Source organism: Paenibacillus sp. MCAF9 (assembly GCF_052114265.1).
Classification (GTDB): domain Bacteria; phylum Bacillota; class Bacilli; order Paenibacillales; family Paenibacillaceae; genus Pristimantibacillus.
Map to the genome: position 1 here is coordinate 1 of NZ_JBFREL010000011.1, position 57,671 is coordinate 57,671.

Below are 57,671 nucleotides of genomic sequence, written 5' to 3' on the forward strand. Positions count from 1 at the left end.
ATATTGAATGTACATAGAAACCTTCCTTTCGAAGATGGTTGGGTGGTACCTCCATTTTACCAAAGGTTGGTTTCTTTGTTTTTTACAGATTTCAAAACTTTGAAGAGGGTGCCTCTAAAGCCTATGGCTTTTGGGACACCCTCTTTCTTTGTGTATTTCATGCATTTATTTTTATACCTAACATAATACTCACTCAGTATATGTTAGATTAGCTACGTAACAAATGCGTTTAATCCAACCATATAATGAATAGCTTAATTCGACAATTAAGAGCTTCGCACGTTATCTTAATGTAGAAAATGAATAAAAATTGTAGGCAAAACGTCTACTGGTTGATTAGAGACTGTGTAATTTCATGCTTCATTTGAATTGGAAATAAGCGCATATGACAGCGATTTCTTTTTTTAGGAATGCTGTAACGATAGTACTGTAAGCGTTTAATGAAAATTAAAAAAGTACCTTGTAAGCGGTTTGTAAATGTGATATAACAGTGTGTATAGATATTGAAATAAAAAAACAGAATATTATTTCTTTATGAAATATTATTTCAAAATCTATTGACGGATTGAGAACAGTGTATTAATATAAAAAAATAATTCATGTTAATTAACCTCACTTATCTAGTAATTTATATGTGAAATATTGTTAACAAGACGGAGGATGACTATGAATGACTACCTTGCGGGTTTAACAACAGAGGCTGTGAATCCAGACACATTAATGATTGATGAATGTACGACGGAGCAAATGGTCCAGTTAATGAATCAACAAGATGCTCTGGTCTCAGTAGCTATAGCTGAGGAAATTCCGCAGATTGCAAAGGCGGTAGATGTTCTACATCATAGGTTGTCTAATGGTGGAAGAATGTTTTATATAGGAGCTGGCACATCAGGAAGATTAGGTGTTTTGGATGCTTCAGAATGTCCTCCTACCTTTGGTACAGATCCTTCCTTGGTACAGGGCTATATCGCTGGTGGCGATATTGCTTTGCGTAGTGCGGTTGAAGGCTGTGAAGACGATGTTGATGAAGGGACCGCAATAATCGAAAGCATCGGTGTAACAAACAAAGATGTGCTAATTGGGATTTCGGCAAGCGGAAGTGCAAACTATGTTATTGCAGCTTTAACGAAAGCAAAGGAGCTTGGAGCAGCCACTATCGGTGTTTGTAACAACAAAGGCTCAAAGTTTGAACCCATTGTAGATGTTTGTATTTCACCTGTTGTAGGGCCGGAGGTCATTAGCGGCTCGACTCGATTAAAGGCGGGAACTGCTCAAAAGCTGGTGCTTAATATGCTGACAACATGCACAATGGTCAAGTTAGGAAAAACGTATAACAACTTAATGGTTGATCTAAAGGCAAGTAATTTTAAGCTGGTAGATCGCTCAGTCCGTATTATTATGAATACGACGGGTGTAGACACATCAACCGCCGCAGAAACACTTGAAAGAGCATCTATGAATTGTAAGCTGGCAATAATGATGATTAAAACGGGGTTGGATGCAAAGGAAGCAGAACAAGCACTTAACGCAAATGGAGGACGGTTGAAACAAGCGATCTCATCATTGGCTTAGGTGGAAAAGAAATGGAGTAACGGGATTGATGCTTTTAAAAATTGAGGAGGCTGTTATCGATGAAAAAAAGATCATTTGTATTAACTCTATTTTTGTCAGTAATCATGATGTTATCACTATTAACCGCTTGTGCAGGAAACGGGAAAAACGCTCCAGACGCTACAAATTCCGGAAACAAAGGCAGCAGCAACAGTGGTTCTGAGCTAAAAAAAGATACGATTACTGCATTATTACCTCCAGTATCGGCTAACTACCAAGCGCGTTTTACTGACATGGAAAAAGAATTTAATGAATTGTATCCACACCTAACTTTGAAAATCGAGCCAGCGAGCTGGGAAGATATGACACAAAAGCTTGATACCCAAGTAAATGCGGGTTCTCCTCCAGATATCGCTTGGGTTGGTTCTACAGGAATCTCCAAATATGCAGCACTAAACGTTCTAATTGACCTTAATGCTGCGCTTTCAGATGAAGTTAAAGCGGATTATGATGAAGTTGCAATGAAATACTTCCAATTGGGCGATTCTCAATATGGTTTGCCAGCTTACTTGGCCATTCATTCTATCGGTGGCAACAAACAGTTCTTAGAGAAAGCGGGTATCGACTGGAAAAATGTTCAACAAAACGGTTGGACATATGACCAATTCCGCGATGCAATTAGTAAAGGCGTTGTTAAAAACGCTAAAGGCGAAACCACTCAGTATGGTTTCGTTTTCGCAACATCTGGTGTTACATCTAAGGATTATCTTAGTATTATGGCTAAATCTGCCGGTTTGCCAGACTACTTTGATCAAAACCTTAAGTTCTCCTACACAAGCAAAAACTTCTTAGGTTTGCTTGAAGCTATCCGTCAAATGATCGATGATGGCTCAATGCCTAAAGAGCTAAGCTCTATCGATGCAGGCAAGCGCTGGAATATGTTCTTAACTGGTCAAACCATGATCACTGGTAAAGGCCTAGCGAGCTTTGAAAACTCTGCTCGTCTAAACAATGAAAAAATTAAAGCGAATGATGGTTCTGCAGTAGCGGATTCAATCGAAGCTGAATACATTGCGCTTCCTACACCTACATTTAACGGCGCTGATTACATTCCTACAGCTGTTGTTGATGGTTACATTGCGCTTCGCGGCAAAAAGGATCCTTCTGAAGAGCATGTTAAAAATATTGGTTTAGCCATTAATTTCCTATCTTCGGGAACCATTGCAGCTAACTACAGTAATGAGCTGTTCTTATCACCAATTACAAAATCTGCACGCAATGCTGCAGTGCTTGAACAATATCCTCGCAATGAAGAGAACGTTAAAGCAGACCAAATCATGATGTCCAAAGCGGTTCCGGCGCGTACAGATATCCCAACTGATCTAGCCGCAGAAGCACTTAAAATTGAAACGGAAGTCATCGTTCCTAAGCTGCAAGCATTACTTGCAAATGAGATCAGTCCACAAAAAATGTATGATGCAGTTAAAGCAGCAGCAATTAAAGCCTTCGGTGAAGATGGTATTGTAGTTGACTAGTCTGTCATAACCTAGCATGTGAAAGCTGTACGTAGCTACAACGTACAGCTTTCCTTCTAAATTAGACTAGAGCTTTTACTTTTTTAAGAAGAGAGGTGCGACCCAATGAATCAAACGTTGACTAAAAGAAAAAAATTGAAACTCGAAAGTGACTTAGGTTGGGGATACGCGTTTATCGCAGTAGCACTTATTGCGTTTTCTTTATTTACCGCATATCCAGTAATCAATGCTTTTATGATCAGCTTACAAGAATATCGTCCATTAGGGTCCACATATGTCGGCCTGGAAAACTTCGTTAACTCATTTTCAGATGAACTTTTCTGGAAAGCATTGAAAAACACATTAGTATATACGTTATTAACGGTTCCATTTAATATTTTTCTATCCTTCTTAATTGCAATTTTGATTATACCTTTCAAGAAAAGAACACAAACAATCTTTAAAGCAGTATATTACTTGCCAGCTGTAGCATCAGGTGTAGCGCTTGCTGTTGTATGGCTGTGGATCTTCGATCCGTTAAAATCAGGTATTGCCAATCAGGTTGTGTCGTTTTTTGGGATTACTAATCAAAACTGGCTTGGTTCCAGTGCAACTGCCATGTTTTCACTTGTATTAATGTCATGGCTATCAAGTCATGGTACAGCGATTATTATTTATTTAGCTGCATTGCTCGGTATTGATAACAGCTATTATGAAGCAGCTGATATTGATGGCGCGACTTTCTTGCAAAAGCTTTGGTTTATCGTCGTTCCTTTTCTTAAGCCAACCACGCTATTCCTACTTGTTACAGGTGTCATTGGTTCCTTCCAAGTATTCCAAAACGCTTATCTTATGACAGGCGGTGGACCAGACCATGCAACAACAATGGTAGGTTTGTTGATTTTTAACAATGCGTTCACATATTTTGAGTTTGGTGAGGCAGCAGCGCAATCATTACTTCTAGCAGCGATTATCGCAATTATTTCATACCTTCAATTTAAGTTTTTGGGCAAAGAAATAGAATACTAGGATAGGGGCAGGATACTATGGGTTTGTTCAACAATAACATCAGAAGCAAAGGGTATCTGTTCGTCCGTAATGGTCTAATTATTACGTTCCTTATCCTATTTGCCGCAGCTACCATTTTCCCGATTTACTTTATGATTATTTCCTCGTTCGGTGATCCGGTAGAAGCTGGCGCAATGAGCTATTCGATCATCCCGTCGAAGATTTCATTTGAATCATATAAATTCTTCTTTAACTTCAGCCCGCATTCATGGGATTGGCTAATGAACTCTTTTATTGTGGCAGCTTGTATCACGGTATCTAACGTGTTTTTTGCTACACTTGCAGGATATTCTTTTGCGAAAATGAGATTTAAAGGAAGAAACATTTTGTTCGCTATTTTGCTAGGATCGATGATGATTCCTGGTCAAGTCACACAGGTTCCACTATATATATTAATCGTAAATATTTTTGAATTACAAAATACGTATACAGCTTTGATTATGCCAAGCATCGTAACGGTGTATAACATTTTCTTGGTTAAGCAGTTCATGTCTTCCATTCCAGTTGAAATTATTGAAGCTGCAAAAATCGAAGGTTGTTCTCAACCTAAAATCTTCTGGCATATTATTATGCCTCTATCAAAAACAGTTATGGCAGTACTGGCAATCCTAACGTTCATGGCAGCATGGAATGATTTCTTCTGGCCATTCCTAGTAACGAATACGATGGATATGCAAACGATTCAGGTCGGCTTGAAAAACTTCCGCTTTGCGAATACAACTTACTTTGCTCCAATGATGGCAGGTGCAACAATTTCAGCAGTTCCAATGTTTATTTTGTTCTTCAGTTTACAAAAATACTTCCTTGAAGGAGTAACAGTTGGAGCGGTGAAGGGCTGATGGACAAACAATCAAAAGTTGAAGCAACATACTTAGTTGGCTTGATGTCTGGTACATCAGTAGATGGTATTGATGCAGCGGTAATTAAGCTTTCTCCAATGCCGGATAAAGAGCAAGGAGTAGAGATTGAGCTGCTGGCTTTTGAGAACACAGCTTTTCCGAAGCAAGTTAGAAATGCAATATTTAAGCTTTTTGATCGGGCTAACGCTACGATTGATAAAGTTGGCGCAATGAATATGTGGCTTGGTGAATTATACGCCCAAGCCACATTGTCCGTTATAGGGAAATGCGGGCTAGAGCCATCACAAATATTTGCCGTTGGATCACATGGTCAAACGATCTATCATGCTCCGGAAGAAAATGTTATGGACGGCTATAACCTGCATTGTACAGTTCAAATTGGCGATGGTGCAGTAATTGCGAATCGCACAGCAATTCCTTGCGTATCAGACTTTCGAGTCGCTGACATGTCAATGGGCGGACAAGGAGCGCCGTTAGTACCATTTACTGAATATTTATTGTTTAACAATCCAGAGAAAACACTTCTTCTGCAAAACATTGGAGGAATAGGGAATGTGACTGTTCTTCCTGCAAATGCCTCGCCGGAACAGGTATTTGCATTTGATACTGGCCCTGGAAATATGATTATCGATGGGCTTGTATCGCAATTATTTGCGCCAATGACGATGGATGTTGGCGGTGGAATTGCTGCGAGCGGTCATGTGATTGATGAGCTTTTGAAATGGATGCAGCAAGATGAATATTATAGGATGCCTTTACCGAAATCGACAGGCAGAGAACGATTTGGTCAACCATACGTTGCACAAATTATTGAATCGATGGAGGCTAATAACTGGAAAGCTGAAGATGTTATTGCAACAGCTACACACTTAACAGCATGGAGCATCGTCGATAGCTATGAACGGTATATTGCGCCACAGCATCAAGCCCAGCAATTGTTAATTGGTGGCGGTGGCAGCTATAACCTGACGTTAGTGCGTGATTTGCAGCAATTATTTGCACCATATAAGGTGCAGGTGCTGACGCAGGAGGATATCGGTGGCAATAGTGATGCTAAGGAAGCCATTGCATTTGCTGTGCTGGCGTATTATACGATGAAGCGCTTGCCAAACAATATTCCACTAGTAACTGGAGCTTCTCAGCCAGTAGTCATGGGCAAAATTTCTTGGCCTTATCTTGGACGTTCACAGGAGGTTTGAAGATGCAAATCAGACCCTTTTCAATTGAAGATCTTTCTGAAGTTGTGGAGCTTTGGAATCGAGAGGCTACAAAATATGATTACAAATCATTTACAGAGCGAGAGTTTCAAAATAAATTCATTGATCATCATTATTTCGATGCAGAGTGTATATGGGTAGGCTGCAATGAAAAAGGTATTGTTGGTTTTGCAGCCGGTTGCAGCGGTGACGACCTCCCGCTTGGAGATGTAGCCGGCTATATTACGAGTGTTATTATTGATGCCGAAGACGCTGCTCTAGAGTATTACGATGCTTTTCTTTTAGGTATAGAAAAAAGATTCCAAGTGCTTGGAAAAAGACAGGCGGAAGTATTGTTTTTCAACCCTATTAAGCTGATATGGAATATTCCAAGTGCGCGGCAGCATGAGCACAACAATGCCCCAGGCATCAGTAAGGACCAGCCATTATACGACGCTTTAATCGCTAGAGGGTACGTGGATCGGGCGACGCAATGCGGCATGTACTTAAGACTCGGAAACTTTAGTGTTCCTGAAGATATGACAAGCAAAGAAGTTAAAGCAAATAGTAAAAGCTATTATGTTACTCCTTATGCCCCTGCTTTGCATAATGGTCTTGATGCAACGCTTGCTGCCTTGCAAAATCCGCAGTGGGAAAAAGATGTTGTATCGTATGTGAAGGATGGCGCACCTCTTATAGCAGCTGTGCATGGCAACGAGGTTGTTGGCTTTGCAGGTCCTATTATTTCAGAACCGAATGGTCGAGCATTTTTTTGCGGTATCGGTGTTCACCCAGAGCATGAGGGTCATGGTCTCGGCAGTGTATTATTTTTCCGAATGGTAGAGGCTTTTCAACATGTGGGCTGTCAATATATTTCATTATTCACTGGAAGCAATAATCCGGCTCTTCGAATCTATCAAAAAGCAGGATTTAGTATTGAAAAACAATTTTCTATACTGCGGAGGGAACTATAAAGATGAGTGAAAAATTAACAGTATTGGCCATTGGAGCACATGTTGGCGATGTGGAACTAGCATCCGGTGGTGTACTAGCTAGTCATAGTGTAAAGGGAGACCGCATTGTGACACTAGCATTAACTGCAGGTGAAAGAGGTGTGCCAGCAGGAGGGGATATGAAGGAGTACCGTCAGCAAAAAGTGAAAGAGGCGGAAGTATTTGCTGATATGCTTGGCGGTGAAGCTATTGTATTTGATTATTGTGACGGAGAGCTGCCTGACAATCAACAAGTTCGTATGGAGGTTTGTGATGTTATTCGCCGTGTAAAGCCAAATATTATTATTACACATTGGAAAAACAGTATGCATAAGGATCATGCGCTAACGCATCATATCGTAAATGATGCTCGTTTCTTCGCAAGCCTGTCATCCTTTGAACGAGATCTTCCTGCTCACTTTGCAGCAAGACTATATTATTCCGAAAACTGGGAAGATGCTGTTGATTATGTCCCTTACCTATACGTGGATTTCGATCAGGCGGCATATGATCTATGGATTGATGCTTTAAGCAAACATTGGTTTGTGACGAATAGCAAATCATTCAAATATATGGATTACTATAAAGCATTAGCAGTTGTTCGCGGCTGTGAAGCAAGAAAAACATATGCAGAAGCCTTTATGGTGCCTGCTGAAACGATGAAGGTTAGACAATCTAGTCTTTGGTAACAGTTCAGTAAGGAGGCAACTTTATATGGTGTTAAATGGGATTGATTCGATTATGAATTATCGTCAATGGTTTGAAGGCAAGCGCGTAGGATTAATTACAGCACCGACAGGGCTTACAAAAAAATTTGAATCAACAATTTCCATTTTGCATGAAAATTTTAATCTTACTGCGATGTTTTCACCTGAGCATGGTGTTCGCGGAGATTTGGATGCAGGGGCATTAGTAGAGACGTATATGGATCCTTTGACGAATGTTCCGGTCTATAGTTTATACCGTAAAGACTCCAAGCGTTTAACAAAGGAAATGCTGGATGAAGTAGATATCGTTGTGTACGATATTCAAGATGTTGGTGTACGGTATTACACATATATATATACGATGCTGTATGCACTTGAAGATTGTGCTAAGGCAGGCGTAGAATTTGTTGTTCTTGATCGTGTTAATCCGCTTAATGGGGTAAACGTGGAAGGGAATATATTAAAGCCTAGCTTCAAATCATTTGTTGGAAATTACGAGCTCGCTGTTCGATATGGCCTAACAGCAGGTGAAGTGGCAATGATGGCAAATGATCAAATGAATTGGAAAGCTTCGCTTCATGTCGTTCGTTTGGAAGGCTGGGAACGGAGCATGTCCTTCCCAAATACAAAATTAACTTGGGTTCATCCTTCACTTGGGATACCTCGATATGAAACAGCGTTATTATATACAGGTACATGCTTATTTGAAGGTACAAACTGCTCCGAAGGACGCGGTACAACGTTCCCATTTGAAATGATTGGCGCTCCCTTCATTCAAGCGGAGCAATTGGCAGATGAGATGAACGCCAAACGAATGCCAGGTGTACATTTCCGACCTGTTCATTTCAAGCCGGCCTCATCTAAGCATGTTGGCGAACGATGTGGCGGAGTACAAATATATATTACAGACATCCAAGTGATGAAGCCGTTGGATGTTGGCGTAACCTTATTATTTGCGATAAGAGATTTGTATGAGCAATTTTCGTTCCTGCCTCCTGTGAAGGAGGGCTCACGCCCATTTATCGATTTGCTGGGCGGGGACAGCATGTATCGTACGGAAAATATTCGAGCAAAGCAGCTGCTTGAACAGTTCGCAGAGGAAAGCAAGCAATTTGCAGAAATGAAGCAGCAATATCATTTATATCGTTAGTGGATGGTGAGCAATTGATGAAAACAATAAAACAAATGAGCTTGCGTGAAAAGATCGGGCAAATGTTCGTCACAGGCTTCCCGTCAACTGAGATATCTCCTGAGCTGAAGGAAGTAATCGAGCAGTATAAAGTCGGCAATATTATTTTATTTTCACATAATATCGAAGATAAATATCAATTAGGCGGGCTTGTAGCTGAGTTGCAGCAATGGTTCACGACACATACAGGTTTCCCAGGCTTTATTACGATTGACCAAGAAGGCGGTCGTGTGACTCGAATGCCCAAGGACGCGACAAATGTTGCTGGGGCAATGGCAATTGCTTCGTCAGGCCGACCTGAAAATGCATATGCAGCAGGCAGAATGACTGCCAGAGAATTGAAAGCATTAGGTATTAATTTCAATCTTGCGCCAGTGATGGACATTAACAATAATGCCTTGAACCCCGTTATCAACGTTCGTTCTTATGGAGATTCAGCCGAGAAGGTATCACAATATGGGATTGAGATGATGAAGGGATTGCAGGGTGGAGGCGTAATGTCCTCGCTTAAGCATTTTCCAGGTCATGGTGATACAAATGTCGATTCGCATATTGGCTTGCCTACGATTGAAAAAACGGTAGAGGAATTAGAGCAGCTTGAACTGCTGCCGTTTAAGGCTGCAATTGAGCAAGGTGCTCAAGCTATTATGAGCGCACATATTTTATTTCCGCAAATCGATAAGTCCGGACTGCCGGGAACGATGTCTTATACGATTATTACAGAGCTATTAAAAGAAAAATTAGGTTTTAAAGGTTTAGTTGTATCGGATTGTTTGGAAATGGATGCGATTAAACGTTATTATGGTACTGCAAAAGGAGCGTTAGGGGCCGTTAAAGCAGGTATTGATTTGGTATTTATTAGTCATACGCCTAAAACGGTTAAAGCAGCGATTCATTTAATAGAAGAAGCTGTAGCAATCGGTGATTTGGATGAAGCGGTTATTGATGCAGCTGTTACAAAAATTTTAGCTTATAAAGCCCAATATGCAGTTATTGAGGAGCTGGATTACGAAATAGTTGGCTGCGATGTACATCGCCGTGCGAATGATCTGATACGAACGGAAACGATCTGCCGCATTAACGGTGAGATTGATCCCATTCGAACAGGTGATGAGCAAGTATTATTTATGGGCTCCTATTCCTATCGCACCGATCTTGCATCCAGCAGTGTCAATCAAGATCTGAGCTTCCCGCAATATATGGGTGAGCATTTTCATGCAGCGTATGAGATTATCAGCATTGATCCGAGCGAGGAGCAAATCAATGCTGCGCTGCAAAAGGCTGAAGGCTGCAAGCATGTTGTAATCGGCTTGTTCAATGCGCGTGAAAACAAAGGCCAACTTGCGCTTGTACAGAAGCTGTTGGCAGCAGATTGCAAAGTAACGGCCATTACATTAGGCCGACCATATGATTTAACATTAATCGATGGTGAGTTTTGCGGAATTGCAGCATTTGAGTATTCATTAAATGCATTTAAATCACTTATTCCAATCCTAAATGGTGAGCTTACACCAACTGCCAACATTACGATTCAGCTTTAGGGGGATATGAGTATGGCATATATCGTTGGAATTGATGGAGGCGGCACCAAGACAGCTGTCACAATTATCCATGACCAGGAAGATGCTTTATTAACCTTTACTGTAGGGCCAATTAATTATAACGGCGGGGATTCTGATGCGATTGCCGCCGCCTTTGAGGAAATTTTTAATCGAACGAGGCTCTACTGCAGCAATTTAGAGGAAGTTACTCATATCTGTATAGGAGCAGCAGGCGTAAGCAATCCGTCAGTCGTTCATTTTTTGGAGAAGCATGTGAGAGATAATGGTTACATAGGGCCGTTAACGATTACAGGTGATCAAGAAACCGCATTATACGGAGCACAAAATGCGATGCAAGGCATTATTCTCATTGCCGGTACAGGGTCGATTTGCTTCGGTGTGAATGAAAAGGGAGAGCAGCATCGAACAGGAGGCTTTGGCCATCTCATTGATGACGAGGGAAGCGGCTATTGCATTGGACGTAATCTCTTGTCCATCTTAGTTCAAGCAGAGGACGGAAGAATGAAGGATACGATCATTCCAGCGCTAGTATACGAGCAGCTTGGGCTAAGCACTGTGAAAGAAATTATTGGCTTTGTTTATCATAAAAATACAACAAAAAAAGATATTGCGAAGCTCGCACCGATTATGACGACAGCATGCGAAAGAGGGGATGCGCAGGCGCTTGAGCTAGCGGAGCAATGTGCAGCCAGTCTATTTGAGCTTGTGGTGCCTGTTATTGAGCGACTAGAGTTATATGAAAGTTCGATTGCCGTTGCAGGAAGTGTGCTGCAAAAATCTCGTTTTGTAAAAGATGCGTTGGAACGAAAGCTTGCACGAGCCTACCCGCAAACAAAGCTGATCCTGCCGATTAGGGATGCAGCCTATGGTGCTGTTTTGTTAGGAAGATCAAAAATGAAAAACGATTAGTAGTTAGCGTTATGCGAAAATAGGGTGTGTCATAAGTCCGAGCAGTTCTGGACTTGCGACACACCCTTTTTTATAAGCTATTAAGCAACATCAATTGAAGGAAAATGAATTAAAATTTGTCGGTCAAATAAAACACGGCCTGCTGTTTCGGAAATAGGGCTTGCAAAATGGCTGCCTGTTCAGCACTATCCTTTGCTCTGCCTGCCGCATTATAGCCGAACATCAAATATGTTATGAGATTGCGTTCATCCGCTTCTACCTCGACATAGGACTCAGCATGACTAACATTGGAAACGGAAAGCCGCTTCTGCTTGTAATCAAGGTATATATGATCCTCTCCGCATTGAAGCGCTATGTACAGTTCTTGATCTGCCATCAAGCTATTAACGTTAAGACGATGTTCCAATTCAGGCTGAAGCTTTTCGAATGTAGAATGTAGATTGATCATTTTCCACATCGCCTGATTAATTGGAATGGATTGCGCTTGATGTTGTTGATAAAAGGAATATAGCTTATGATCCTCTGGCAGCATCGCTAATATTTGCTTTGCACTTGGGCGCAGCTGACATAAGGCATGAAATAAATGTTCAACACCGTCCACTGCCTCGTTCAAATACATGAATTCATTAATAAATACTTGTTCAGTATCCTTCTTTTCAATCATGCCATAAGCTACAATTTTTTTATTTCTGCGGAGCAGCAGACAGTCTGCTTTTTTCCATTCCGGCCAGTTTATTAAATCATTCCAGTATGCTTCATTACGAACTACGGTATAGGTGCGATTCTGATTGAACTGTTCGTATATGAAACGGATATCATCAAGATAACGAGGCTCAAACGGAACGATGTCATAGCTGCTTTGCTGCTCAAAGCTTGCTTGCTTTTCAATAGCGTAAGCAGTCTCGGGAATAAGTTCCCAGCCAACCTTTTCATAAAACGCATGCTTACTAGCCAGAAGTAAACTTATATCATAATTGGTTTCTTTCATGTAGTCTGTTTGTGCATGAAGAATTTTGTGCGTAAGGCCCATTCCGCGATAATTTGGAGCTGTACCGACGCTGCCCATTGCACCAGTTTTCAAGATCGCTTGACCGACTCTAATAGAAAGAGGGAAAATTTGCACATTAGCAGCAATCTCACCGTCGACCATTGCGAACCATGTTGTCTCTGGATCATAAGTGCTATCGAGGTCCAGTCTTTCTTGGAAAAAAACTCGGCCTACTGAAAAGCATTCATCTAAAATATCGTAAATCTTTTCAAGCTGTTCTCTCGTTGGCTGGTTCGTTACGATGATGTTTTTGTCAGGTGCCGTCGTCATCTTTCATTTCCTCCTGCTTCGCAATGTTAGGATAAATTTAAATAGACTGAAAAAATGGACTAATGATATTAGAAATTATTATCTTAATAAAAATATTAATATCTATAATAAATTTCGTCAATAAAGGAGCGTGAACACCGTATGACAACGCTTCATGCGGTAATCTGGCTGAGAAGTCTCTGTGGCCACATCGTATAAAAATGAGAGACCTTTCAAGAGTTCATTGAACTTTTGGGAGGTCTCTCATTATTTTTATAAAATTGGCTTTCAAAGCAAGTCTTTTTTATCATATCCAGGTGGTTACGCTTCAATTAATACTTGCTCTAAAAAAGGTTTTACTAAACGACGTACTTCATCGGTTGACGTCGTATCCATCAATTGAGTTCTTAGTTCGCTTGCGCCTCTAAATCCACGAACATAGATTTTGAAAAAGCGAAGAAGTGGTTTAAATGGACGTGGTTCGTTTTCTTTTGAATATTTATCGTGAAGATCTAGCTGTAAAAGCAGTAAGTTGAGAAAATCCTTCGCGTAATGTTCTTTAGGTTCTTTTTCAAAAGCAAACGGATTGGTAAAGATGCCGCGGCCAATCATGACACCATCAACGCCGTATTGTTCCACTAATTTGAGTCCCGTTGCACGGTCAGGAATATCTCCATTAATGGTTAACAACGTATTTGGTGCAATTTCATCGCGTAATTTTTTTATTTCAGGAATGAGCTCCCAGTGCGCCTCTACTTTACTCATCTCTTTTTTTGTACGAAGGTGAATGGAAAGATTCGCAATATCTTGTTTCAATATATGCCCTAACCAATCGCGCCACTCGTCAATTTCAAAGTACCCCAATCTTGTTTTAACACTAACCGGCAATCCACCTGCTTTTGCTGCTTGAATAATTTCGGCTGCAAGTTCAGGATGTTGTATTAGTCCAGAACCCTTTCCATTGGATGCGACGTTTTGGACGGGGCATCCCATGTTTAAATCGATACCACGAAAACCTAGTTTTTTCATATCAATACTCATCTGTTCAAAAAATGCAGGTTTATTGCCCCAAATATGAGCGACGATTGGTTGCTCATCTTCTGTGAACGTTAACCGGCCACGAGTACTGGCTCTTCCTGCAGGGCTGCAATAACTATCTGTACTTGTGAATTCTGTGAAAAATACGTCGGGTTTTGCAGCTGTACTAACGACGTGACGAAATACAACATCTGTGACATCTTCCATTGGCGCTAATATAAAAAACGGCTTTGGTAAATCAAGCCAAAAGTTGTGTTCGTTACTCATAATATCTCCTCTTGTTGCAATATATAAAAATCGATAAAAGCCGTAGTAAAGTCTTTTACCCAACATACATAATATCATTTTTTTTCGTTTGATGCACAGAATCGATTGTATGAGCGACAGACATATATTTGGTAACGGTCACCTATCACACATCAAAATTCTGAAATAATAAATGAGATGTAACAGATTCGCTCAATTACATTGCTTTAATGATTGCTTACACGTAGGACACGGGCAGCAGTTCATTATCTCTTGTTTTTATGCTCAAGACAATGATAAGATATTATGGGAACGTATGTTTGTTTTTGTTGGTGTTCTAACAGATCGGGGGAACAGGCGTGGTTGAAATTGTTGAAAAAGAGCAATTTTCGGTGATTGGAAAATTAGGAAAACTCGCCATCCATCATCAGGTGCAAGCAGCTTCCGTCTGTTTCGATAAGGAGCTGATGCGTACATGATTCAATTGACGAACCGCCAGGCACGGCAGTTTCTGTTATTGAAGCACGGGCTGTTGGGCGAATATCAATTTGCTGGAAAGCAGGGAGTATTGGATTTTGTGCGGCAGGTCGGTTGTATTCAATACGATCCCATCGATGTTTGCGGAAAAAACGCCGAACTGGTGTTGCAGTCGCGTATCAGAGGATTTACCAAGAGCATGCTCGACGAGTTGCTGTATAAAGATAGATTCCTTGTAGATTATCCCGACAAAAATTTGGCTATTATCCCTGTCGAGAACTGGCCGTACTTTGAGCGGTACAGGCAGGCTGCAAGGCAGCATGCTAAGCGCTATCCCGAAATGGAAGCGTTGGTAGAACAAGTTCTGGCTCACATCCAAAATCACGGTGTGCTAAGTTCGAATGATCTAAAATTGGAAGGAAATTTCACTTGGCAATCGGTCATCCACTGGAGCAGCGGAAACAATTCATCCCGGTCGGTTCTAGAGCAGATGTACTCGACAGGCGATTTGATTATCCATCACAAAAAAGGAACGCGTAAATATTACGATATCGCCGGTAAGTACATACAGCCAAATCTGCTGAATGCGCCGGAGCCGTTGAAGGGCGAGCTTGAGCATCATAAGTGGCGGGTACTGCGTCGAATCGGAGCTGTTGGCCTTTTATGGAATCGCGCATCCGATGCCTGGCTGAACATATGGGGATTGAAAGCGGAGCAGCGTAACGAGGTTTTTCGCCAGCTGTTGCACGAAGCTCGCATTGTTGCGGTTGCCGTGGAACAAATGAAGGATACACTGTACTGCTGTGCGGAGGATTTACCGCTTATTGCAGCCGTCCTGCAAAATCCGACGCCGAAATTGCGCTGCGAGCTGATTGCCCCACTAGATAATTTCATATGGGACAGAAAACTGATCAAAGAATTATTTGGGTTCGATTACACTTGGGAGATTTATACGCCTGCAATCAAACGGAAATTCGGCTATTATGTGCTGCCTCTATTATACGGAGAAAGCTTCATCGGACGAGCCGAGGTAATCGCGGAGCGAAAAGCCGGGACGCTTGTTGTTAAAAATATATGGTACGAGGACGGCATAAAGCCAACAAAGCAATTGCGAACAGCCTTAAATAATTGTTTCCAAAATTTCGCATTATTCAACGGATGCAAGACAATTTCGACAGAGTCTTTGAACTGATATTTTCAGTTGCCTGGTACCATTTGCCGACGAGTTTCCGCGTAATACGAAGTTGAGAAGATTGTGGTGTCAGAGGATAGCACAATTAAGTTATTTTATCGTTTTGCAGGTACGTCAGAAATTCTCGAACGGCTCGCTTGATGGTCATTCATGTAAAGTTATGCCGACCGCTTGGCGGTTTTATATCTGGGAAATTGTGCAACGCTCAGCAGTCCTTACATGTTGAGTATGTGGCTTGGTTGGAACTGGAAATGTAGATCTACAATATAGTCTATTGAAGAGAGGGAGGTTAGACTCCCCTCGCCCCTATGTGAGAAGCACGCCAATCAAGGGACATCCTAGATTCATATGTTCCCTCATGCGGGCATGTAGAAGTTGTTTGTATGCCTTCACACACGCGCCTTGCATGGAACGAAAATTTAGAAAAATTTGCTTTCCTCAGAGTTCTCAGACACGCCCTAGTAGAAAGATAGAAAACTTAGGATATGACCTATAATACACAGAGAACTCACCTTATATCATGAACTCAGTTTGTGACGATGTGACTATTACAAATAAAGTAAAAATGGAGCTGTCCCAAAAGTAGATTTATCTACGATTGGAGCAGCTCCTATTTTTTGATGTTGCTTAGACAGAAAGATGTCCTCCCCATATCAAACCTATAGCTTACGAACCCAGCAGGTCTTATTTGTACCATTTATAATGAATTAAGATTGTAACGAACCCCAGAATCGTTAATTCGAGCAAAGTAGCTCATGACACCCTGTAAATCATGATATAACGTTAATCAGATTCGTTAAAATGAAAACAAATCAGTTTTCAACATAATAAGCACTATACAGTTCGTCAGATAAATGATCATGGAAGGTTATGCGCACTAATGATTTTTGAAAGTATAGTTAAACGTAATTTTTCAAAATCAATATTTTGAAAATTGGACATTACGATACTTACTGAATAGTCCCTGCCAAAAATTTGGTCTGTAATTTCCCAAAATGAACGGCTTCCTCGCTCGCTAGCCCAGATTCCAAGTTTATTGACTCCACTTTCGGAAAAGCACTCTACTCTGTATATATCGTTCATTAGGATAACTTTGCGACCGAATAACCATTTGTATTCGAGAGATTCATTGGTGATTTTTAAATAAGGTTTGTTAAATAAAGCCATAGCTAGCCATATGTATCCGAAAAAAATGGCGAACGCTAGAAACAAAATGTTTACTATGGTTTTTTCTTGACCATCTCCGGGTATCATGATGAAGCTAATAAACAAGACAATTATAAAGCTATATAGAATGTGGAGCGACCACTTCAGTTTAGACTCTTGGTGCAGAGGTAAGGAATATAGGCCGTTTTTCTTAAATAATGAATCCTCCACATTACTTTCCTCCCGCTTCCGTTATTAAGATTAGTCTAATCATTTTTGTAATTGACTTCAATAACATAATGAATGTTGCAATTGTATCCTGTTTGCCAAAGCTTGGCAGCCTCTATAATAAGAACACAACGTTTGAAAGCGCATACATTAAATTTCGATGCTTCAACATTCAGGTGAAGGAGGAGAATGTATGAAACGAATGTTTTACAGTTTGACGCTTGTTGCGGCATTGTTAATGACTATTTTTGGAGTGAATGGTTCTGTGCCGCAGGTCAGCGCAGCACCTGCATTTGCGAAAGGTGCGGACATTAGCTGGGTAGCCGGCATGGAGGCGCAAGGGTATACGTGGAAGGATAAAAACGGCGTAACTAGGGACATTATTCAAATTTTGAAGCAGGATTACCAAATCAACTCCGTACGTATTCGAGTATTCGTCAATCCTTCTTCGAACTATGGCAACGGGTATATGAATAAGGATCGTGCTGCAACCCTGGCGAAGCGGGCGAAGGATGCCGGGATGAGCGTCATGCTTACATTGCACTACAGCGATTCGTGGGCGGATCCCGGAAAACAGAATAAGCCAGCTGCTTGGGCAAGCTATTCGTTCCAGCAGCTGATGGATGCTGTTTGGAATCATACGCGTGAGGTGATGACTGCTATGCAAAGCAAGGGAGTCACACCTGATTGGGTGCAAATCGGCAACGAAACAAACGATGGCATGCTCTGGAATGACGGCAAAGCATCCTTAAACATGCAAAACTACGCTTGGCTTATTAATACAGGCAACAATGCGGTCAAGTCTATTAGTACAGCTACAAAAACGATTGTCCACTTATCCAACGGCTATGACAACAGTTTATTTGTTTGGAATATCGGCGGACTGATCGCGAACGGAGCGACCTTTGATATTATCGGGATGTCTCTGTATCCTACCAGTGCAGACTGGTCGTCTAAGGTTACGCAAACGGTCAGCAACTCGAACAATATGATATCGCGTTATGGCAAGCCGGTTATGATTACCGAAATTGGTATGGATTATAATCAGCCTGCTGCTGCCAAAAGCTTCGTCGCTGATATAAAGACAAAAATACGCAATATTGCAGGCGGAAAAGGGCTTGGCGTGTTTTATTGGGAGCCGGAAGCGACCCCTGGTTATAACGGAGGTTATAATAAGGGCGCTTGGCAGGCGGACGGCAAACCGACGATTGCGCTTGACGGTTTCTTGAATTAATGAGTACGACCTATCCTAGTTCATTAGAGCTGGCGATAGGTCTTTTTTCTATAGCTATAATCTTCGAGAAATAACTTTATGTTTTCGTTATTTCGCAATGTTTCGTATTCATGCTACAATAATGGAGAAATTTAGTTGCAAGCTAGCTAAGCTGGCTTGAGGGGAGAGATGAAAATGGAGAAATTAACTATTATTGAAGGTGCGGCAGTCGGGGTCACAGGAATCCTCCTTTCAAGCGAACAATAATTTCGTTTCCCAGATGAGGATTCAACTGTGACTGGTTTTGGCGTTAGCCATATGAATAACCAATTACAGGGGGAATCCGCAGTGAATCAACAAACAACGAATACGGTATTACAAACATTAGGTTGGAATGAGTATTTTTCTAATCATTTTGCCGCTTATGCCAAACAAGGGTATAGTGCTGGGCGAATTATATTGGAGCATAAAAACATGTACCGTCTATTGAGTGAGCATGGCGAGCTCATGGGCGAGGTAACGGGTAAGCTGCGTTTTGAAGCAACAGGCCGAGAGGATTTTCCAGCAGTCGGTGACTGGGTAGTTATAAAACCGAGGCTGGAGGAACAGAAAGCTTCGATTCATGCGCTGCTGCCACGCAAGAGCAAATTTTCCCGTAAAGTGGCTGGAGACACGGTAGAAGAACAGATTGTAGCCGCTAATGTTGATACTGTTTTTTTAGTGAATGCCTTAAATAATGACTTTAATATACGCAGGATGGAACGTTATTTGATCCTCGCATGGGAAAGCGGCGCTGCGCCGGTCATCGTGCTGAGCAAAGCAGATTTATGCGACGATTTGGATGCGCGCATCGCAGAGGTAGAGTCCATTGCGATTGCTGTCCCTATTCACGTAGTCAGTGCTTCGCAGGGAGAAGGGTTAGATCAGCTCGAACCTTATTTGGGTGTAGGCAACACGATTGCGTTGATAGGTTCTTCGGGTGTAGGCAAGTCTACACTGATTAACAAATTGAGCGGTGTAGATCTGCAACGAGTCAATGATGTGCGTGGTGGGGATGATCGCGGTCGTCATACGACGACGCATCGCGAGCTTGTTCAATTATCGAGTGGAGCACTGATGATTGATACACCTGGTATGAGGGAGCTTCAGCTATGGGAGGCCGATGAGGGGTTCCGTGGTGCATTTGATGACGTAGATTCAATTGCAAATACTTGCAGGTTTAATGACTGCAAGCATGAGCAAGAGCCCGGCTGTTCTGTCCGAAAGGCAATAGCTGATGGATCTTTGGAGCAAGCTCGTTTTGAAAGCTATCTCAAACTCCAACGTGAGCTGGCGTATCTAGCACGCAAGGAAGATGCGCGATTGGCAGCCTCTGAAAAAGCAAAATGGAAAAAGATTAGCACAGATATGAAACAAAGAAAAGTAAAAAGATAAGTCATGCGACAGAGCCTTTGAAAAATTAGGGCTCTTTTTTTTATGACTTCAGCATAGATGCTAACTTGAGGGATTAAGCTGTAAAGTTGTGAAATATTCAACGGAATTCATGAAGCAAAGAAGTTGAATGTTCATTTCGTTAGTGTCATAATTTAGGTTATTGACAATGAGGACAAATGTTCGGTATATTTTGTAAGTAATGCGGACAATTGTCCGAAAAGAGAAGAGAAAATTGGAGGAGGAGTATTCTTGAACGGCCCTACTATGGAGGTTAACTCCAACCTGGATTTGAGCAAAATCAAGAAAGGACCGATCGTTGCCGCACTCATTATTGGCGCATTTGTATCGATTCTGAATGAAACCTTGCTGAACATTGCTTTCCCAGAGCTCATGAGATATTTCAGCATCACGGAAACGACTGTACAATGGCTGGCTACAGCCTATATGCTTGTAGTCGGTATTCTTGTCCCTATAACAGCACTTTTGCAACAATGGTTTAGCACACGTCAAATGTTTCTTGGGGCAATGATTTTATTCCTTGCGGGTACGGTAATATGTGCGACAGCACCAATATTTGAGTTTCTGCTTGTCGGACGTGTTGTTCAAGCTTTGGGAACAGGATTAATGATACCTGTATTGATGAATACGATTCTTATCATTTTCCCTCCAGAGAAGAGGGGCGGCGCAATGGGATTGATCGGTTTGGTCATGATGTCCGCTCCGGCTATTGGGCCTACTTTATCTGGTCTTATCGTTGACTCGCTTAACTGGAGATGGCTCTTCTATCTGGTCATTCCTTTGGCGGTCGTTTCTATCGTCTATGCAGCGATTTATTTGAAAAATGTAAGCGAATTGACGAAACCAAAGGTCGACATTATTTCTATCCTGCTCTCCTCCATCGGTTTTGGGGGCATCGTCTATGGCTTTAGCAGCGCAGGAGAAGGCTCGTGGTCAGATCCTAAAGTTGTCTGGTGCCTGATTGTAGGCGGAATCAGCTTGATTTCATTTGTATGGCGTCAACTTGCGGTGAAGGAACCGATGCTCGATATGCGTGTTTTCCGTTACCCCATGTTTTCGCTCGTTACAGTGCTAATGCTTGTACTTATGATGGCTATGTTCTCTACAATGATCATGCTTCCGCTATTTTTGCAAAATGTTATGATGCTTACTGCACTTAGCGCTGGTCTTGTTATGATGCCCGGCAGTATCTTGAATGGTATTATGGCACCGGTCTCCGGTATTTTGTTTGACAAATTTGGACCAAGGGTGCTCGTTATACCTGGTCTTATCTTGATGAGTGTATCCATCTGGCTGTTTTCTGGAATTGATGCAGCATGGACGAGCGGATATGTTGTATTCCTGCATATCTTGATGATGATTGGTATCTCACTAGTGATGATGCCTGCGCAGACGACAGGGCTTAATCAGCTGCCGCGCAGATTGTACGCGCATGGTACGGCGGTTATGAGCACGCTGCAGCAAGTGGCAGGTGCGGTTGGTGTGGCATTGTTCGTCAGCATAATGTCGTCAGGCATGAGAGATTATATGTCTACATCCCCGGATCCGACCAACCCTGCTGAAGGAATACCTGCAATGGTAGCTGGTCTTCACAGTGCGTTTATCGTCGGCGGAATTCTCTCAGTCCTCGCAATTCTCATTGGTCTCTTCATTCGCAAAACGAAGGCGCCTCAAGAGGATGAGCTGAAGCAGTCTGCTTAATCAGATTTGTTCGAGTCACTTGGATTAAATACATCTTACTAAAAATTAGAGGCAGCCAATAAGTTCAATGAACTTATTGGCTGCCTTTTTTAATCTTTTAATCACTCTACTACCTCAATCTTCGCTTTGCGATTAACTGGCTGAGTGCACCTGCGTTTACAAGGACGGTTCCACCAACAATTGTAATGATACCAAGCAGTGTAATCCATGAGATTGTCTCATCATAAAAGAGTACGCCGACTCCTACAGCAATCGGAGGAGAGATATAGAGCCATGTAGATGGGAAAACGGGATTCGTCTTTGCGACGAGCCAGTAGAACAAGGTGTGCCCAACCATGGAACCAATCACAATCAGATAAATTAATGAGCCTGCCGTCTGAAATGATGCAAAGGATTCAAGTTGCACCTCTTCGGTGAACAAAGATAAAATGAACATCATCGCTCCGCCAACCATCATTTGTGCCGCGTTCATGGCTATCGGTGAAACATCGGACATGCGGTTGATTACTTTTTTGGAATATAGCGCTCCTATTGCATAGCAGCATTCTCCTATCAGTATGGCCCCGCAGCCGACAAGCCACAAGGGTGAGACATCCACCGAAAGATTGGGCAAAACTAACAGCAGTACGCCGATGCAGCCAATAATGCAGCCGTATAGCGAGTGTTTGGGAGATTTTTGCCGAAGAATAGCCGTTTGCAGCAACAAAATCATGATGGGTCCCGTAGCCGATAACACAGCCGCGAGTCCAGAAGATACATATTGCTCTGCCCAGTACAGAGTAGAAAAGGTTCCAAACGTCAGCGTAGCCCCAGTAAACAGCATCTCTTTACGCAGCAGCAGGGAGAAGCTAGTCTTGTGTTTCCAAACCATCCAAAGAAACAGAATAGCGCCAGCCAGAAAAAAGCGAAGCCCTGCCGAGAAGAATGGGGGAGCACCGGCGTCTACTCCGATTTTAATAGCCAGAAAGGTTGTGCCAAATATAAGACATACGAGCGCATAAGCCAAAAAAATCATGTTCATTTCCCCTTTAGATGTCGGTTCGAAATTGTATTTTGTTAATCATATAGGGAGTAAGGCAGAACAGATTGTATGGAACAGAACAGAAGGATAAATATATCGTGTACAATAATGGAAATAGGTAGCCGCGAAGAGGTGTTATGAACAGATGAAAAAAGTGACGGGAGCGAAGCAAGCCCAACCGTTATTCCGGCAGGTGTATGATTATATCTTGAACCGTGTAGAGCGTGGGGAATGGATCGCCCATCAAAAATTACCGTCGATACGCTTGCTTGCTGAAGAAATCGATGTGCACCGGCTGACGGTATTTAAAGCCTATAGATTGCTAGCTGAGGACGGTAAAGTGTATGTAAAAGACAAATCGGGCTATTACGTATCGGAGAACGATACTCTTTCTGAAGGGTTGGAAGAGAGCGCCGTCGTTACCTCTTATGCAGTGAATAACTCGTTATCTGATATTCATCGAATTCCAGCTAAGTATCAGTTCTCTCAAGCACTGATTGATCCTAATTTGCTGCCGAATTTGTTCTTATCGGACTATGTGAAAAAAGTGTTTGATCTCTATCCTAAGGTTATGGGGACTTATGCCAATGTGCAGGGGGATGAAGAGCTTCGCGAGTCGCTGAGCAAGCATTTCAGAGAGCATCATCGATTGCAGCTGTCACCTAAGGAATTGTTAATCACATCAGGTGCGCAGCAGGCCATAAATTTGATTGCTCAGATAATGCTTGGGCCGATGGATGCGGTGTTGATTGAGCGACCGACCTACGGCGTAGCGATGGATATTTTTCGCAGGCAAGGCGCGCGGCTTATTCCTATTGCGATCACACCGGAAGGTTATGACTTGGCAGAAGTAGAAGTCTTGATGCGCAAGCATAAGCCGCGTATGTTCTATATGAATCCAACCCACCAAAATCCGACCGGTTATACTGTTCCAGCTTGGCAGCGCAAATTGCTGGTGGAATTGGCAGAGCGTTACCGCTGCCTTATCGTGGAGGATGATCCGTTCCGAGATATGTATTTTGTTGAGCCGCCCCCGCTTCCCTTATTCGCTTATGACACGGAGGGCTGGGTCATCTATATTAGCAGCTTCAGCAAATATATTGCGCCCGGTCTGCGGATTTGTGCTGCAGCCTGCCGCTATCCATTCATGGAGCAGTTAATCAAAGCCAAGGCGCTTGCGGATAACGGGACTCCGCAGCTTAATCAGAAAATATTTTTGCATTATTTCGCCTCACCGAGGCTGCAGCAGCATGTGGAAAAGCTTCGGATTGCGCTGCAGGTTCATAAAGAGATTATGGAAGAGGAGCTTGCCATAGCAGGCTGGGAATGGACGGCACCACAGGGCGGGCTTAATTTATGGGTTGAACTTCCAAGCGATATATCAGGAGAAGCTCTTCTTAAAAAAAGCAGAGAGCAATCCATTTCCTTCGTTCCCGGAGAAATATTTGATCCGCTCGGCGAGCTGAAATCGTGGATCCGGCTTAGTTATTCTTTTGCGAGTGAGGCATTATTGCGGGAAGGAATGCAGCGCTTAACGGCTTTATCGCAGACTTTATGATTGAAAGAAATATTTAGTTGCTTGAACATATTTTTTGTAACATTGGCGTAACACCCCTGATGTAGTCTGATTCAGGAGGTGCGAGACATGAAAAAAATAATAGCCATCATCATGCTGGCTGCAATCACAGCAAGTGTTCTTGCGGGGTGCAAGGACGAAAATAATACGCGAGGAGGAGAAGTAAATGCACAAATAGAAGATGTGGATTTTAGCTTTAACGTAGATCCAGAAACCTTCGCGCTTGAGGTCGTGTCGGGTGGAATGACTGAAAAAGCATCGGAACCAATGGACAAAATGAAAGTTTCAAATGTAAAAAACAGCGGAGACCAGATTAGCTGGACCTATCCAGAGAAACAAATGGACGTTGAAATTGAAAAAAAAGCGAAATATGTGGATGTAACGATCAAATCCAGCAAGGCGGAGGAAAATAGCTTTGCATGGCCAATCGTAACGGGTGATGGGTATATGCTTCCATTAAACCAAGGAAAGTATATTCCAAGCGATGATCAGACGTGGAAAGAGTATTTGAGCGAACAAGAAATGAAGGTCATTGAGTCTTTTTCGATGCCATTTTTTGCAGCTGATAAAAGCGAATACTCGTTGATGTACATTATTAAAAACGCATATAACAATGAAATTGTTTTTAATACCGATAACGCTATCCAGTTTACTTTTCATCATGATTTTCCAGTGATTAATAAACAAAAGGAATATGGATTTAGAATTTATGTAACGAAAAAAAATCCAACAGCTGTCGCAAAGACATATAAAGATTATTTGATTGAACAGGGTGAATTCAAAAGCTTGGCGGATAAGGCTAAAGAAAATAGCAATATCGAAAAGCTTTACGGAGCGCCGCATGCTTATTTTTGGGACAGAACGGTTATTTCAGAAGAAAATATACAATGGGCAAAGCTGAGGAGCAATCTTCCCGAAAAACTGAGATTATGGATTCAGGAGCTATTAAAAACTAAAGTGGAAGATGGAGCAGAGCTTTCATCCGCTTTTGACGATTTAAATCGTTTAGACTATGTAGACAAATACACGATAAACAGAATCGTAAAAAGTTTAAGTGCGGTCATGCAGCTAAAAGAATTTTATGATTCCAAAATATTTACTGACTTAGATGAAGAAACTCAGCGATTATTAAGCAGCGGTATAGAAAATTTGAACGCTGTTGAATTGATTGATCTGAATAAACGATTGTTAAAAAGCGTGCTTGGTGCTGCAGTTGATCCCATTGAGAAGTGGGCAGATGCCAATACGATTGATGTCATAAAGGATATGAAGCAGTCTGGGCTCGACAATATGTGGATTGGTTTGGATGATTGGCAGGAAGGGTTTATTAAACCTGCGTTTGTCAAAGAGGCAGAAAGTCTTGGTTATTTAATTGGCACCTATGACTCGTATCATTCAATCCATGAACCAGGAAAAGAGAAATGGACGACGGCTAAGTTTAAGGATACTTCCCTTTACGAGCATGCAACGGTAACCGATAAGGACGGGAAAAAAATTGTAGGGTTCCAAGGAGAAGGCAGAAAGCTCAACCCAACGCTTGCCTTGCCTAGTGTAGAAGAAAGAGTAACATCGATTTTCAATACAGGTTTAGCTTTTAACTCATGGTTTCTTGATACGGATGGTACTGGAGAAATCTTCGATGACTATTCGCCTGAGCATGTCACTACGGAAGAAGAAGATATACAGGCTAGAATAAAGCGAATGGCGTATTTGCAAAAAGAATGGAAGCTGGTCGTTGGAACAGAGGGCGGCAACGATTTTGCTAACCAAACGGTTGCTTTTGCGCATGGAATAGAGACGCCATCATTCTCATGGATGGATAAGGATATGAGCACAAATAAAGAAAGCGAATATTATGTAGGAAGATATTATTCGAGCAACGGCGGAGTTCCCGAACTATTTGCTAAGCAAATACCGTTAAAGGACAAGTACAAGAAGCTGTTTTTGGATACTAGCTACACGATCCCATTGTACAAGTTAGTTTACAACAATTCAGTGATCACGACTTATTGGTGGGGCTGGGGAACTTTAAAAATAGAAAATGAAATTTCGAATCGAATGCTGTATGAAATTCTTTATAATGTGCCTCCGTTATATCATCTAGATAAACACGAGTGGGAAAAATATAAAGAAACCATAGTGAATCATTCTAAGGTATGGTCAAGCTTTAGTAAAAAAGCGATAAAGGAAGAAATGACGGATTATAAAGTTCTAACAGAGGACAAACTCGTTCAGATGACGGAATATGGTAAAGCGTTGAAAGTAGTGGCTAACTTCTCGGAAGCTTCTTTTAACTTTCAAGGCGAGGTCATACCAGCGAAATCAGCGCTAATCCTTGATGGAAATGATAAAACGATCTACACACCGAAAGAGCCCACAATGAAATAAAAAAGTAAGGGGCTCTAATTTTTAGCTTTATTTATAGAGATTTCAACGATTTTTGTTTTCTTTTCAGTTGAAGTATACCAGTGTTTCACTGCTTCATAATCTGATGATGCTAAATCAGCCGACTCGATCATAAACCGATCTTTCTCAATCCATTGATAGTCGAGTATAGGCCAGATTGGAGTAGACATGTATTCGTTCGTTAACGCTGTAGATTCAAAAGGTATTTTTTCCATAGTTAATAAATCAACAGCAATCAGCGTATGACGAACAATTTCTCCGCCTTCACTATAACCGTATCGTAACAGCAGCTCTGTTTTATCTGGAGATAGTTGATAGTCTTGAAAAATGCCGTCACCCAAAGCGAGACTTGTAATTGTGGAGTTGCTTTCCTTCACTAAAATGGTTGAACATTGCTTATTTCCACAACTGTATTTTAACAATATGAAATGTTCTTGAGTGGAGAGAGTGAGCGCTTCGGATTGGGTCCGTTCGATTTCGGTCTTGCTATCCTCTTGCGATTGTAAATATTGCTTATACGGAGGAATATCGTTAATCTTTAGCTTTAAGTTTTTTCCATTTTCGTCCTTGACTATGAGTGTATCAGATGAATTCTCGGATGGTTTCTGTTCAATGGAAATGGACTTTTTTAATGGATCAGCTTGAAGGCTTTTTATGATAAATAACACAGCTGTTGCAATTATCAAAAGAATAAGAAGAGGTAGCAGTACTTTTTTTCTCATCTCGTTTTGTCTCCATTTTAATTAATAATGAACTACAATTCTAAACGTAGATTATTGTTTGTTTGTTGCAGGCTATTGTGATGTATACCATTCTCAATTACGCATAATCATGGTCAAACAAGTAAAAAGCCGTTAGCACAAAGCTAACGGCTCTTATTTGTTCTCAGACGCTTCTTTCTTTCAATTAATATGGTCAAGCTGACAAGCGTAACAAATATAGTCGCTCCCATATCGGAGAGAATCGCAATCCATAAGGTGAGCCAGCCGGGAATGGTAAGCAATAATGCGATTATTTTCAGTCCGAGCGAGACGCAAATGTTAAAGCGAATGACGCGATTGACCTTTTTGGCAATGGAAACGGCTTCTGGCAGCTTGCCCAAGTGATCCTGCATGAGGACGATATCGGCTGTTTCGATCGCACTGTCTGTTCCTTTGCCCATGGCAATGCCGAGCTGCGCAGAGGCTAGAGCAGGAGCGTCATTAATGCCGTCACCAATCATCGCGACATGGTGGCTTGCTGAAAGCTCTTTAATCTTCTTCACTTTATCTTCCGGCAGAAGATTGCCATAAAACTCGGATACTCCGACGGCGGAAGCGACTTTCTCCGCTGTCTTCTGATGATCCCCGGTAAGCATAATGGTACGCTTAATTCCCAGCTTGTGTAAGGATGCGATTACAGATCGGCTTTCCTCGCGAATTTCGTCTGAAATGCCAAACATACCGAGTACTTGCTGATCGTCTGCCACCAATACAAGAGTAAGGCCGTCATTTTTTAATTGTTCAATGCGATTTTGGACAGAATCCGGAATCGTAATATGCTCGATGCTTTTTTCATTTCCAAGCCAGTATGCAAGGCCATTAACCTTCGCTTTAATTCCCCGGCCTGATATCGTTTGAATTTCATCCGGTTCTGGTATTGTCATATTTCTGCTTGCTATTTCCTTCATAATCGCTTTCGCAAGCGGGTGGGAGGATGATTTCTCGATTGCTCCAGCTGCTTGGAAAAAACGTTCTTCATCATACGCTTCCAATTTGGCAACATGCGGTTCGCCTTTTGTTAACGTGCCTGTTTTGTCAAAAGCAAGCGTGTCGATCTTGCCAAGCTGCTCTAGAAATACGCCGCCTTTGACGAGTACGCCGTTCCGTGCATTTCTTGTAATGCCCGATACAATAGCAATTGGCGAAGAAAGAATTAAGGCGCAAGGGCAGCCTACAATTAATACGGATAAACCTTGATAAAGCCATGTAATCCAGTCTCCCTGAAAGAGGAGCGGAGGAATAAGGGCAACAAGCGCAGCAACAATCATAATGAGCGGCGTATAATATTTAGCGAATTTATTAATGAAAAGCTCCGTTGGCGTTTTGGTCTCCTGTGCTTCTTGAACGAGATGAAGAATTTTTGCCAAGGAGGAATCCTTGTATGCTTTATCTATTCGAACGAGAAGCAGCCCTTCATTGTTAATGCTTCCGCCGTAAACGGGTTCTCCAGCGTCCTTCTCAACCGGCAGTGATTCACCTGTGATTGCCGCTTCATTCACTGAGCTTTTTCCTTCAGAGACGATGCCGTCCGAAGGGATTTTTTCGCCTGGCTTAATTTTTACAAGATCGCCGATTTGAAGAGATGCAATCGGAACGATAATCTCTTGGCTATTTTCTACTTTTAAAGCTTCCTTAGGCGCAACTTGAAATAAAGCTTCCATGGAGCGGCGCGCCTTTTCCATGCCATAACCTTCAAGCAGCTCATTCAGTCCAAACAAGATGGCAACGAGAGTAGCTTCCTTCCATTCACCAATGGATACAGCTCCGATTAACGCAATCGTCATTAAGGTATCGATATTAAACTTCATTTTAATTAAATTTTTAAGTCCGCGGAAAAATGTGGTGTAGCCGCTAATAATCGTTGCGGTCAAATATAATAGAATGACAGCTTGTTTGTCGAGCACACCATCAAGGAATAATGCGGCAACATAGATGATGCCCGATACGATGAGCAATTTGAGCATATTTGAATGGCCTTCGGAATGACTGTGATCGTGATCATGATCATGTCCAGCATGACTATGAGAACTATGATCGTGTCCCTTATTCGCTTCCGAGCTTGCTTCGATATAGGCATTGTCTGATTTTAAAATTTTCTTAACTGCAGCCATGGAAATTTGCGGATCAACCGTTAATTTTCCTGAGTTGTAGCTGAGCTTTGCATCCGAGCCATGCTCCAATTGTTTAATCTCTTCCTCCATTCGGAGGGTACAGCCACCACAAGAGAGTCCCTTTATTCGATACTCATTCATAAGACATCCTTCTTCCAGTTGAATATATGAATACTTGTTCATATAATATGCAATTCCAACATTTATGTCAAACGTATTTTCTCCATTCCGCTATAAATTCATGTAAACACCATTCGGTTTGTTAGAAACTGTACACATCTGAACGCCATAAATTCAAGTAGACAAGGAATGGTAATTCCAATAGTATGAAACCAACGTTGTTATCATAAAGGCAAGCTGCTAGCCAGTATTTCAATCGGAGGAATGAATATGCATATATTGATCGTGGACGATGAAATGATCATTCGTAATGGCTTAAAAAATATGATGCTGTCGTACAGCAAGCCATTTACAAGCATCCGTACAGCTGAGAATGGGGAGCAGGCTTTAGCTTTCATTGCTGAGTATCCCCCCAATATCATCATTACGGATATTCGGATGCCAAGGATGGATGGACTGCAACTTTGCAAGCGCATTCATGAGATCTATCCCTTTATTAGAGTTGTTGTTATTTCCGGTTTTGCGGAGTTTGAATATGCGAAACAATGTATGGCGTACGGTGTGAAGGAGTATATGCTCAAGCCCGTTGTGAAAAAGGACATTCATGAAATGCTGGATAAATTATTGCCTGCTATGGAAAAAGGTGTCGTTGCGCCAACGCACTCGAAGAAATGGCTCGATGAGATGACGGAGCATATTTGGCAGCTGCGGTTGCCCGATTTGGATAAATGTTTGGATGATTGGCTTAGCTATTGCGGAGAAAGAACAGATCATCCACAGCAGTTAAATGAGCTATTGGAGGATTCCTTTCAAGCGGTATTGGATCGATTGCAGGACAAAGGTCATCAATACACGGGGATTGCTGCCGCTGCTATAGAGAAAAATGCTTTAACTGATGGAAAGCAAAGCTTTCGCGACAAAATCCACTCTGTAACGGATGAGCTTGCTTTGCGCAGAGGCGGCTTTAAGGATTTAATGACAGAGGTCAGAGCTTATATCGAGAAGAACATTGCGAAGGAAGTAACGCTAGAAGAGGTTGCCAATCTGGTTGGCCTGACGCCTAACTATTTTAGTTTGTACTTTAAAAAAACGACAGGGGTCACCTTCGTGAACTACCGAATGACCAAACGAATAGAAGCAGCGGAGCAGCTGCTCGCGCAGCCTCATTACCGAATTGTCGATGTCGCGCATGAGATCGGCTACGAGGACTATTCTCATTTTGCAAAAACCTTCCGGAAAGTGAAGGGCATCACACCAACCGAATTTCGCAGCAAGCTGGGGATTAAATAAATGATGAAGCGGCGAAAGGGACTATTTTTCCGGTTGTATATGTATTTCATCATCGTCATCCTTGTACCTTTATTTGTTCTAGGTGTGTACACCTACTATGGAGCGACAGAGAGGCTTCGCGATCAGGCGGAGGCGAACATGGCACAGGTCGTCAACATTACGTCGCACCATTTGGAACAATATATTCGGAGTTATGAGAACTCAACGTTGTCGCTGCTTACTAATTTGGATATTAAAGAATATTTGGATGTAGCGCCGGAGCTCAATTATGAAAATTATTTTTACTCATCGAGAATCAAGACGTATGCGTTTGAACCGATATTGATACGTCACCCTGAGGTGCTCGCTTTGTACGTCGTTGGAAAGGACGGACGCTCTGTCGGCGTGAATAATAATGCATCCCTCGACTTTACAAGCCCCTCTGCCAAAAAATATGTGGAAAATCTATTCTCAGACATTCCAGATAATGGCCAAATCGTCATTTTGAACGATAGCATCAGCTCCGTGCAGAAAGGCCAATCTATCACGCTTGCCCGTAAAGTAAGAGGACTTCGGTCGATGGATTATAAAGGTGTTCTCGCCATTGAGATCAAGAGCACGGAGTTATCTACGCTTTGGAAAGGCATCGATTTAGGTCCCCAAGGCTTATTTCATATTGAGGATCGGCAGGGGGAAGTCGTTTACCATACCGATTCAAGCAAAATTGGCCAAAAGCTGTCCTCTCAAGCGAAGCGTGAACTGCCAGAAGGAAAGGCTGTATCCWTCATAAGCAAGGAAGCCGGAGAAGAGAGATTTATAATTGCCCGCCATTCCAGCTATACGAATTGGGATTTGCAAATATCGATTCCGATGAAGGATTTGCGCCAACCAATCATTGGCATTCGAACGAACATTATATGGATCGGCTCAGTAACATTGATATTAGGGCTGCTGATTGCTTATCGGTTCAGCTACTCAATAACGACGCCTATTCAAAAGCTTAGACGCGGCATGAAGCAAGCAGAGAAAGGGGACTGGACCCGTATTCCGTTAAATGGAAAGCAGGATGAGGTGGACGAGCTGGTTGTAAGCTACAATTCTATGGTCAATAAATTATCGGACCTGATTGAGCAGGTGTATACAGCGGAAAGCACCAAACGTGAAGCGGAGCTTGAGCGCCAGAAAGCAGAACTGCAAGCGCTACAGCTGCAAATAAACCCTCATTTTTTGTACAACACGCTGGAGACGATTGTTTGTTTCCCTGCTGTACAGGATTCGGATGAGGTTTCGGAAATTGTGAAAAATATGGCTTATATGCTGCGCTATGCTGTCCAAACGAGTTTGGAGGAAATTACGGTCGTCAACGAGCTGAAGCATGTGTTGAATTACATGGCGATTCTGAAGCATCGGTTCGGCAAGGAGTTCGAGATCGATGTGGAAATTCCGCCAGATTATTTGCTGAAGAAGATGGTCAGGCTTACCCTTCAGCCCATCATCGAAAATGTGTTTCAGCATGCTTTTTTTGAAGGCATCGAGGACAAGCATCGGATCGAAATACGGACGGAAGAGACGGAGAGCTTTTTTGTAGTGTCGGTTAAAGATAATGGCTCTGGTATGAGCGAATCTACCCTGCTGCAGCTTCGAAGCCGCTTGGAGACGAAGAAGCTGACCGAAGTGAAGGAAGGCAAGGGAGGAATCGGCGTCCTGAATGTCCACCGCCGCATTCAGCTCGTATTTGGCGACGCTTATGGATTAGAGATAGAGAGTGAATTAGCAGTCGGAACGGTCATTCGAATGATCATGCCTAAATCGTAAAAAAAACCATACCGACAAAGATGGCGCCATCGTAGAGCCCTGTGCCATAGTGTACGATTGTCGTACAAACTATGTAAGGAGTTGACTCCGATGGCTAAAAGCAATATTTCACAATCTGAGCCCGGCCTCATGCTGTTTCGGACTGGAAAGGAGCGGTGGGCTTATTTAAATAAGTATAAAGCGTTATATTTTCTATCCATCCCAGGTATTCTTTATTTCTTATTATTTAAGTATGTACCGCTTTTTGGTTCGGTGATGGCCTTTCAAGACTACAATATTTTCAAAGGTTATTTGGGAAGCGCATGGGTAGGGTTTGACCATTTTCAGCGCATGTTTCAGTATCCTGACTTTTTGCGCATTTTGAAAAACACGCTCATTCTCGCATTTTACAGCTTAGGCTTTTCGTTTCCGATTCCAATAATTCTTGCTTTGCTGCTAAATGAGATTCGCAAGATGTTCTTTAAGCGGACGCTGCAGACGATCATTTACATGCCTCATTTTCTATCGTGGGTCGTTATCGGCGGCATCGCCATTGAGATTCTATCGCCGCGAAGCGGGTTTGTAAACAATATCATTACGATGATCGGCTTCAATCCGATTTACTTCATGGGGGAAGAGTCGTATATTCGAACGATCTTGGTTTCCTCTGGCATATGGAGAGACGCCGGCTGGGGAACGATCATTTATTTGGCAGCGCTAACAAGCATTAATCCGGATTTGTACGAGGCTTCAGAAATGGATGGAGCGACGCGCTGGAGACAGACATTGTCGATCACTTTGCCCGCGCTTATGCCGACCATTACCATTTTGTTTTTGCTGCAGATCGGCCATTTCATGGATTTTGGATTTGAAAGGGTTTCGGTATTTCTGAACACGCTTAACGCTGGTAAAGGTGAAATTTTGGACACTTATATTTATACAGTGGGCCTTCTCGAAAGACAATATAGCTACACGACAGCCATCGGTCTATTTAAATCCGTGGTCGGACTTGTCTTAATTATGACAGGCAACACACTCAGCAAGAAGATGACTGGTGAAGGTTTATATTAAGGAGGAGACCCCCATGGTAAAAATAAGCACCGGACAGCGGTGGTTTAACGTGTTCAATTATATTTTTCTTATCGTACTTGGCTTAAGCATGATTTTGCCAATCATACATGTCGTAGCGCAATCGCTCAGCAGCAATGCAGCAATCAACACGGGCAAAGTTTATTTATGGCCGGTAGAGCCAACGCTGACCAACTTTAAGGCGGTTATTGGGGAAAAGCTCATTTGGCGGTCGTTTGGCATTAGCGTGTACATTACAGTTGTAGGGACACTGATTAATTTGGTGATGACGGCAACACTGGCTTATCCATTGTCGCGTGCCGAATATGTATACCGCAAGCCTGTATTAATTATGGTTCTTCTGACGTTAATTTTCACTGCACCGCTTATTCCGAACTATTTGCTCGTAAAAGAGCTGGGCCTTCATGACACGTTATGGTCATTGATGCTGCCTGGAGCAATAAGCGCTTTTAATTTGTTTGTTATGCGCTCTTTCTTTATGGGGCTTCCAACAGAGCTGATTGATTCATCACGAATCGACGGCTGTGGCGAGATGCGGATTTTATGGAACATTATTTTGCCGCTGTCAAAGCCCGTTATGGCGACGCTCGGTATTTTCTATGCGGTATCGCACTGGAACAGCTATGCGAATGCGCTCTATTATATCAACGATAGACTGTTGTACCCGCTCCAAGTAAGGCTGCGCGAATTTATTATTACGGACAGCTCCTCCATTTCTGCGCCAGCCGAGGATGCCTTACTGTCTTCACCGGAAGGCATCAAAATGGCTGTCGTTGTTATTGCAACCATCCCGATTATGATGGTATATCCGTTCCTGCAAAAGCATTTTACGAAAGGAATGATGGTCGGATCTGTAAAATCATAGGCAGCGTAAAAAAAACCATTGCACCATAAGTTAACACATATTAACGATTTTTCGAGCGTGATAAGCTTTGTCTATGAAAATGAAAGCGTTATAAATTTGATGAGAGGGGATCTGTTTATGAAAAAAAGAATGCTTAGCTTATTGTGTGTTATTCTCCTTACGGGTCTGCTCACAGCTTGTTCGGAGTCAAACAACAAAGTAGAATCGACAACTAGCCCAGCACCTGACAAAGAAACAGATGTGACGGATAAGCCAGCAGAGCCTACGAAATTTTCGATCGCAAGAGGCACGTTAGCTTTGAAAGCGGTGGAATCGGTAGAAGACATTAATAAAGACAAGTGGGTTCTGGAGCTGGAGAAGCGGACAAACACCGATATGAATATCCAGCTGCTTCCGCATAAGGATTTTAAACAAAAGATTTCACTTATGTTCGCAGGCGGTGAATTGCCGGACGTGCTGACTGCCTATCAGTCTATGACGCCGGCAAGCAAAGATATGAAAGGCGCAGTAGAAGCTGGACTGTTCATGCCGCTTGATGATCTTCTCAAATCACATGGGCAAAACTTGCTTACTGCTATTCCGAAAGAAGCTTGGGATGAAGTAACCTATCAAGGAAAAATTTACTCCATTCCGCAATACTTAAGCGTGCAATCGCGCCGTGCAACATTTGTACGTGCCGACCTTCTTGAGAAAGCTGGAATTGGGGCGCCAAAAACGATTGATGAGCTGCTGCCTATGCTTCGTGAATTTAAGAAGCTCGGTATTGAACAGCCTTTTGGATTCCGTGAAAACTTCAAATATGCCGACTTCATTTTGGGAGCGTACGATGTGCTTCCTTACAGCACGATGTATGAGAAACAAGGCGACCAAATCGTTCCGAAGTTTTTTGATTCAGAGAACATGATGAAGGCGCTGGAAATGTATAAAGCGATGTACGACGAAGGCTTGATGGCCAAAGATTTTGCAACGATTACAGGTGCGATGTGGACGAAAAGCCGCGACGCTGGAAATCTAGGCATTTACAATGCCAATGCGAATCAACTCGGCATTTACCAAGGGGAACTGACGAAGACCGTTCCTGACGGAAAGCTTGAGATGATCGCTTCACCGACTGGTCCAGACGGCAAAGGCGGTATGATGCTTTACAACAAGACGCTTGAACAATCGTATTTGAACGCGAAGATGGATCAAGCAAAAGCAGAAGCCATTGTCAGCTATTTTGACTACATGGTTAGTGCAGATGCGAATACGTTCTTTACCTTCGGCAATGAGGGTGAGACGTATACGAAAGAAGGCGACAAAGTAAACTACACGGTTCCTGCTGACGAAGAGCAGCGCTATTCTGAACAACGTCGTGACTGGTTATGGCTGGTTAAAGACGGGGCCTTCAATAAGGATAGACTTCCGCTGGAAACGAAGGGCGCAGAAATGATGAATGGTTTTGAGAAGCTGCTGCCTAACGAGGGACGTGCCGGCGTATTCTTTGATCCCGACCTTGACAGCTATACACAATTCCCGGACTTGGCTCCAAAGTTTGACGAGCCGTCTAAGTTCATCCTTGATCACATGGTCAAAATGATTTATGGCAAAGAAAATATTGCGGATTGGCCAAAGGTTATTGAAGAGTGGAAAACAAGCGGCGGCAATGAAATTATAAAAGAAGCTACAGATCGTTTTAACAGTAAATCAGGCGTTGTTGTAGGTCCAGATGCCAATGCTTGAATCTTATGATTTTACAAAGGTGTTTGCAATGATCGTGCAAAAAGGAGAGAGCATGCTTCAGCAGATCGGTGATAAATCACCGCATGCTGCAAAGGCCGACGGCATTTATGACGATATGAGGCATGATTGGTGGACTTCGGGCTTTTGGCCCGGCATGCTGTGGATTTTGTACGATATGACGGGAAAGGAAGCATATAAGAACGCGGCCTGGGGCTGGGACGAGAAGCTGGAAGCTAAAATGATGCAGGAAAACAATTTTCATCATGACGTAGGTTTTCAGTTTTTACCGACAGCCATCATTAAACATAAGCTGACTGGCGATGCCGATGGGCTGCGCCGCGGTTTGTTCGCGGCTAATTTCTTAGCAGGCAGATTCAATATGGCTGGTCGATTTCTGCGGGCTTGGAACCAAGACAAGGTTGGCTGGTCCATCGTTGATTCATCTATGAATTTATCTTTGTTGTTTTGGGCAGCCGAAACGACCAATGATCCACGCTTTAAGCATATCGCAAGGGCGCATGCCGACACGGTTGTAGAGCATTTCATTCGCGCGGATGGGTCGGTTAAGCATATTGTGAGCTTTGATCCGGAAACAGGCGAGTTACTCTGTGCAATCGGCGGGCAAGGTGCGGGACCGGATTCCGCTTGGAGCCGCGGAGCAGCATGGGCTCTTTACGGTATGGCAAATTCTTATCGCTATACGGGCGATGAAAAATATTTGCGTGCCTCGCAGCGAGTAGCGAACTTTTTTATAGCGAACTTGCCTTCTGATCACGTACCGCACTGGGATTTCAGGGCTTCGGAGCATAGGGCAGAGGAACCAAGAGACAGCTCAGCTGGCGCTTGTGCAGCATCCGGCCTCTTGGATCTCGCTTCGATGCTGCCAGTTGCGGAGGGGAAGGTTTACCGTGATGCAGCTGAACGTATGCTTATATCCCTTCATGAGAATTATGCTGCATGGGATCTGCCGAATCATGAGGCAATTTTGCTTCAAGCAACGGGAAATCGTCCATCGGGTACGAATGTGAATGTTTCGTTAATCTATGGCGATTACTATTTTGTAGAGGCAGTCGCCAAGCTAAACGGTTGGAAAAATCATATCTTTTAAGCAGCAGTGATTTGAGAGGCTGCTCATGAGTTCAATGAACTTATGGGCAGCCTCTTTTTCATGAAATTTTATGATCGAATTGAGAATGATTGGATTTCAAGCCTTTTAAATTTTTAATTGGATATATTTGAGGTATACCGCCGAATAGACAGTGAAACAAATCTATACTTATAATGTTTTCGGGGGGCTGAAAATGAAAATTTCGCGTAAGAACTATATGTACGGTTCAATTATTATCATTATTTTAATTGTTATAGCCTATTCAAGCTTATTTATTTTGAAAAATAAAATAAATGCAACAGATCATAACAACCCCACATCACCAATGGCATCGGAGTATGTAAGCAAGGTGGATGGAAACTCTTTTTATGTATTGGAAAATGGACAATGGACGAAAACATTTATTAAAGGTGTGAACCTTGGAGCTGGAAAGCCAGGCGCTTTTCCCGGCGAGGTTGCCATTACATACGATGAATACTATAGATGGCTTGGCTATATTTCAGATATGAATGCAAATACGATCAGAGTGTACACGATACAAAGGCCGCAGTTTTATAATGCCTTATTTGATTTTAATCAAAATGCAGTGAAAAATGGCAAGAAGCCTATTTATGTGTTTCATGGCGTTTGGGTTAATGAGAGCGATATAGCAACAATCGATGATGCTTTTGGCAGCAATGACAAGATTCTAAATGATATGAATGTTACGGTTAAAGATACGATTAATATTTTGCATGGCAATCATTATTTGCCAGTAAATAAAGGCCATGCGGACGGCAATTATACCTCGGATGTTTCGAAGTATGTCATCGGATGGATTGTTGGTATTGAATGGGAGCCTTCGCTTGTCGTCAGCACGAATGAAAATAACGCAAAGCGCAGCCATTATGATGGCAAATACCTTTATACCGTAGGCGCATCTCCGTTTGAGGCCTTTCTCACTGAAGTAGGAGATAAGTTGATTGATTATGAAATGACAACCTATAACATGCAAAGCCCGGTTGCCTTTTCCAATTGGGTAACGACAGATCCGCTAAAACATCCTAACGAGCCTTATAAAAATGAAGACCTTGTAGAAGTAAACGTCGAGCATGTTAAATGGCATGACAGCTATAAAGCCGGCATGTTTGCCTCTTATCATGTTTACCCCTATTACCCCGATACGTTTAGTTATCAGACCGATTATATTCACTTTAAAGATGCCGAGGGAAAACCCAATCCTTATTTGGCTTATTTAGAGGAAATTAAGAAGTTCCATTCCATGCCTGTTCTGATTTCGGAATTTGGCATTCCAGCCTCACGCGGCAAGGCGCATGAAAATAAAATTACAGGTTTTAATCAGGGCTTTATAGATGAACGTACGCAAGGCGATATGCTGATGAAAATGATGAAGGATATTCACGCTGCTAATTTAGCAGGGGGATTGGTTTTTTCGTGGCAGGATGAATGGTTTAAGCGAACGTGGAACAACAATGATTTGGATTTGCCTGATTCAAGGCCATACTGGCTTAATGCTCAAACGAATGAGCAGCATTTTGGTTTATTAGCGCTTGATCCTGGCAACGAAAAAAGCATCCGTTATATCGATGGTTCGTTCGATGATTGGGCAAATGATACTCCCCTGTACGCTGACGATCATACCAAGCTATACGTAAAAAGTGATGAGGGATATGTCTATCTCATGATTGATGCTGAAGACTACGATTTTAATAAGGACACGTTAATCATACCGATCGATACGATAAAGGAACAAGGGAACACAAGCTTTTCACAGCTCGGCACCACATTTAGCAAGGATGCAGACTTTGCAGTGAAAATTCATGGTCCAACGGACTCGCATGTGTTAGTAGATGCCTATTACGATAACTACTATTTTAGATATGCGGTTCAAACGAGCCTCATCGACAAGAACCCAGCCTTTCATCATAAGAACACGGGTATTTTTAACCCCATTAGGCTTAGTTTAAATAAAAGCTACGTAGTTCCGCAGCTGAACAAGGTCGTTCCTTTTGCAGGATATGAGACGGGGCTGCTCCAATACGGAATAGGCAATCCGGATAACCCTGATTTTAATTCATTAAGTGATTTTTATTATAAAGATGGAAAAGTGGAAATGAGAATTCCGTGGCAGCTGCTGAATGTGATGGACCCATCTCATAAATATGTCATTGATGATATGTTTGCTCGTGGAAAAATATCAAAGCTGAAGGTAGATGGAATAAGCTTTGGCATACAGCATATCAAGACGGGCAGCACGCCGGAAACGACGCAGCAGCCTATAGCAATGGAGGAATATAGCTGGAAGGAATGGGAGCAGCCGACATTTCATGAACGATTAAAGCCTTCCTATTACATTTTGCAAAAAGGATTTCAAGCGATGAATTAATTCATATATAAAATGAGGAATACAAATGAAAAAAAGAAATATGAAAGCTCGCTATATCATTTTAATAGCTTTATTCATTGGTTTATTGATTCCTTTCATCGTTTGGCTGCTTACACCAAGCAAAAACCTTGATGTCGTTGTCATTAATAAAACCTTTCCAACTCAAGCATCTGAAACGAGCGGCATAAGAGAGCTGGATTACAGCAAGCAGCGCGGGTTGTTTTGGATCATGGATCATCTGCGCATAAATAACCCCGTAACGAATAAAGCTTATGACGCCAAGAAGGATTATTATGGGAATTTCCTCGCTGATGGGAAATTAACGGCTGTTCCTTTTGATAAACGAGCTAATGTGCCAGATCTGATCTATATTTCGGATGCGTACGGCACAGGCAATTCAAAGGTGAATGGTGTGGAACCAAAAGGGGTTTCAGGCCTGACGATTGATGAGGTTAGTTTAATAGCTACCAGCTATGCTAAAGGGACAACGGTTATTGGCGAATACAATATTGCAGGCGAGCCTACTGCGCCAAACGTATCCAAGGAGCTTGAAGCTATTTTTAACGTCGGCTTTAAGGGGTGGGCAGGCAAGTTTTTCTCGGAATTATCGTCGGCAGAAGATGTACCGAATTGGATAAGAGCAACCTATGAGCAGCAATACGGGAAAAAGTGGAGCTTAACGGGAGCGGGAATCGTTATTGCGGGCAACAATAGAATCATCATATTGGAGCGCGGCAAAGACTTTACAGGACAATCGATCAGCCTGTTCATGACTGAGGATCAAGCTGGCAGCTATCATACGGACACGATTGATTACTATAACTGGTTTGAAATCATTGAGCCAGCAGACGATAAGTCGGTAATCGCATGGTATGACTTAAACGCTACGGAAGCAGGCCAGGAGCAATTGAAGGTTTTAGGGCTGAATACTAGATTTCCAGCAGTTATTGCAAATAAATCCGGCAAGAAGAGCTCCTATTATTTTGCGGGTGATTTTAGTGATTATAAGGAGCCGGAGAAGATTAAACGGTTTTGGGGTGCTTCTACGCTATACAAAATATTCAGTGTAAACAGCGAAGGGGATCATTCGTATTTTTATTGGCATTTTTATGTGCCTCTTATGTCCAAGCTGTTGAAGGAAACAAAGCCACTAGATGAAAGCATTACATTCCAGGCGAAAGCAGAGGCAGCTTCAAATGGTACACAGCTCGTATCCAAAATAGTCGACAATGCATTTTCCGTTTATGAAAACGGAGCTTGGAAGAGCATGTTCGTAAAAGGGATGAATATTGGCACTGCAATACCAGGTATACCTGAAGGAAGCTTCCCGGAGGATACGGCTATTTATTCAGAGTGGCTTGAGAAGATTGGTCTAATGAACGCCAATACGATACGAGTATACACGTTGATGCCTTCAGGCTTTTATCGAGCGCTTGATATTTACAATACGAATCATCAAGATAAACCGCTGTATTTGCTTCAAAATATATCGGCGAGCAGTGAGCCGCCATCAGGCGACTTGCTGAATCAAGAGTACAATGCAGCCTACAAACAAGCGATTCAAGATACCATAAACGCGGTTCATGGGAATGCCAAGTTAAAAACCAAAGATGGGATGAACTCCGAGCTGTACATGAATGATGTGTCAGGCTATATCCTTGGTTTTTTAGTTGACCCAGGCTTAACCCCTCAAAAGGTAAAGGCCACGGATCAAGCACATTCCTCTTACAACTATAGTGGGGACTATGTTTCATCAAGCGTAGACGCAACGCCTACCGAGTCGTGGCTTGCTTCCCTATCGGATCGTATCTTTCAATATGAGCAAATTAATTACAACATGCAGCATCCAGCAGCGATTACCAGCATTCCAGAGCTAGACATTCTCGAACATGCTGCATCAAATCCAGAGACGCTCGATGACGCGGTTTCAGTGGATATTAATCATATTGTTATTTCTAGCAAAGTGATCAGTGGATTTTTTGGCGCGTACAATGTCTTTCCCGATCATCCGGCATTTATAGCTGGGGAAACGAAGGAAGCAAAACCTGACTATGCAGCTTATAAGCAGTATTTGGAACGTTTTATGAGCACTCAAAAAAAGTATCCGGTACTTATTAGCGAATTTGGATTGTCTACAAGCCTAGGTTCATCGCAAATATCCGCTTCTGGCCATAAGGACGGTCAGAACAGCGAGGCTGAGCAAGGAGAAGGCATCGTTGCGATGATGAAAATCATAAAGGACAGCGGCAGTATGGGCGGGCTTGTTTATGAATGGGCGGATCAATGGGGAAAAAGCAGCCGGTTTACCTCTTCCCTGATGATCCCTTATGAGCATGGAAGCCTCTGGCACAACGTCATTGATCCTGCTCAGCGATACGGTATTTTAGCGATAGAATCACCTACGCCGACAGAGTATGCAATGACCTTGCGGGGAACAGATCCTCTGCGCACCATTTCTTATGCTGCTAACGAATCTTATTTCTATATAACAGCCGAATTCAGTGAACTGCCGAAGTTTAATCAGAAGAACATTATGATCTATTTGGACACCGTTGACAGAAAAAATGGCGAATATATGCTGGCTCCTGACGTGAATGAAAACTGGTCTGGTGCAGAGTTTAATGTCAGCATTCAAAATGCGAAGCAAGCCGAATTACTCGTAATCCCGCAATATAATGCGAGCAAAGGCAGTTATTACACTTCCGTATCGTCTAACGGCATTTATGAGAAAATGATGCGGGATGGATCAACCTTGAATGCAGGCAGCTTTGACAACAGCAGCAGCCATTTTTATTTTGAGGGCAAGACGCTGTATCTTAGAATTCCATGGGCGAGCTTGAACTTTACTGATCCGTCCAGCTTGCTCGTATTAGATGATGAGAAGAAACAAGGGGCAATCGAGAACATAAGAGACGGCGTTGCTGTCCGAATGACGGATGGCATAGTCGCTTCACTCGTTATTATGGATAAAAAAACGCATAAGGTCGATTATCAGTTTCCCGAAAGCGTTACGTCATCCGGCTACCGAACCTTTACATGGAATACATGGACGAAACCCGAATACGTATCTCGCAATAAGAAAAGCTACGACATGCTTAAACAACTTTTTGCGCAGGAGGATATATGACAAAAGAAGCATTATATTTGCTGCTCATTTCATCAGCGTTATTTTCATTTTTTTTCATATCGATTATCGTCATTTGGTTTTTTCGTTACTTTAGCGAGTCCGCGACTAGCCAATTGAAGAAGCAGCTGGAAGAAGTATTCACATCCTACTTTTACACTGAAAATAAAAATAAACGAACGATCGTGCAAAAACTGAATAAAATCGTCGGAAAAAGTGCTAGAAAAAAAGAGCTGTTCATTAATATCGTCATTAATCACGATGCTGATTTTATCCATACCCATCATGAACAGTTGATGAACATATATGAATTAACAGGTACGAAAGCTTTTCTGCTCAAAAGACTGCAATCAAACAGCGTTCATATTCAGTCCTTAGCCTGTCGGCATCTAGGGGAATTGCAGCTCAGAGATACAACGGCATCTATCCTTACGCTTATTTCAAGCAAAAATAATGATGTGATTTATAATATGATGCTGGCTCTTGCGAAGCTTGGTGATTTGGAGGGGCTAGTTCATGTTCTAACCTATGACTCCCAAAATATGAACTTGTCTCATAGAGCTATTATTGAAATTATTTCTGCTTTTGACGGCTCAAAGGAAGAGCTGTTCCGACAAACAATTGATAGAAGTGATGACTATATGAAGGGCATTCTAATAAAAGCGGTTGCTGATTACAGTATTGAAGGCTTAAGCGAGCATTATATTAAATATTTGAATAGTGAGGATAAGAACCTTAGAATCGCATCGATAAGAGCGCTGAGCGAGCTGAATAATCCAGATTATGAAGCTTCTATGCTAACCAAGCTTGATGATCATGATTGGGAGGTTAGAGCAGCTGCTGCTAAGGGCCTTGAGAAGATTGGGACTAAAAATAGTTTAGCGGATTTAGGGAAAACAACAGGCGACAGTGTGTGGTGGGTAAGACATCATGCCGCCAGTGCACTTGTTCTCATTCCTGGAGGCATTGCTTACGCTTCAAGGATCATCGATGGAGACGATAAATTTGCTCGGGATGCCGTGATTAGTGTGATCGAAATGACTTCCTAATGACAACTTAGAAAAACGAGGATGGTTTTCAACAACATGTATATTCTCAGAATGTTTATTATTTATTTCAGCGAGTTTTGTATGCTGTATACGATTGGAATAAACATCTTTTATAATGGGCAAATGCTGATCGCTTCGTTAGATATGTTTAGTTATTTACGAAAAATGAAAGCTTCGGATTATAAAAGATACATCGATTCGAAAAATATGATTCCGATTTCTATCATTGTCCCTGCGTACAACGAAGAGAAAACGATAGTTGATAATATTAAATCGCTGCTAGCTCTAAATTATTTTGAGTATGAGATTATTATTGTAAATGACGGCTCCACCGATTTCACAAAAGAAAAGATCATAAACGAGTTCAATTTAAAAAAGGTAAACCAGCCCATTATGCAAAGCTTGCCTACGAATGAAGTAGCTGGCATTTACCGAAGCAATCAATACGAGCAATTAATATTTGTAGATAAAATAAACGGCGGCAAAGCGGACGCCCTTAATGCGGGCATTAATGTGTCTGTCTATCCTATTTTTGCATGCATCGATGCCGATTCCATCTTAGAAAATGATGCCCTTATCAAGCTCACGATGTTATTTGTGGAGAATCCTGAAACGATTGCTGTTGGAGGGATCGTCAGAATTGCCAACGGCTCGATCATTAAAGACGGCAAGCTTATGGAGATGAATATTCCGAAAAGCAATATGGCGAAATTTCAGATTATTGAATATTTCCGAGCTTTCCTGACTGGCCGTACGAGCTTCAGCAAGCTTAATTCCATACTCATTATTTCCGGTGCATTTGGTGCGTTTAATAAGAGGGTCGTTATTGAGTGCGGCGGGTACAAAGTGAATACGATCGGTGAAGATATGGATATTATTGTTAGACTTCATAAGGCGATGAAAGACCAGAAGAGGAAATACAAAATACAATTTCTAGCGGACCCGATTTGCTGGACTCAAGCTCCAGAAACAATGAAGGATCTAAGAAGCCAGCGGAGAAGATGGCAAATTGGTCTTTTTGATACGCTGATAAGCTATAGGAGAATGCTCTTTAATCCGAAATACGGCAAGATTGGCATGGTGACACTGCCTTACTATTGGATATTCGAATTAATTGGGCCAATTGTTGAGGCACTCGGCTATATCTTTATCCCACTTGCCTATTTATTTGGCTTGCTTGCATTTGACAGCTTTATTACTTTTTTTGTTATCGCGTTTTTACTCGGCACTACCTTATCAATGGGCAGCATCTTACTCGAGCAAATTACATTTCGCAAATACAGCTCGCTTAAAGAAACTTTGCTGCTTGTGCTGTTCGGTGTGTTGGAAAACCTAGGTTATCGTCAGCTTACTGTTCTGTTCCGTGTTGAAGGAATTTTTAATTTTAGAAGAGGCCGTCATTCATGGGGAGCAATGAACAGAAAGAAATTTGTTTCAAGCAAAGAGAAAAAAGATAACGATAAGTGATGCTGAAATAGCAATAGAAGAGTAGCTGCGTGCAGATGCGGATGCTCTTTTTTTTGCAATGGAACGATAGGAAATACTCTAAATAGGCAACCGCAATATGAAAAAGGATCAATTGGCTTAGAATCAATGAAAACGCATACATGTCATTCTTGAATAGACCACTCTCTGAGGGGGCTTGGGCTTGTATTCGGGGCGAAAATCGATTGGTAAATCTTGCGGTTGCCGATAAATAGGCGATTTATCAACAAAAATGACACATTTGAGAAGTTATCTGAATAGTCGCAGTAGTTCGCGAATTGATGTTTCCTCATAAATATAAAGCGCTATCATTCGATACGGGAAATGACATATTTACGAGAATTGTTATGTTCCGTATTGTTGTGAATGTAAGCGATAGCATTTCCGAAATTCCTGTCGCCAATCACCAAACAAAAGCAATTACAACGAAATGGGAAAGGAGTGATTTTATGCAGGAAGCAAGTCAAGTGGCAGCACCAAATATGCTTCCGGAACCGACGAAAGAGAAGAGCAGAATGTGGAAAAGACTCCTTCAAAATTGGGAATTGTATCTATTCATTGCACCCGCATTTTTCTACTTTCTAATCTTCTCTTACGGTCCGATGTACGGCATACAAATCGCATTTAAGAACTTCATACCAACGAAAGGGATTTTCGGAAGCCCTTGGGTCGGTTTCGACCATTTTGTCCGATTTTTTCATTCTTATTACTTTTGGGACTTGATATGGAACACGTTAAGTATTAGCCTGTATGAACTCGCTATTGGGTTTCCAATACCGATTATACTGGCGCTTGCCTTCAATGAGCTGAAGGGTGGTTCCTTCAAGAAGATGGCTCAGACCGTCACTTATGCGCCGCATTTCATTTCAGTCGTTGTTATGGCAGGCATGATCATTACGTTCTTGTCGCCTTCATCGGGAATAGTGACACATCTTATTGAGTGGCTTGGATTTGATGCTCCAGATTTCTTGACGGACCCGAAGTGGTTTAAGACGATGTACGTATTCTCTGGTGTTTGGCAAAGCGCAGGATGGGGAACAATCATATATTTGGCTGCGCTTTCAGGAGTAGACCCGGGTCTGCATGAGGCAGCCATTATAGACGGAGCATCACGCTTCCAACGGGTGCTTCATATTAACATTCCGACGATTATCCCTACGATGACCATTCTTTTAATTCTGAACATGGGAAGCTTGCTTGGGGTTGGATTTGAGAAAATATTGCTGCTCCAAAACTCGCTTAACATGGGAGCATCCGATGTCATTTCAACCTTCGTATACCGATCAGGGCTTGTCGATGCCCAGTATAGCTTCTCGACGGCGATCGGCCTGTTCAATTCCGTCATTAACGCCATTATTTTAGTGCTTGTCAATCAGATCGTAAGACGCACCAACGAAAACAGCCTGTGGTAGAAGAAGGAGGTATGACCGATGGTTTCCGCCGTTAAAGAGTCCGGAAGGGATAAAGTGTTTCTGATATGCAACTATATTTATGTATTTCTCGCTTTTATTGTAGTCGCCTATCCTGTCATTTATATGATTAGCGCTTCGATAAGCGATCCGAAATTGGTAGGTTCCGGCGAGATGTGGCTGTGGCCAAAAGGCATTACGTTTGAAGGTTATCAGAGGGTGTTCCAAAACTCCAGCATATGGACAGGTTACGGCAACACCATTCTTTATACGGTAGTAGGCACGTCGATCAATTTATTCGTTACGCTGCCTGCAGCCTACGCTCTAAGCCGCAAAGACTTTATGGGACGCAACTTTTTTATGGGGATGTTCCTCGTCACGATGTTTTTTGGAGGAGGGCTCGTACCAAGTTATTTGCTCATCAAGGAACTTGGTATGGTGAATACAATTTGGGCAATCGTAATTCCTTCGGCCGCTTCAATCTGGAACATCATTGTAGCGCGCACTTTTTTCCAATCCTCTATACCAAAAGAACTGCAAGAGGCTGCCCAAATTGACGGGTGCACCAACCTGCGGCTGTTCGTCAAAATCATTTTGCCGCTGTCCATGCCAATCATCGCCGTTATGGCTTTGTTCTATGGTGTTGGCAACTGGAACAGCTACTTCTCGGCACTCATTTATTTGAATGATGCCGCAAAATATCCTTTGCAGCTCGTGCTGCGGCAAATTCTTGTGTTGCAGGAGATGTCGGCTCAGGGCGGCGGCGCAATGGATGCTTCTACGGCGTCGGCTCTCAACAGTAAGGCAGAGATTGCGGCGCTGGTCAAATACGCGGTTATTATCGTAGCGACAGCACCGATTATCACCGTTTATCCATTTCTTCAGCGTTACTTTGTGCAAGGTGTCATGATTGGTTCCGTTAAGGGCTGATTTTGCTCATAAATCATTTAAAAAAGGGAGAGGGTTTAGGATGAAAAAGCTAAAAAAAGCATCATCTTTGTTACTCAGCATAACGCTGCTTGCTTCCGTATTAGCGGCATGTGGTTCACCGAACGAGGGTAAGTCAAATAACGGCAGTACGGGTTCCAAAGGATCAACATCCGTTGAAGCTTCAGGGGTAAGCAAAGACGGTTTCCCGATTGTTAGCGAACCGATTACGCTGAAGATGATGTCACAGGATGTTGGCGTTGCGGATTGGAACCAAATGCCTGTGCTTCAAGAGATGGAGAAGCTGACTGGCATTAAGCTGCAGTTCCAGAATGCCCCGCTTGATAGCTTTGCGACCAAGAAAAACCTAGTATTTGCAAGCGGCGACTTGCCGGATATGTTTTATGCAGCGGATCTTAAGCCGGCAGAGCAAGTAACTTACGGTACACAAGGCGTTCTTATTCCTCTTGAAAAATATATTGATGAAGGTTATGCGCCTAATATCAAAAAGATTTTTGATGAACATCCGGAAATTCGGAAGTCCTTTACAACACCAGACGGCCATATTTATGCGCTGCCTAATATTGATCTGGCAGCCGTCTGGTATCGCGGTCCAATGTGGTATAATGGCAAGTTCCTGAAAACCCTCGGTGTAACGGAGCCTAAGACGACTGAAGAGCTGTATGACTATCTGAAGCGTGTGAAGGAAGAAGATCCTAATGGAAATGGGAAAAAGGATGAAATTCCGTTAACTTCCGTAAAGCTGGATGATTTGCGCATGTACTTCCTCGGCTTCTGGGGCATCTATGATGAGGTCATCTATGCGGATAAGGATGGCAAAGTGCATTATACGCCTCAAGAGGAAGGATACAAAGGATATCTAACGTTTATGAATCGTCTATGGAAGGAAGAGCTGCTTGATCATGAGACCTTCTCACAAACCGGCGAGCAGAAGAAAGCAAAAGGAGAAAACAATCAAATCGCTGTCTTCAACGACTACTACCCTTACTTTACGTTAGGCGGCGAACCAAGCGGAGACAATCCATTGATGACGCCTGTGAAGAGTGAAATAGCTGATTCTCCAGTCTACGGCAAACATCCTGGCATATCGGCAAATGGTACTTTCGCTATTACAAGCAGCAATCCATCTCCAGAAGCAACGATGCGCTGGGTAGATTATCTATACAGCTATGAAGGCGCTACATTGTTCAATCAAGGTCCAGAGGATCTTCTATGGAAATATAAAGACAAAGAAAAACATGAGAAGGAATGGCTTCCTGTTCCGGGCGGCGGCGACCGTGAAGAATACCGCGGCAAAATAACACCAAATTACGGAATTCTTACGCCGGGCATGAACTCTGGCGAGCTTGCGATCGGACTTCGCAGCGAATTCGACTTATGGATCGATAAGGAAAATGCAGAGAAGCTTACGCCAATCGCCAAATCGCCTTACCCTAATGTTTATTTGACCAACGAAGAGCAAAATGAGGCTTCTGCTTTGTTATCTGATCTGAACACGTATGTGCAACAGATGGAAGCCAAGTTTGTTACAGGTCAAGAGTCGATGGCCAACTGGGACAAGTATTTAGAGCAAATTAAAAAAATGGGCGGAAATCGGATCGCTGAGCTTTACCAAAGCGCATACGACAGATAATTGACAGATAAATAAACGAACAAGAGCATGAACCCAGAAACAGCAAAAACCCGGTCATGCGAAATGCTGACCGGGTTTTGTTTATTATTCATCATCTGAATCAGAAAGCAATTGCGCCTGTTCGTTCTCCCAGAATTGCTTGCGATATTGACCAGGCGTATAGCCGGTTTCTTTCTTAAATTTGCGTATAAAGTTAGGCGTATCCAAATAGCCGACTTGAATAATGATGTCCTTAAGCGGTGCGTTTGTCGTTTTCAGATGATGCATAACCTCTTCCATTCTTTTTTGCCAAATGTATTGGATGAAGTTAAGGCCCATCTTTTCCTTAAATGAACGGCTCACATGTGATGGCGAAATGGCATACTCATATGCAATCGTTTCTAGGCTGAGCGTATGGTCTCTAAAATGCTCATCGATATAGGAAACGATCCGATCAATCTGTGATTGCTCCTCCTTCTGATTGTTGCGCTCCACTTGATTGCAGATTCGGGAGGCGAGATTCAGAAAGCCAGTCTCGATTTCATCCAAGGAGTGGCTGTAAATCATGTTAGGAGCCATGTCTTGAATCACATTTTGAATGCCAAGCTCGGACGCGGTTTTTAGCATCGTATTCAAAATGTCAAAGCATATGCAGCGTTTGAGCAGGGCAGACAGCTCGGATGATTGCAGGCTGCGGATCGACGGGCTGATCATTTGTGCAGCTACATCATAGCTTCCTTGCTTCAAGCTTTGAGAAAGCTTGAGCAGCGAATTATTCGGTATCCAAAAGGTATGATCAGGTGTATCTTGCAGCTTCTCAAAATAGGTGATCGTGCCATGACCGCTTGTCGCTTGCAGCTCAAAAGCAGAGCAAGCTTCAATAAAGGACTGATTCAGCTGGTCAGGGCTTGAATAGCAGGTTCCAACGCCAATCGTAGGCGTAACATCGAACGTCTCTAGTATCGTGCAGAGCACCGCTTCAGCAATGTGGCGCACAGGAACAAATTCCTGATCGGCTTGGTTCCTATTAAAGCTGATAATGAGTGCAAGCTGATCGAGCTGAGGGAGCTCTACGCCATAGGCATGAGCAGCCAGCTCCGGGAATTCGATTTGGGAGAGCAGCTCTATCATTTCTTGCCGCTCCTGTCGTTCCTCTTGCGTATCTTCGACTTCATCCCATCCAATTACCATAACAAAGTGATGAGATTGGTCGAAATGAAGATCGAAGGCCTCTTGCAGCTCTGGTGAAAGACTTTGCGCATTCCCATATTTCAGCAGCATGGACAAAAAGTGATTGCGAGCGTATGGCTCTTGAAGATCAACTCGCGAGCTGTATTGCTGCAGCGCTGTTCGTATTCGATCAAGCTCGTTTCCGTTTTCGATTGATTGATCAGCGGAATGCTTCGGCTTGGATTTGGAATTTGCGAACTCTACAAGCGTAGAGATCGGCAGATATTGCATTCTAGCAAGCACGAGGGCAATCGCCGCTCCAACGACCACAACGATGAGGAACAGCATGACGATGAAGCTGCGGACATGCACTACGCTGCTAAGAAACTGGGAACTTGGCATGACGGTCACATAAGTCCAGCCATTATTTTCTGATTTTACGGATACGATGGAATGCGGCTTGCCGTTTAAGGTTTTATCATGAATGCCTGGCGCGAGACTATATAGAGACTGCGCCTCTGCATTCGTTAAGGCTTCGCCCTGGCGATTGTCTACTAGAATTTGACCTTTGTTGTCCAAAATATAAGTCAAGCCTTGATAATTGCCTAGAATCGAATCAATTAAACTCGTAAGCTCTGATTCTTTAATTAGATACATAATCGTTCCGTGTGGATTAGGGTTGTATGGCGTAATGGGAACAAGATAAGCAAGCATCGAATCCTGCAAATTAGCGCTTAGGACTACGGTATCAGCTGGACGCATCGTTGGATATTTAACCGTATTCAAATCTTGAAAAATAGTGTCTTTGCTCCAATTGTGAAAGGTAAAGGTGTTTGCGAATACATCCATGCTCGATAGACCCTTCGCGGAATAAATATTTTCATCCTTGTGAAAATACAAGAACATCTCGCTAATGATAGAGCTGGTCGCTTTGTATTGATCCAGTGCTTGAATCGCTTCACCGCTGTAATAAGAATCGTGAACCCGAAACGGAGTCAGCCTCTTGTCATACGAGACGCGTGAAGCAATTTCACTTAGCTCCTTCATCCGCCCGTCAACAATAACCTTGGCTTGCGTGAGCTGGCTGAGGCGGGATTGCTCAATTTCAGTACGTAGATTGGTTACTGCGTTTTGATAGATAAATATCGTCATAAGTACTAATGGGATAAGCAGAATAAACAAGTAGGACCAGATATATTTTAAAAACAGTTTGGATTTGAAGTAGTTTCGTTTCATCTCGTCTGCCCCCTATGATCGATCAATCCTTTTCGTCGCTACTAATCATAGCAACAAATTTACAATTTGGACATAGAGCAGAAGAAGGCAATGAACGTAACGCTTACGAAAGTCCTACTATACTTGGAGGTAACCATGAGCGAAATAAAGACGACAGAAGAAATAGAGCAAGTTGTTGAGCAGGGTGTCCACAATTACAGCAGCGAAGAGCAATGGGTAAAGCCAGAGGACCCGCTTCTGCAGGAGCGGCTGGAGTGGTTCAAGGATCAGAAGCTGGGCCTTATGATGCACTGGGGGCCATATTCACAGTTAGGTGTAGTTGAATCATGGGCGCTTAGTGATAAGGATGAGGAATGGTCACGCGATGGCATCGATTGGAATGTAGACGCAGAGGAATTGAAGCGGCAGTATTTTGGGCTAAACAATACCTTTAACCCGCTTCGCTTTCAGCCTGAGCTATGGGCAGATCTTGCTGCGGAGAATGGCTTTAAGTATTTAAATTTTACAACCAAGCATCATGACGGCTTCTGCATGTGGGATACCCATACGACGGATTACCGGATTACGAGCCCTGATTGTCCTTTCCATTCGCATAAGTACGCCGATATTTGCAAGCAGCTGTTTGATGCTTTCCGCGCAAAGGGCTTAGCTATATCTGCATACTTCTCGAAGGCAGATTGGCATACGCCATATTACTGGGCGCCAGGCATGGAGCGTGGGTCGTTTACCGCGCGGGGGCCTTCCTATGACCCGAAGCAATATCCGCATTTATGGGAGCAATTCGTGCAGTTCACCCATGCGCAAATTATGGAGTTGATGACGAAATATGGCCGCATCGATATGTTATGGCTCGATGCAGGTTGGGTGAACGATTACCGCGATCAAAACATCCGATTAGGCGAGGTGGTTGAGAAGGCGCGGGAAATTCAGCCTTGGCTGCTCTCGGCTGACCGCACGGTCGGCGGCCCTTATGAAAATGTCATAACACCAGAGCAGACATTGCCTGAGCGTCCGCTTAACGTGCCGTGGGAGAGCTGTATTACGATGGGCACCTCATTCTCCTTCCGTTATGAGGACAAGTATAAGACCGTTCGACAGTTGATCCATCTGCTCGTTGAAATCGTTGCGAAAGGCGGAAACCTGGCACTTAATGTCGGTCCGCAGCCTGACGGCAGGCTATCGACTACAGCCATTAGCCGCATCAAAGGGATGGGCGATTGGTTGAAGGTTTATGGTGAGGCGATCTATGGAACACGAATTTGTGAGCCTTTTTCTGCTGACAATTGCCACTTTACGAGAAAAGGAGATACGGTTTATGCCTTTTATTTGTACAAGGATGAAAAAGAGGCTGTGAAAGAGGAATTATACCTCCCTATACAGAAGTCTTTCAGCCAGATTGATCTCGTAGGCGGACAAGACCATTTGCAGTACAGCCAAGCAGAAAACGGCATTATTGTCCGTTTGCCAGTGAATGAATACTCAGAACAAGCACCAATCGCGCATGTGTTTCGGATTCGTTAATCGAGAGGGGTAGTCTGCTATGCAGCAATGGTTTAAGGAAGCTAAGCTAGGTATTTTTATACATTATGGCATTTATGCAGTAGATGGTGTCTCCGAGTCATGGTCGTTCTATAACGGAAGAATGAGCTATGACGATTATATGAAACAATTGGACGGCTTTACGGCTTCGAAGTTCGATGCGGACAAATGGGCTGATTTAATTGAGCAATCGGGAGCGAAGTACACAGTGCTTACGACCAAGCACCACGACGGCGTAGCATTGTTTGATACACAGTACAGCGACCTTAGCGTTGTGAAGAAAACGCCGGCAAAGCGGGATCTGATCAAGGAATATGCGGAAGCCGTCACGAAAAGAGGGATTCGACTTGGGATGTATTATTCGCTCATCGACTGGTCGCATCCCGATTATCCATCTGTGTTTGAAGGCGGCAAGGTGCCGGATGACTTGTCTAAGGTTAACAAATTTTCGAGCCCGATAGATGGTGTTCAGGATGAAGAAAAGTGGAATGCTTTTCTGAAGTTTAACAATGATCAGCTGCGGGAGGTTTTAACGAACTATGGGAAGGTTGATCTTCTTTGGTTCGACGGCGATTGGGAACGCAGCGCTGAGCAGTGGAATTTGCCCGAATTCAAGCAGTATCTGCAATCGTTTAACCCAGACATTATTATCAACTCGCGCCTGCAAGGTTACGGGGATTATAAAACGCCGGAGCAAGGGATTCCGATAACGCGGCCGGAGGGGCCTTGGGAGTTTTGCACAACCATTAATAGTTCGTGGGGGTATGTGCCGACGGACGATAAATATAAATCATTAAATCAAATCATTCGAATGTTCTGTGATTGCATTACCTTGGGCGGCAACATGCTGCTTGATATCGGGCCGATGGAGGATGGAACGATAGATAAACGGCAAGAGAATATTTTGCTGGGATTAGGCGAATGGATTCGAACGCACGAAGAAGCGGTATTTGGGACAGACGAAGGCATTATGACCCGCTATTATTTGGGCGGCAGCACCATATCCAAAGATAAAAAGTCACTGTATCTGTTTGTGTATGATGATCCGAAAGAGAATGTATGCCTAAAGGGATTATGCAACAAGGTCAAAAAGATTACGGTGCTGCATTCCGGCAAAGAGCTTACGCATGAAATTCATGGCGGGGTGCCATGGTTCAATATTCCGGGGACGACATGGATTCATCTGACAGCGGAAGACACTCACAAGCAAGTGACCGTGCTTAAGCTGGAATTTGATGAGGAGCTAGATATGTATGGTGGTTCTGGCGCAGTTGTAACGCATAACTAATCATGTGATCAGTCTACTTAGGAGGAAGAAACGATGAAAATTGGATTAAGTTCTTACAGCTTGCTAAGCGCCATAAAATCGGGAGAGATGAGCATTCTTGATGCTATCTCTTGGATAGCGGATAACGGCGGCGAGCATATGGAGATTGTTCCATATGGCTATACGCTCGTTGACAACCCTGAGCTGGCGGATGCTGTACGCGAGAAAGCAAAGGAGGTTGGCATTGCCCTCTCCAACTATTCGATGCCGGCGAACTTCGTGCAGGATACGGAGCAATTGTTTGAAGAGGAAGTCGCGCGGGTCAAGCTGCATGTTGATCTTGTGCATCGACTCGGCATGAATCATATGCGGCATGATGTAACCGCCTTCACCATTCCGCAGGAGAAGATGACGATACGGTGGTTCGAGGAGAACCTGCATCTCATGGTGAAGGGCAGCCAGCTCATCGCGGACTATGCCGCGCAATACGGCATTACAACGACGATAGAGAATCATGGCTTCAGCGTACAGTCCAGCGACCGGGTTCAACGTGTTCTTCATGCGGTAGACCGGCCGAACTTCAAGACGACACTCGATATCGGCAACTTTATGTGCGTGGATGAGAATTCGATCATCGGCGTTAAGAAAAACTTGCCTTATGCATCACTTATCCATTTCAAAGATTTCTACTTCCGTCCATATGATCAGCATCCGGGTGACGGTGATTGGTTTTTGACCTCGAACGGTAACTACTTGCGCGGGGCGATTGTAGGACAAGGGGATATTGAGATCCGTAAAATCGTCAAGCTTATTAAGGAATCGGGTTACGATGGTTATATGACGATCGAATTTGAAGGCATGGAAGAGTGCAAATCCGCCTCCCGTATTGCGATGGACAACCTGCGCCGTTTCTGGCATGAATGTGTACTTTAAGCGAGCTTCATCGTTTTCATAGATTCATAGCAATTCAAACGGAGGGATAACATGAATTTAAGCGGATTGCAGGAGCCTAACATCGAATATGCACCCAAACATTATGTATGTCGCCGCGCGGCGGAGCCGCTCATTCTTGACGGGCGAGTTGATAAGCCGTTCTGGGCAGCGGCGGACTGGACGGATGATTTTGTCGATATTGAAGGCGATCTCCGGCCCAAACCTGCGAAGCAGACCCGCGTGAAAATGCTGTGGGATGACGACTATTTCTATTTTGCGGCAGAATTGATTGAAGACGAGATTTGGGCGACGTTGACGGAGCGGGATTCGGTCATTTTTTATGATAATGATTTTGAAATATTTATTGATCCCGATGGTGACAGCCACAATTATTACGAGTTTGAAATTAACGCGCTGAACACCGTGTGGGATCTGCTGCTGGTTAAGCCATACCGCGACGGCGGTCCGCCGATTAACGGCTGGGACATTAGCGGGCTTCAGACAGCCGTACATATTGAAGGCGAGCTGAATCGGCCGGAAGCAGCGAATCGGAAGTGGAGCATTGAGGTAGCGATGCCTTGGAAAAGCTTGCGCGAATGCGCGCCTGAAGGCAGAGCGCCAGTTAATGGCGAGTTTTGGCGCGTCAATTTCTCCCGCGTTGAATGGCGCGTTGAAGTGAAGGATGGCGAATACCGCAAGATCATCAATCCGGAAACGGGCAAATCCTATCCAGAGGACAACTGGGTATGGTCTCCGATGGGACTTATTAATATGCATTATCCTGAGCTATGGGGTTATGTCATGTTTGCAGGGGAAGATGGCCCGGATTCGTTCGAACAGCCGCCGGATGAACGCATAAAGTGGGAGCTGCGCAAGCTCTATTATCGTGAGCGCAATTACTTCGCAAATCACGGTGAATTTACTGCGGATGCGGAATCGTTGATGCATGGCGGAGAGCAGTGGAGCATATTGCCTGTCATTGAGACGACCCGCTCCATGTTCCAAATCACAACGCCGTCTAGCGATGGGAAGTCGAGCTTCTGCATTAGGCAAGACGGAAAGCTATGGAAGGAGTGAGTTAGCATGACATTGCAAACCTCTGTATTCTCATTAGAGCAAGCGTCGATGGAGCTGATTGAACGCAAGTTTCGTGAGAAGCAGCTGCTCGCTAAGGCGAGAGAGCATGAGCTGTTTGATATTTTTCAGCAGCCGCTGACAGATGAAGAGACATGGGCGCTCAAATATTTGTACGCCTATATGCCTGTAAACGATATGGCTGATTATGACGGTACGTTATTTCTAAGCCATGTGCGGCAAACGCTGGACATTCGGGGAAAAGTGCCTTGGGGGGAGCGGGTGCCGGATCATCTCTTCCTGCATTTTGTGTTGCCCTACCGTGTGAACACGGAGAACATCGAGGATTCACGCGGTATCTTATACAGTGAACTGGCGGAGCGTACCGCGTTTTTGTCGATGGAGGATGCGATTCTGGAGACGAACTACTGGTGCCATGAGAAGGCGAACTACATTGGCAGCGATCTGCGGACGATCTCGCCGCTTACGATGATTCGAAATGCTCGAGGCCGGTGTGGTGAGGAATCGACGCTTGCTGTTGCAGCGCTTCGGAGCATTGGCATTCCTGCTCGCCAAGTGTACACCCCGCGCTGGGCGCATTGTGACGATAACCATGCTTGGGTAGAAGCTTGGGCTGACGGGCAGTGGCATTATATCGGCGCATGTGAGCCGGAAGCTCGCCTTGATCAAGGCTGGTTCACTCCTCCAGCCCGGCGGGCAATGCTGATCAATACTCGAGTATTCGCAAATTACCCGGGCCCTGAGGACATCACGCTTGCGGATAATTGGTTTACAGAAATCAATTTGCTTGAAGGTTATGCGCCTACTCGAAGCATCACTGTCGCTGTGAAGGATAAGCTGAACCAACCGGTCAGCGGCGCGAATGTTTATTTTGAGCTCTATAATATGGCTGAATTTTATCCGATTGCTGAGCTGAAGACAAACGAGCAGGGTGAGGCAGCGTTTAAGACAGGCTACGGAGATCTGTTGATTCGTGCTGTGATGGATGGCAAGTGGGGAGAAAAGAAGATTACAGTTAGTGATCGTGTGCGCTTCGAG

Annotated in this window: 41 protein-coding genes (1 of these 41 running past the window's edge); 34 read left to right on the plus strand and 7 right to left on the minus strand. The window is 43.2% G+C overall.

Annotated elements, in window-relative coordinates; translation table 11 throughout:
• The first annotated feature begins 666 nt into the window (after window positions 1-666).
• The 10 genes from murQ (at window position 667) to AB4Z45_RS18285 (ending at window position 11,548) form a co-directional block, all read left to right on the plus strand.
• Window positions 667-1,572 carry an N-acetylmuramic acid 6-phosphate etherase gene (gene murQ / locus AB4Z45_RS18240; protein ID WP_441910650.1) on the plus strand — a complete coding sequence of 302 codons (906 nt, stop codon included), beginning with the start codon at window positions 667-669 and terminating at the stop codon, window positions 1,570-1,572.
• 59 nt (window positions 1,573-1,631) lie between these two features.
• Entirely contained in the window at window positions 1,632-3,086 is a 1,455-nt protein-coding gene (locus AB4Z45_RS18245; protein WP_441910652.1) for an ABC transporter substrate-binding protein, read from the plus strand.
• A 105-nt stretch (window positions 3,087-3,191) separates the two neighbouring features.
• Window positions 3,192-4,094, plus strand: coding sequence for a carbohydrate ABC transporter permease (locus AB4Z45_RS18250; RefSeq protein ID WP_441877306.1), 903 nt, complete (start codon window positions 3,192-3,194; stop codon window positions 4,092-4,094).
• A gap of 17 nt (window positions 4,095-4,111) precedes the next feature.
• On the plus strand, window positions 4,112-4,972 hold the full coding sequence (locus AB4Z45_RS18255) for a carbohydrate ABC transporter permease (RefSeq protein WP_441910654.1): 861 nt from the start codon (window positions 4,112-4,114) through the stop codon (window positions 4,970-4,972).
• The gene (locus AB4Z45_RS18260; RefSeq protein WP_441910656.1) at window positions 4,972-6,192 is read left to right on the plus strand and encodes an anhydro-N-acetylmuramic acid kinase; all 1,221 of its coding nucleotides are present in this window, start codon (window positions 4,972-4,974) and stop codon (window positions 6,190-6,192) included. The genes AB4Z45_RS18255 and AB4Z45_RS18260 overlap by 1 nt, the downstream gene beginning before the upstream one ends.
• Before the next feature lie 2 nt (window positions 6,193-6,194).
• Entirely contained in the window at window positions 6,195-7,163 is a 969-nt protein-coding gene (locus AB4Z45_RS18265) for a GNAT family N-acetyltransferase (protein WP_441910657.1), read from the plus strand.
• 2 nt (window positions 7,164-7,165) lie between these two features.
• Entirely contained in the window at window positions 7,166-7,870 is a 705-nt protein-coding gene (locus AB4Z45_RS18270) for a PIG-L deacetylase family protein (protein ID WP_441910659.1), read from the plus strand.
• Between the two features lie 25 nt (window positions 7,871-7,895).
• Window positions 7,896-9,038, plus strand: a complete 1,143-nt coding sequence (locus tag AB4Z45_RS18275; protein WP_441910661.1) for an exo-beta-N-acetylmuramidase NamZ family protein — start codon at window positions 7,896-7,898, stop codon at window positions 9,036-9,038.
• Between the two features lie 17 nt (window positions 9,039-9,055).
• Window positions 9,056-10,618, plus strand: a complete 1,563-nt coding sequence (locus AB4Z45_RS18280; RefSeq protein ID WP_441910663.1) for a glycoside hydrolase family 3 protein — start codon at window positions 9,056-9,058, stop codon at window positions 10,616-10,618.
• Between the two features lie 12 nt (window positions 10,619-10,630).
• Window positions 10,631-11,548 carry an N-acetylglucosamine kinase gene (locus tag AB4Z45_RS18285; protein WP_441910665.1) on the plus strand — a complete coding sequence of 306 codons (918 nt, stop codon included), beginning with the start codon at window positions 10,631-10,633 and terminating at the stop codon, window positions 11,546-11,548.
• A 109-nt stretch (window positions 11,549-11,657) separates the two neighbouring features.
• Here the strand turns inward: AB4Z45_RS18285 and AB4Z45_RS18290 are convergent, their stop codons facing one another.
• Together AB4Z45_RS18290 and AB4Z45_RS18295 are read right to left on the minus strand one after the other, a co-directional pair.
• Window positions 11,658-12,866, minus strand: coding sequence for a GNAT family N-acetyltransferase (locus AB4Z45_RS18290; RefSeq protein ID WP_441910667.1), 1,209 nt, complete (start codon window positions 12,864-12,866; stop codon window positions 11,658-11,660).
• 300 nt (window positions 12,867-13,166) lie between these two features.
• The gene (locus AB4Z45_RS18295; RefSeq protein WP_441910668.1) at window positions 13,167-14,150 is read right to left on the minus strand and encodes a tRNA dihydrouridine synthase; all 984 of its coding nucleotides are present in this window, start codon (window positions 14,148-14,150) and stop codon (window positions 13,167-13,169) included.
• Between the two features lie 454 nt (window positions 14,151-14,604).
• On the opposite strand from AB4Z45_RS18295, the gene AB4Z45_RS18300 reads away from it, so the two are divergent.
• Window positions 14,605-15,798, plus strand: coding sequence for a winged helix-turn-helix domain-containing protein (locus tag AB4Z45_RS18300; RefSeq protein WP_441910670.1), 1,194 nt, complete (start codon window positions 14,605-14,607; stop codon window positions 15,796-15,798).
• An 858-nt stretch (window positions 15,799-16,656) separates the two neighbouring features.
• Here the strand turns inward: AB4Z45_RS18300 and AB4Z45_RS18305 are convergent.
• Window positions 16,657-17,175, minus strand: a complete 519-nt coding sequence (locus tag AB4Z45_RS18305) for a hypothetical protein (RefSeq protein ID WP_441910672.1) — start codon at window positions 17,173-17,175, stop codon at window positions 16,657-16,659.
• A gap of 235 nt (window positions 17,176-17,410) precedes the next feature.
• Between AB4Z45_RS18305 and AB4Z45_RS18310 the strand changes: the two genes are divergently transcribed.
• The 3 genes from AB4Z45_RS18310 to AB4Z45_RS18320 all read left to right on the plus strand — a co-directional run bounded on the left by AB4Z45_RS18310 (window position 17,411) and on the right by AB4Z45_RS18320 (window position 21,538).
• The gene (locus AB4Z45_RS18310) at window positions 17,411-18,406 is read left to right on the plus strand and encodes a glycoside hydrolase family 53 protein (protein WP_441910829.1); all 996 of its coding nucleotides are present in this window, start codon (window positions 17,411-17,413) and stop codon (window positions 18,404-18,406) included.
• 327 nt (window positions 18,407-18,733) lie between these two features.
• Window positions 18,734-19,819 (plus strand): ribosome small subunit-dependent GTPase A, encoded by a 1,086-nt coding sequence (rsgA, locus tag AB4Z45_RS18315; RefSeq protein WP_441910673.1) that lies wholly within the window; start codon window positions 18,734-18,736, stop codon window positions 19,817-19,819.
• 264 nt (window positions 19,820-20,083) lie between these two features.
• A complete protein-coding gene (locus tag AB4Z45_RS18320) occupies window positions 20,084-21,538 on the plus strand; it encodes a DHA2 family efflux MFS transporter permease subunit (RefSeq protein WP_076269795.1) in 1,455 nt (484 codons plus the stop codon).
• Window positions 21,539-21,647: 109 nt separating this feature from the next.
• On the opposite strand, the gene AB4Z45_RS18325 is transcribed toward AB4Z45_RS18320, so the two are convergent.
• Window positions 21,648-22,553: a DMT family transporter gene (locus tag AB4Z45_RS18325; RefSeq protein WP_441910675.1), complete on the minus strand. Its 906-nt coding sequence runs from the start codon at window positions 22,551-22,553 to the stop codon at window positions 21,648-21,650.
• A gap of 151 nt (window positions 22,554-22,704) precedes the next feature.
• Here AB4Z45_RS18325 and AB4Z45_RS18330 point away from each other — a divergent pair, with 151 nt between their 5' ends.
• Both AB4Z45_RS18330 and AB4Z45_RS18335 read left to right on the plus strand, forming a co-directional pair.
• Complete coding sequence (locus AB4Z45_RS18330) at window positions 22,705-24,117, plus strand: aminotransferase-like domain-containing protein (protein WP_441910677.1); 1,413 nt, start codon at window positions 22,705-22,707, stop codon at window positions 24,115-24,117.
• A gap of 87 nt (window positions 24,118-24,204) precedes the next feature.
• Window positions 24,205-26,523: a glycoside hydrolase gene (locus tag AB4Z45_RS18335; protein WP_441910679.1), complete on the plus strand. Its 2,319-nt coding sequence runs from the start codon at window positions 24,205-24,207 to the stop codon at window positions 26,521-26,523.
• Between the two features lie 14 nt (window positions 26,524-26,537).
• Here AB4Z45_RS18335 and AB4Z45_RS18340 read toward each other — a convergent pair whose 3' ends face one another.
• On the minus strand, window positions 26,538-27,263 hold the full coding sequence (locus AB4Z45_RS18340) for a hypothetical protein (RefSeq protein WP_441910680.1): 726 nt from the start codon (window positions 27,261-27,263) through the stop codon (window positions 26,538-26,540).
• A 143-nt stretch (window positions 27,264-27,406) separates the two neighbouring features.
• Entirely contained in the window at window positions 27,407-29,554 is a 2,148-nt protein-coding gene (locus AB4Z45_RS18345; RefSeq protein ID WP_441910681.1) for a heavy metal translocating P-type ATPase, read from the minus strand.
• 249 nt (window positions 29,555-29,803) lie between these two features.
• Between AB4Z45_RS18345 and AB4Z45_RS18350 the strand changes: the two genes are divergently transcribed.
• The 13 genes from AB4Z45_RS18350 (at window position 29,804) to AB4Z45_RS18410 (ending at window position 49,414) form a co-directional block, all read left to right on the plus strand.
• Entirely contained in the window at window positions 29,804-30,823 is a 1,020-nt protein-coding gene (locus AB4Z45_RS18350) for a response regulator transcription factor (protein WP_441910684.1), read from the plus strand.
• Window positions 30,824-32,617: a cache domain-containing sensor histidine kinase gene (locus AB4Z45_RS18355; RefSeq protein ID WP_441910685.1), complete on the plus strand. Its 1,794-nt coding sequence runs from the start codon at window positions 30,824-30,826 to the stop codon at window positions 32,615-32,617.
• A gap of 129 nt (window positions 32,618-32,746) precedes the next feature.
• Window positions 32,747-33,667, plus strand: a complete 921-nt coding sequence (locus AB4Z45_RS18360) for an ABC transporter permease (protein WP_441910831.1) — start codon at window positions 32,747-32,749, stop codon at window positions 33,665-33,667.
• 13 nt (window positions 33,668-33,680) lie between these two features.
• Window positions 33,681-34,550 carry a carbohydrate ABC transporter permease gene (locus tag AB4Z45_RS18365; protein WP_441910687.1) on the plus strand — a complete coding sequence of 290 codons (870 nt, stop codon included), beginning with the start codon at window positions 33,681-33,683 and terminating at the stop codon, window positions 34,548-34,550.
• A gap of 117 nt (window positions 34,551-34,667) precedes the next feature.
• Window positions 34,668-36,272 (plus strand): hypothetical protein, encoded by a 1,605-nt coding sequence (locus AB4Z45_RS18370; RefSeq protein ID WP_441910689.1) that lies wholly within the window; start codon window positions 34,668-34,670, stop codon window positions 36,270-36,272.
• Between the two features lie 28 nt (window positions 36,273-36,300).
• Window positions 36,301-37,380, plus strand: a complete 1,080-nt coding sequence (locus tag AB4Z45_RS18375) for a glycoside hydrolase family 88 protein (RefSeq protein WP_441910691.1) — start codon at window positions 36,301-36,303, stop codon at window positions 37,378-37,380.
• A 193-nt stretch (window positions 37,381-37,573) separates the two neighbouring features.
• Window positions 37,574-39,766, plus strand: a complete 2,193-nt coding sequence (locus tag AB4Z45_RS18380) for a family 2 glycosyl transferase (protein ID WP_441910693.1) — start codon at window positions 37,574-37,576, stop codon at window positions 39,764-39,766.
• Window positions 39,767-39,791: 25 nt separating this feature from the next.
• Entirely contained in the window at window positions 39,792-42,893 is a 3,102-nt protein-coding gene (locus AB4Z45_RS18385) for a hypothetical protein (protein WP_441910694.1), read from the plus strand.
• Window positions 42,890-43,939: a HEAT repeat domain-containing protein gene (locus tag AB4Z45_RS18390; protein ID WP_441910696.1), complete on the plus strand. Its 1,050-nt coding sequence runs from the start codon at window positions 42,890-42,892 to the stop codon at window positions 43,937-43,939. Before AB4Z45_RS18385 ends, AB4Z45_RS18390 begins: the two co-directional genes overlap by 4 nt.
• A 36-nt stretch (window positions 43,940-43,975) precedes the next feature.
• Window positions 43,976-45,406, plus strand: a complete 1,431-nt coding sequence (locus AB4Z45_RS18395) for a glycosyltransferase family 2 protein (protein WP_441910698.1) — start codon at window positions 43,976-43,978, stop codon at window positions 45,404-45,406.
• A 467-nt stretch (window positions 45,407-45,873) separates the two neighbouring features.
• Window positions 45,874-46,836: an ABC transporter permease gene (locus AB4Z45_RS18400; RefSeq protein WP_441910700.1), complete on the plus strand. Its 963-nt coding sequence runs from the start codon at window positions 45,874-45,876 to the stop codon at window positions 46,834-46,836.
• Between the two features lie 18 nt (window positions 46,837-46,854).
• Window positions 46,855-47,763, plus strand: a complete 909-nt coding sequence (locus AB4Z45_RS18405) for a carbohydrate ABC transporter permease (protein WP_441910702.1) — start codon at window positions 46,855-46,857, stop codon at window positions 47,761-47,763.
• A gap of 40 nt (window positions 47,764-47,803) precedes the next feature.
• Window positions 47,804-49,414: an extracellular solute-binding protein gene (locus tag AB4Z45_RS18410; protein WP_441910703.1), complete on the plus strand. Its 1,611-nt coding sequence runs from the start codon at window positions 47,804-47,806 to the stop codon at window positions 49,412-49,414.
• Between the two features lie 84 nt (window positions 49,415-49,498).
• Here the strand turns inward: AB4Z45_RS18410 and AB4Z45_RS18415 are convergent, their stop codons facing one another.
• Window positions 49,499-51,799 carry a helix-turn-helix domain-containing protein gene (locus AB4Z45_RS18415; protein ID WP_441910705.1) on the minus strand — a complete coding sequence of 767 codons (2,301 nt, stop codon included), beginning with the start codon at window positions 51,797-51,799 and terminating at the stop codon, window positions 49,499-49,501.
• Between the two features lie 135 nt (window positions 51,800-51,934).
• Here AB4Z45_RS18415 and AB4Z45_RS18420 point away from each other — a divergent pair, with 135 nt between their 5' ends.
• The 5 genes in view from AB4Z45_RS18420 to AB4Z45_RS18440 are tightly spaced (at most 51 nt apart) and all read left to right on the plus strand, a layout consistent with a single transcriptional unit that may run on beyond the window.
• Entirely contained in the window at window positions 51,935-53,320 is a 1,386-nt protein-coding gene (locus AB4Z45_RS18420; RefSeq protein WP_441910706.1) for an alpha-L-fucosidase, read from the plus strand.
• 19 nt (window positions 53,321-53,339) lie between these two features.
• On the plus strand, window positions 53,340-54,626 hold the full coding sequence (locus AB4Z45_RS18425; RefSeq protein ID WP_441910708.1) for an alpha-L-fucosidase: 1,287 nt from the start codon (window positions 53,340-53,342) through the stop codon (window positions 54,624-54,626).
• Between the two features lie 33 nt (window positions 54,627-54,659).
• Window positions 54,660-55,538: a sugar phosphate isomerase/epimerase family protein gene (locus AB4Z45_RS18430; RefSeq protein ID WP_339207303.1), complete on the plus strand. Its 879-nt coding sequence runs from the start codon at window positions 54,660-54,662 to the stop codon at window positions 55,536-55,538.
• 51 nt (window positions 55,539-55,589) lie between these two features.
• Window positions 55,590-56,615 (plus strand): carbohydrate-binding family 9-like protein, encoded by a 1,026-nt coding sequence (locus AB4Z45_RS18435; protein WP_441910709.1) that lies wholly within the window; start codon window positions 55,590-55,592, stop codon window positions 56,613-56,615.
• Window positions 56,616-56,621: 6 nt separating this feature from the next.
• On the plus strand, window positions 56,622-57,671 hold the beginning of the coding sequence (locus AB4Z45_RS18440) for a transglutaminase domain-containing protein (RefSeq protein WP_441910710.1). The gene runs 1,596 nt beyond the window's last position; 1,050 of the gene's 2,646 nt are visible here — the first part of the coding sequence; its start codon is at window positions 56,622-56,624; its stop codon lies beyond the right edge, outside the window.

Coding starts and splice junctions, on each gene's coding strand:
- murQ (WP_441910650.1), top strand. CDS start 667: ATGAATGACTACCTTGCGGGTTTAACAACAGAGGCTGTGAATCCAGAC.
- AB4Z45_RS18245 (WP_441910652.1), top strand. CDS start 1,632: ATGAAAAAAAGATCATTTGTATTAACTCTATTTTTGTCAGTAATCATG.
- AB4Z45_RS18250 (WP_441877306.1), top strand. CDS start 3,192: ATGAATCAAACGTTGACTAAAAGAAAAAAATTGAAACTCGAAAGTGAC.
- AB4Z45_RS18255 (WP_441910654.1), top strand. CDS start 4,112: ATGGGTTTGTTCAACAATAACATCAGAAGCAAAGGGTATCTGTTCGTC.
- AB4Z45_RS18260 (WP_441910656.1), top strand. CDS start 4,972: ATGGACAAACAATCAAAAGTTGAAGCAACATACTTAGTTGGCTTGATG.
- AB4Z45_RS18265 (WP_441910657.1), top strand. CDS start 6,195: ATGCAAATCAGACCCTTTTCAATTGAAGATCTTTCTGAAGTTGTGGAG.
- AB4Z45_RS18270 (WP_441910659.1), top strand. CDS start 7,166: ATGAGTGAAAAATTAACAGTATTGGCCATTGGAGCACATGTTGGCGAT.
- AB4Z45_RS18275 (WP_441910661.1), top strand. CDS start 7,896: ATGGTGTTAAATGGGATTGATTCGATTATGAATTATCGTCAATGGTTT.
- AB4Z45_RS18280 (WP_441910663.1), top strand. CDS start 9,056: ATGAAAACAATAAAACAAATGAGCTTGCGTGAAAAGATCGGGCAAATG.
- AB4Z45_RS18285 (WP_441910665.1), top strand. CDS start 10,631: ATGGCATATATCGTTGGAATTGATGGAGGCGGCACCAAGACAGCTGTC.
- AB4Z45_RS18290 (WP_441910667.1), bottom strand. CDS start 12,866: ATGACGACGGCACCTGACAAAAACATCATCGTAACGAACCAGCCAACG.
- AB4Z45_RS18295 (WP_441910668.1), bottom strand. CDS start 14,150: ATGAGTAACGAACACAACTTTTGGCTTGATTTACCAAAGCCGTTTTTT.
- AB4Z45_RS18300 (WP_441910670.1), top strand. CDS start 14,605: ATGATTCAATTGACGAACCGCCAGGCACGGCAGTTTCTGTTATTGAAG.
- AB4Z45_RS18310 (WP_441910829.1), top strand. CDS start 17,411: ATGACTATTTTTGGAGTGAATGGTTCTGTGCCGCAGGTCAGCGCAGCA.
- AB4Z45_RS18320 (WP_076269795.1), top strand. CDS start 20,084: ATGGAGGTTAACTCCAACCTGGATTTGAGCAAAATCAAGAAAGGACCG.
- AB4Z45_RS18325 (WP_441910675.1), bottom strand. CDS start 22,553: ATGATTTTTTTGGCTTATGCGCTCGTATGTCTTATATTTGGCACAACC.
- AB4Z45_RS18330 (WP_441910677.1), top strand. CDS start 22,705: ATGAAAAAAGTGACGGGAGCGAAGCAAGCCCAACCGTTATTCCGGCAG.
- AB4Z45_RS18335 (WP_441910679.1), top strand. CDS start 24,205: ATGAAAAAAATAATAGCCATCATCATGCTGGCTGCAATCACAGCAAGT.
- AB4Z45_RS18340 (WP_441910680.1), bottom strand. CDS start 27,263: ATGAGAAAAAAAGTACTGCTACCTCTTCTTATTCTTTTGATAATTGCA.
- AB4Z45_RS18345 (WP_441910681.1), bottom strand. CDS start 29,554: ATGAATGAGTATCGAATAAAGGGACTCTCTTGTGGTGGCTGTACCCTC.
- AB4Z45_RS18350 (WP_441910684.1), top strand. CDS start 29,804: ATGCATATATTGATCGTGGACGATGAAATGATCATTCGTAATGGCTTA.
- AB4Z45_RS18360 (WP_441910831.1), top strand. CDS start 32,747: ATGCTGTTTCGGACTGGAAAGGAGCGGTGGGCTTATTTAAATAAGTAT.
- AB4Z45_RS18365 (WP_441910687.1), top strand. CDS start 33,681: ATGGTAAAAATAAGCACCGGACAGCGGTGGTTTAACGTGTTCAATTAT.
- AB4Z45_RS18370 (WP_441910689.1), top strand. CDS start 34,668: ATGAAAAAAAGAATGCTTAGCTTATTGTGTGTTATTCTCCTTACGGGT.
- AB4Z45_RS18375 (WP_441910691.1), top strand. CDS start 36,301: ATGATCGTGCAAAAAGGAGAGAGCATGCTTCAGCAGATCGGTGATAAA.
- AB4Z45_RS18380 (WP_441910693.1), top strand. CDS start 37,574: ATGAAAATTTCGCGTAAGAACTATATGTACGGTTCAATTATTATCATT.
- AB4Z45_RS18385 (WP_441910694.1), top strand. CDS start 39,792: ATGAAAAAAAGAAATATGAAAGCTCGCTATATCATTTTAATAGCTTTA.
- AB4Z45_RS18390 (WP_441910696.1), top strand. CDS start 42,890: ATGACAAAAGAAGCATTATATTTGCTGCTCATTTCATCAGCGTTATTT.
- AB4Z45_RS18395 (WP_441910698.1), top strand. CDS start 43,976: ATGTATATTCTCAGAATGTTTATTATTTATTTCAGCGAGTTTTGTATG.
- AB4Z45_RS18400 (WP_441910700.1), top strand. CDS start 45,874: ATGCAGGAAGCAAGTCAAGTGGCAGCACCAAATATGCTTCCGGAACCG.
- AB4Z45_RS18405 (WP_441910702.1), top strand. CDS start 46,855: ATGGTTTCCGCCGTTAAAGAGTCCGGAAGGGATAAAGTGTTTCTGATA.
- AB4Z45_RS18410 (WP_441910703.1), top strand. CDS start 47,804: ATGAAAAAGCTAAAAAAAGCATCATCTTTGTTACTCAGCATAACGCTG.
- AB4Z45_RS18415 (WP_441910705.1), bottom strand. CDS start 51,799: ATGAAACGAAACTACTTCAAATCCAAACTGTTTTTAAAATATATCTGG.
- AB4Z45_RS18420 (WP_441910706.1), top strand. CDS start 51,935: ATGAGCGAAATAAAGACGACAGAAGAAATAGAGCAAGTTGTTGAGCAG.
- AB4Z45_RS18425 (WP_441910708.1), top strand. CDS start 53,340: ATGCAGCAATGGTTTAAGGAAGCTAAGCTAGGTATTTTTATACATTAT.
- AB4Z45_RS18430 (WP_339207303.1), top strand. CDS start 54,660: ATGAAAATTGGATTAAGTTCTTACAGCTTGCTAAGCGCCATAAAATCG.
- AB4Z45_RS18435 (WP_441910709.1), top strand. CDS start 55,590: ATGAATTTAAGCGGATTGCAGGAGCCTAACATCGAATATGCACCCAAA.